Annotated in this window: 44 protein-coding genes; 20 read left to right on the top strand and 24 right to left on the bottom strand. The window is 61.7% G+C overall.

What is annotated here, in order from left to right:
- Positions 1-429 precede the first annotated feature (429 nt).
- From BFQ04_RS21895 to BFQ04_RS21870, 6 genes are all read right to left on the bottom strand, one after another.
- A complete protein-coding gene (locus BFQ04_RS21895; protein WP_065952575.1) occupies positions 430-2,628 on the bottom strand; it encodes an OsmC domain/YcaO domain-containing protein in 2,199 nt (732 codons plus the stop codon).
- A gap of 144 nt (positions 2,629-2,772) precedes the next feature.
- The gene (locus BFQ04_RS21890) at positions 2,773-6,276 is read right to left on the bottom strand and encodes an AAA domain-containing protein (RefSeq protein ID WP_065952574.1); all 3,504 of its coding nucleotides are present in this window, start codon (positions 6,274-6,276) and stop codon (positions 2,773-2,775) included.
- Between the two features lie 119 nt (positions 6,277-6,395).
- Positions 6,396-7,805, bottom strand: a complete 1,410-nt coding sequence (locus BFQ04_RS21885) for an XAC2610-related protein (protein ID WP_065952573.1) — start codon at positions 7,803-7,805, stop codon at positions 6,396-6,398.
- A gap of 126 nt (positions 7,806-7,931) precedes the next feature.
- On the bottom strand, positions 7,932-8,708 hold the full coding sequence (locus BFQ04_RS21880) for a nucleotidyltransferase domain-containing protein (RefSeq protein WP_371914533.1): 777 nt from the start codon (positions 8,706-8,708) through the stop codon (positions 7,932-7,934).
- Entirely contained in the window at positions 8,705-9,184 is a 480-nt protein-coding gene (locus tag BFQ04_RS21875; protein ID WP_065952571.1) for an AAA family ATPase, read from the bottom strand. Before BFQ04_RS21875 ends, BFQ04_RS21880 begins: the two co-directional genes overlap by 4 nt.
- 40 nt (positions 9,185-9,224) lie before the next feature.
- A complete protein-coding gene (locus BFQ04_RS21870) occupies positions 9,225-10,253 on the bottom strand; it encodes a UV damage endonuclease UvsE (protein ID WP_065952570.1) in 1,029 nt (342 codons plus the stop codon).
- A gap of 252 nt (positions 10,254-10,505) precedes the next feature.
- Here BFQ04_RS21870 and BFQ04_RS21865 point away from each other — a divergent pair, with 252 nt between their 5' ends.
- The 3 genes from BFQ04_RS21865 (at position 10,506) to BFQ04_RS21855 (ending at position 12,655) form a co-directional block, all read left to right on the top strand.
- Positions 10,506-10,829 (top strand): hypothetical protein, encoded by a 324-nt coding sequence (locus BFQ04_RS21865; RefSeq protein ID WP_065952569.1) that lies wholly within the window; start codon positions 10,506-10,508, stop codon positions 10,827-10,829.
- 114 nt (positions 10,830-10,943) lie between these two features.
- Positions 10,944-11,366, top strand: a complete 423-nt coding sequence (locus BFQ04_RS21860; RefSeq protein WP_065952568.1) for a DUF2231 domain-containing protein — start codon at positions 10,944-10,946, stop codon at positions 11,364-11,366.
- Positions 11,363-12,655 carry a PQQ-dependent sugar dehydrogenase gene (locus BFQ04_RS21855; RefSeq protein WP_065952567.1) on the top strand — a complete coding sequence of 431 codons (1,293 nt, stop codon included), beginning with the start codon at positions 11,363-11,365 and terminating at the stop codon, positions 12,653-12,655. Before BFQ04_RS21860 ends, BFQ04_RS21855 begins: the two co-directional genes overlap by 4 nt.
- A 30-nt stretch (positions 12,656-12,685) precedes the next feature.
- Here BFQ04_RS21855 and BFQ04_RS21850 read toward each other — a convergent pair whose 3' ends face one another.
- A complete protein-coding gene (locus tag BFQ04_RS21850; RefSeq protein ID WP_065952566.1) occupies positions 12,686-13,594 on the bottom strand; it encodes a LysR substrate-binding domain-containing protein in 909 nt (302 codons plus the stop codon).
- 92 nt (positions 13,595-13,686) lie between these two features.
- Here BFQ04_RS21850 and BFQ04_RS21845 point away from each other — a divergent pair, with 92 nt between their 5' ends.
- Positions 13,687-14,655, top strand: a complete 969-nt coding sequence (locus tag BFQ04_RS21845; protein WP_065952565.1) for a DMT family transporter — start codon at positions 13,687-13,689, stop codon at positions 14,653-14,655.
- On the opposite strand, the gene BFQ04_RS21840 is transcribed toward BFQ04_RS21845, so the two are convergent.
- From BFQ04_RS21840 to tpx, 7 genes are all read right to left on the bottom strand, one after another.
- Positions 14,642-16,054: an MFS transporter gene (locus BFQ04_RS21840; protein ID WP_065952564.1), complete on the bottom strand. Its 1,413-nt coding sequence runs from the start codon at positions 16,052-16,054 to the stop codon at positions 14,642-14,644. The genes BFQ04_RS21845 and BFQ04_RS21840 overlap by 14 nt on opposite strands.
- A gap of 148 nt (positions 16,055-16,202) precedes the next feature.
- The gene (locus BFQ04_RS21835) at positions 16,203-16,727 is read right to left on the bottom strand and encodes a GNAT family N-acetyltransferase (protein WP_065952563.1); all 525 of its coding nucleotides are present in this window, start codon (positions 16,725-16,727) and stop codon (positions 16,203-16,205) included.
- 662 nt (positions 16,728-17,389) lie between these two features.
- Positions 17,390-18,940, bottom strand: a complete 1,551-nt coding sequence (locus tag BFQ04_RS21830; protein ID WP_139111956.1) for an efflux transporter outer membrane subunit — start codon at positions 18,938-18,940, stop codon at positions 17,390-17,392.
- Positions 18,937-22,044, bottom strand: a complete 3,108-nt coding sequence (locus tag BFQ04_RS21825) for an efflux RND transporter permease subunit (protein WP_065952562.1) — start codon at positions 22,042-22,044, stop codon at positions 18,937-18,939. Before BFQ04_RS21825 ends, BFQ04_RS21830 begins: the two co-directional genes overlap by 4 nt.
- Before the next feature lie 112 nt (positions 22,045-22,156).
- A complete protein-coding gene (locus BFQ04_RS21820) occupies positions 22,157-25,249 on the bottom strand; it encodes an MdtB/MuxB family multidrug efflux RND transporter permease subunit (RefSeq protein WP_065952561.1) in 3,093 nt (1,030 codons plus the stop codon).
- A complete protein-coding gene (locus BFQ04_RS21815) occupies positions 25,246-26,544 on the bottom strand; it encodes an MdtA/MuxA family multidrug efflux RND transporter periplasmic adaptor subunit (protein ID WP_065952560.1) in 1,299 nt (432 codons plus the stop codon). The genes BFQ04_RS21820 and BFQ04_RS21815 overlap by 4 nt, the downstream gene beginning before the upstream one ends.
- A gap of 232 nt (positions 26,545-26,776) precedes the next feature.
- Positions 26,777-27,277 carry a thiol peroxidase gene (gene tpx, locus BFQ04_RS21810; RefSeq protein ID WP_065952559.1) on the bottom strand — a complete coding sequence of 167 codons (501 nt, stop codon included), beginning with the start codon at positions 27,275-27,277 and terminating at the stop codon, positions 26,777-26,779.
- A 159-nt stretch (positions 27,278-27,436) separates the two neighbouring features.
- Here tpx and BFQ04_RS21805 point away from each other — a divergent pair, with 159 nt between their 5' ends.
- Positions 27,437-28,726 carry a glycosyltransferase gene (locus BFQ04_RS21805; protein WP_065952558.1) on the top strand — a complete coding sequence of 430 codons (1,290 nt, stop codon included), beginning with the start codon at positions 27,437-27,439 and terminating at the stop codon, positions 28,724-28,726.
- A gap of 71 nt (positions 28,727-28,797) precedes the next feature.
- The gene (locus BFQ04_RS21800) at positions 28,798-29,703 is read left to right on the top strand and encodes an AraC family transcriptional regulator (RefSeq protein WP_065952557.1); all 906 of its coding nucleotides are present in this window, start codon (positions 28,798-28,800) and stop codon (positions 29,701-29,703) included.
- A 217-nt stretch (positions 29,704-29,920) separates the two neighbouring features.
- Here BFQ04_RS21800 and BFQ04_RS21795 read toward each other — a convergent pair whose 3' ends face one another.
- The 5 genes from BFQ04_RS21795 to BFQ04_RS21780 all read right to left on the bottom strand — a co-directional run bounded on the left by BFQ04_RS21795 (position 29,921) and on the right by BFQ04_RS21780 (position 32,908).
- Positions 29,921-30,400, bottom strand: a complete 480-nt coding sequence (locus BFQ04_RS21795; protein ID WP_065952723.1) for a DUF6392 family protein — start codon at positions 30,398-30,400, stop codon at positions 29,921-29,923.
- A gap of 189 nt (positions 30,401-30,589) precedes the next feature.
- Positions 30,590-31,066, bottom strand: a complete 477-nt coding sequence (locus tag BFQ04_RS21790; RefSeq protein WP_065887333.1) for a DUF6392 family protein — start codon at positions 31,064-31,066, stop codon at positions 30,590-30,592.
- Positions 31,066-32,286, bottom strand: a complete 1,221-nt coding sequence (locus tag BFQ04_RS21785; protein ID WP_256544604.1) for an S-type pyocin domain-containing protein — start codon at positions 32,284-32,286, stop codon at positions 31,066-31,068. The genes BFQ04_RS21790 and BFQ04_RS21785 overlap by 1 nt, the downstream gene beginning before the upstream one ends.
- Positions 32,283-32,480, bottom strand: coding sequence for a hypothetical protein (locus BFQ04_RS30115; protein ID WP_256544610.1), 198 nt, complete (start codon positions 32,478-32,480; stop codon positions 32,283-32,285). The genes BFQ04_RS21785 and BFQ04_RS30115 overlap by 4 nt, the downstream gene beginning before the upstream one ends.
- Before the next feature lie 47 nt (positions 32,481-32,527).
- Positions 32,528-32,908: a PAAR domain-containing protein gene (locus tag BFQ04_RS21780; RefSeq protein ID WP_065952556.1), complete on the bottom strand. Its 381-nt coding sequence runs from the start codon at positions 32,906-32,908 to the stop codon at positions 32,528-32,530.
- A gap of 453 nt (positions 32,909-33,361) precedes the next feature.
- Here BFQ04_RS21780 and BFQ04_RS21775 point away from each other — a divergent pair, with 453 nt between their 5' ends.
- From BFQ04_RS21775 to BFQ04_RS21735, 9 genes are all read left to right on the top strand, one after another.
- On the top strand, positions 33,362-33,610 hold the full coding sequence (locus tag BFQ04_RS21775) for a DUF6124 family protein (protein ID WP_065952555.1): 249 nt from the start codon (positions 33,362-33,364) through the stop codon (positions 33,608-33,610).
- A 203-nt stretch (positions 33,611-33,813) separates the two neighbouring features.
- A complete protein-coding gene (locus BFQ04_RS21770) occupies positions 33,814-35,136 on the top strand; it encodes an ABC transporter substrate-binding protein (protein WP_065952554.1) in 1,323 nt (440 codons plus the stop codon).
- Between the two features lie 152 nt (positions 35,137-35,288).
- Positions 35,289-36,179 carry a carbohydrate ABC transporter permease gene (locus BFQ04_RS21765; protein WP_065952553.1) on the top strand — a complete coding sequence of 297 codons (891 nt, stop codon included), beginning with the start codon at positions 35,289-35,291 and terminating at the stop codon, positions 36,177-36,179.
- A gap of 10 nt (positions 36,180-36,189) precedes the next feature.
- Positions 36,190-37,020, top strand: a complete 831-nt coding sequence (locus tag BFQ04_RS21760) for a carbohydrate ABC transporter permease (RefSeq protein WP_065887345.1) — start codon at positions 36,190-36,192, stop codon at positions 37,018-37,020.
- Positions 37,021-37,043: 23 nt separating this feature from the next.
- The gene (locus BFQ04_RS21755; protein ID WP_065952552.1) at positions 37,044-38,147 is read left to right on the top strand and encodes an ABC transporter ATP-binding protein; all 1,104 of its coding nucleotides are present in this window, start codon (positions 37,044-37,046) and stop codon (positions 38,145-38,147) included.
- An 18-nt stretch (positions 38,148-38,165) separates the two neighbouring features.
- Positions 38,166-39,647: a mannitol dehydrogenase family protein gene (locus tag BFQ04_RS21750; RefSeq protein WP_065952551.1), complete on the top strand. Its 1,482-nt coding sequence runs from the start codon at positions 38,166-38,168 to the stop codon at positions 39,645-39,647.
- A gap of 140 nt (positions 39,648-39,787) precedes the next feature.
- Positions 39,788-41,269, top strand: a complete 1,482-nt coding sequence (gene xylB, locus BFQ04_RS21745) for a xylulokinase (protein ID WP_065952550.1) — start codon at positions 39,788-39,790, stop codon at positions 41,267-41,269.
- 12 nt (positions 41,270-41,281) lie between these two features.
- Positions 41,282-42,220: a carbohydrate kinase family protein gene (locus BFQ04_RS21740; protein ID WP_065952549.1), complete on the top strand. Its 939-nt coding sequence runs from the start codon at positions 41,282-41,284 to the stop codon at positions 42,218-42,220.
- Between the two features lie 116 nt (positions 42,221-42,336).
- Positions 42,337-44,943, top strand: a complete 2,607-nt coding sequence (locus BFQ04_RS21735; protein WP_065952548.1) for an autotransporter family protein — start codon at positions 42,337-42,339, stop codon at positions 44,941-44,943.
- 66 nt (positions 44,944-45,009) lie between these two features.
- On the opposite strand, the gene BFQ04_RS21730 is transcribed toward BFQ04_RS21735, so the two are convergent.
- On the bottom strand, positions 45,010-45,276 hold the full coding sequence (locus BFQ04_RS21730; RefSeq protein WP_065952547.1) for a DUF1652 domain-containing protein: 267 nt from the start codon (positions 45,274-45,276) through the stop codon (positions 45,010-45,012).
- Positions 45,277-45,645: 369 nt separating this feature from the next.
- Here BFQ04_RS21730 and BFQ04_RS21725 point away from each other — a divergent pair, with 369 nt between their 5' ends.
- On the top strand, positions 45,646-45,849 hold the full coding sequence (locus BFQ04_RS21725) for a ParD-like family protein (protein ID WP_065887356.1): 204 nt from the start codon (positions 45,646-45,648) through the stop codon (positions 45,847-45,849).
- On the top strand, positions 45,846-46,601 hold the full coding sequence (map, locus tag BFQ04_RS21720; RefSeq protein WP_065952546.1) for a type I methionyl aminopeptidase: 756 nt from the start codon (positions 45,846-45,848) through the stop codon (positions 46,599-46,601). The genes BFQ04_RS21725 and map overlap by 4 nt, the downstream gene beginning before the upstream one ends.
- Before the next feature lie 57 nt (positions 46,602-46,658).
- Here map and sfnG read toward each other — a convergent pair whose 3' ends face one another.
- A complete protein-coding gene (sfnG, locus tag BFQ04_RS21715) occupies positions 46,659-47,744 on the bottom strand; it encodes a dimethylsulfone monooxygenase SfnG (protein WP_065952545.1) in 1,086 nt (361 codons plus the stop codon).
- A gap of 267 nt (positions 47,745-48,011) precedes the next feature.
- Here sfnG and BFQ04_RS21710 point away from each other — a divergent pair, with 267 nt between their 5' ends.
- The gene (locus BFQ04_RS21710; protein WP_065952544.1) at positions 48,012-49,250 is read left to right on the top strand and encodes an acyl-CoA dehydrogenase family protein; all 1,239 of its coding nucleotides are present in this window, start codon (positions 48,012-48,014) and stop codon (positions 49,248-49,250) included.
- A 690-nt stretch (positions 49,251-49,940) separates the two neighbouring features.
- Here the strand turns inward: BFQ04_RS21710 and BFQ04_RS21705 are convergent.
- The 3 genes from BFQ04_RS21705 to BFQ04_RS21695 all read right to left on the bottom strand — a co-directional run bounded on the left by BFQ04_RS21705 (position 49,941) and on the right by BFQ04_RS21695 (position 52,877).
- Positions 49,941-50,726 carry a sulfite exporter TauE/SafE family protein gene (locus BFQ04_RS21705; protein ID WP_065952543.1) on the bottom strand — a complete coding sequence of 262 codons (786 nt, stop codon included), beginning with the start codon at positions 50,724-50,726 and terminating at the stop codon, positions 49,941-49,943.
- Positions 50,727-50,870: 144 nt separating this feature from the next.
- On the bottom strand, positions 50,871-52,172 hold the full coding sequence (locus BFQ04_RS21700) for an ATP-binding protein (protein ID WP_065952542.1): 1,302 nt from the start codon (positions 52,170-52,172) through the stop codon (positions 50,871-50,873).
- A gap of 3 nt (positions 52,173-52,175) precedes the next feature.
- The gene (locus tag BFQ04_RS21695; RefSeq protein ID WP_065952541.1) at positions 52,176-52,877 is read right to left on the bottom strand and encodes a response regulator transcription factor; all 702 of its coding nucleotides are present in this window, start codon (positions 52,875-52,877) and stop codon (positions 52,176-52,178) included.
- Positions 52,878-53,165: 288 nt separating this feature from the next.
- On the opposite strand from BFQ04_RS21695, the gene BFQ04_RS21690 reads away from it, so the two are divergent.
- Together BFQ04_RS21690 and BFQ04_RS21685 are read left to right on the top strand one after the other, a co-directional pair.
- Positions 53,166-54,308, top strand: a complete 1,143-nt coding sequence (locus tag BFQ04_RS21690) for an efflux RND transporter periplasmic adaptor subunit (RefSeq protein WP_065952540.1) — start codon at positions 53,166-53,168, stop codon at positions 54,306-54,308.
- Between the two features lie 6 nt (positions 54,309-54,314).
- Positions 54,315-57,413 carry an efflux RND transporter permease subunit gene (locus tag BFQ04_RS21685; RefSeq protein ID WP_065952539.1) on the top strand — a complete coding sequence of 1,033 codons (3,099 nt, stop codon included), beginning with the start codon at positions 54,315-54,317 and terminating at the stop codon, positions 57,411-57,413.
- The last annotated feature ends 258 nt before the right edge of the window (positions 57,414-57,671 follow it).

Below are 57,671 nucleotides of genomic sequence, written 5' to 3'. Positions count from 1 at the left end.
GCACGCCTCCAAGCTCAAACATCGATCAAACTGTGGGAGGGGGCTTGCCCCCGATGGCGGTGCATCAGTCAGCTTACTGGCAACTGACCCACTGCTATCGGGGGCAAGCCCCCTCCCACACTGATTGTGCAAATCAGCTGAGGTTAGGCCGCACGGGCAGATCTGGCCCCAGCTCCTGGCACGCATCCAAGCTCAAACATCGCTCAAACTGTGGGAGGGGGCTTGCTCCCGATGGCGGTGGGTCAGTCGGCCTATTTGCAACTGACCCACCGCTATCGGGGGCAAGCCCCCTCCCACAATGGTTGTGCTAATCGGCCCGAGGTTAGGCGGCGCGGGCAGATCTGGCCCCAGGCCCTGGCAAATACTTGAAGTCAAACATCGCTCAAACTGTGGGAGGGGGCAAGCCCCCTCCCACATTGACGGTGTACATCAGCCAAGAATGACGTTGGCCCGCGCCGCATGCAGCTTCTTGTAGCTGTCGATCAAGCGCAAATGCCGGTCCAGCCCTTCGAGCTTCATGCTGGTCGGTGTCAGCCCGTAAAAGCGCACACTGCCCTCGACCGAGCCGATCACCGCGTCCATGCGCTCATTGCCGAACATGCGCCGGAAGTTGGCTTCGTAGTCGGCCAGTTCCAGGTCGTCGTCCAGTTCCATTTCCAGCACCGCATTCATCGCCTGGTAGAACAGCCCACGCTCGACGGTGTTGTCGTTGTACTGCAGGAACATTTCCACGCACTCCTTGGCCTCTTCATACTGCTTCAACGCCAGGAAGATCAGCAGTTTCAATTCCAGGATGGTCAGTTGGCCCCACGCGGTGTTGTCGTCGAACTCGATGCCGATCAGCGTGGTGATATCCGTGTAGTCGTCCAGCTCGCTTTCGATCAGGCGCTCGACCAAGGCCTGCAACGCGTCCTCATCAAGGCGGTGCAGGTTGAGGATGTCTTCGCGGAAAAACAGTGCCTTGTTGGTGTTGTCCCAGATCAGGTCGTCCACCGGGTAGATTTCCGAATAGTCCGGCACCAGGATGCGGCAGGCGGTGGCGCCCAGGTGTTGGTAAACCGCCATGTACGATTCTTTGCCCATGCCTTCCAGGATGCCGAACAGCGTTGCGGCCTCCTGGGCATTGGAGTCTTCGCCGTGGCCGGAGAAGTCCCATTCGACGAATTCGTAGTCCGATCGGGCGCTGAAAAAGCGCCACGACACCACCCCGCTGGAGTCGATAAAGTGCTCGACGAAGTTGTTCGGCTCGGTAACCGCCTGGCCTTCGAAGGTCGGCTGCGGCAAGTCGTTCAGGCCTTCGAAACTGCGGCCTTGCAGCAGTTCGGTGAGGCTGCGCTCCAGCGCCACTTCAAAGCTTGGGTGCGCGCCGAACGAGGCGAAGACACCGCCGGTGCGCGGGTTCATCAGGGTCACGCACATCACCGGGAATTCACCGCCCAGGGACGCATCCTTGACCAGCACCGGGAAGCCCTGGGCCTCCAGGCCTTCAATACCGGCGAGGATGCCGGGGTATTTGGCCAATACCTCGGCGGGTACGTCCGGCAGGGCAAATTCACCTTCGATGATTTCGCGCTTCACCGCCCGCTCGAAAATCTCCGACAGGCACTGCACCTGGGCTTCGGCCAAGGTGTTGCCGGCGCTCATGCCGTTGCTCAGGTAGAGGTTTTCGATCAGGTTGGACGGGAAATACACCACTTCGCCATCGGACTGGCGCACGAACGGCAGCGAGACAATGCCCCGCGCTTCGTTACCGGAGTTGGTGTCGAACAGGTGCGAACCGCGCAGTTCGCCTTCGCGGTCGTAGACCTTGCGGCAGTAAGCGTCGAGGATCTCGCTCGGCAGCTCGTCGTTGGGGCCCGGCTGGAACCAGCGCTCATCCGGGTAATGCACGAACGGCGCATTGGCCAGCTCTTCGCCCCAGAACTGGTCGTTGTAGAAGAAGTTGCAGTTGAGCCGCTCGATAAACTCGCCCAGTGCCGATGCCAGCGCGCCCTCCTTGGTCGCACCCTTGCCGTTGGTGAAACACATCGGCGAGTGGGCATCGCGCACATGCAGCGACCAGACATTGGGCACGATATTGCGCCACGAGGCGATCTCGATCTTCATGCCCAGGCCCGCGAGGATCGCCGACATATTGGCAATGGTCTGCTCCAGCGGCAGGTCCTTGCCGGCGATGTAGGTGCCCGCCTCCGACGTCGAGTTCGGCATCAACAACGCCTGGGCGTCGGCGTCGAGGTTGTCCACCTGCTCGATCACGAACTCAGGCCCGGCCTGCACCACTTTCTTCACGGTGCAACGGTCGATGGAGCGCAGGATGCCCTGGCGGTCCTTGTCGGAGATGTCCGCCGGCAGCTCGACCTGAATCTTGAAGATCTGGTTGTAGCGGTTTTCCGGGTCGACGATGTTGTTCTGCGACAGGCGGATATTTTCCGTGGGGATATTGCGCGTGGCGCAGTACAGCTTCACGAAGTACGCCGCGCACAACGCCGACGAAGCCAGGAAGTAATCGAATGGCCCCGGCGCCGAACCGTCGCCCTTGTAGCGAATCGGCTGGTCGGCAATCACCGTGAAATCATCGAACTTGGCTTCAAGCCGAAGGTTGTCGAGAAAGTTGACCTTAATTTCCATGCGGGCACACCAGAATAACGGGCTAAACAAAATGGCCGCCATTATGAAGATTTTCACCGGGAAGTCGCAGGGTTTTGCGCATGGGCTGCTGATCGGTAGCGCTATGCCAACCGCCTGTGGCCGCTGGCATAGCGTTGCGCGGGACTAGGGCTGGCTTGAGCTCAGGCGTTGCGCCAGGCTCCTGCGGTTGATGGCCAGCTCGCTGCTGACGTCCGGCCCGTGGTAGACCATGGACGTTTCATGGTGCACGTAATCGCCCGAGCGCGCCGCGCTCAACCAATTGAACGACCCAACACACAGCAACTGCTCATCGGCCATCACCAGTTTGCTGTGCACCTTGTTGACCACGCGCACTTGCACATCGTGACGCTTGAGGGTCGCAAGCGCATCCTTGAATTCGGCGATTTTGCCTGGATCACCGTCGGACTTGCCGTAGCCGATGTCCGTGTTGAAGCGCAAGTCGGTATACACCGTTACGGGCACCCCGCGCTGGACGGTACCGCACATGGCCTGGAGGGCGCCGCTTTCGTGCATCCCGCGCAGCCGCACCCAAGGCGTCACGATCTGGACCTGCTGTTGCGCGGTTTCCAGCGTCTGCAACAGGAACCGATCATGCTCGGCAAATTCATGCAGGTGGCTCAAGCCGGTGCGCACCGTGAGCAAATCCGCCCGGGGTTGGAAATCGAATGCGAGCTCGTTCTCCGGGTTGTTCAGCAGGTACTGCGCCAGCCTCCCGCGCGGCTTGCTGGCGGGTACCTGGCTGAACAAGTCCATATCGCCGAACACCAGGAAACTGTCCTTGGCGCGGGAGACGGCCACGTTCAGCATGCTGTCGCGGCGGTCGATAAAAGGCCCGTCGGCGTGCTTGGAATACACTGCGGAAAAAATCACCACCGGCCGTTCGGCGCCCTGGAAGGAATGCACGGTGCCCACGGTGAGTTCGCCGTCGCCTTTGCCGGTACGAATACCCAGCGCGCTGCACGCTTCAGTAATGGCCTGCGTCTGGGCGCCGAACGGTGTGATCACCCCGAGGATTTCCCAGAGTGCCTTGCCGTAGCGCTGGGTGAGTTGCTGTTCATGGGCCTTGATCCAGGCGGCGATGGTCTGGGCTTCCAGCAGGTTATGGCGGCTGCCGCCCTGCTTCTGCTGGCACATCCCGTCGATATGCAGGTACCCCAGCCCCGGCAGGCCGCCGTCGGGCTTGGCGCCGCGCCGCGGTTGCAGCTTGCCCTTGTAGCAGAGCGCGTTGCAGTAATCGATGATCGAGTCATAACACCGGCGGTGTTCGTACAGGTAAAGGCCGCGCGCCAGGTCGCGGTCGTAATGATAGCGGCTGGTGAACTGCGCAATCGCCATGACGCTGCCACTGGCAGCGCTGCGTCCGCTGTCACAAAAGGCCTCGTACTCATCGTCCACGCGGCTGCGCGACACCAGGCCGGCGGCGAGCAGATTGCCGATATCCACCGCCGGCGGCACCGACCAGATAGGTTCGATCTGCTGGGTGTCGCCAATCACCAGCGCTTGGCGCGCCAGGGCGAACGACGGCGCCGCCACCTCGGGCAGCACCTGGCCGGCTTCGTCCACGATCAACAGGTCGATGAAATTCAGCGCGTAATCGTCGACATAGCCATTGCCGTCATGGCGCTTGCAAGACAGCTCTGCGGGCAGCCGGTAGAACGTGGCCACGACGCAGGGCGTGAGCTTCATCCAGCGGCGCCAGTTTTTCTCCAACGCCTTGCGGCCGGTTTTGTTGCGGCTTTTGAGAATCAGCGGCAGCTCGTCGATGACTTCCAGCAGCCAACGGCCCTCCCAATAATGCGTGGTCAGCAGGAAGGTCTCGAAGCGCAATGAGGTGTCGGCCCAACGGTCGCAATCTTCCAACGTCACCAGCGCGGCGGGCTTGCCGGCGGCCTGGGGTAACCGGCCAATCACCGCCTGCCAGTTCGACAGTTCACGCTGTTCGTCACGCAGCAATTGCTCCACACGCTCACGCTGGGTTTCGAGGGTTTTCAGGCTTTGTGCGTGATGCGCCACCGCAGCCGTCAATCGGCGCTCTATGTCATGCACATCGGTGGCATCCTGCAGCTGTGCGTCAGCCTCATCGATGTGCAGTTTGGCCAGGCGCAGGCGCTTGGCGGCAATCGGGCCGAACCAGCCGAACAGCGTATACAGCAATGACTCATGGGCCAGGTAATGCCTGAAGGCTTTCAGGCGTGCCTTGGCATTCTCCAGCCGCTCGGACAGCCCCCGCAGTTGAGCGTCAAGACCCGCAATCGCCGCCGGTGGATCATCGCCAAGCACGGCCTTGAGGGCGTCGCGCGCCACCCGCAATCGGGCCCACCCCTGCTCGATATCACTCAGTTGCTGCAGGCGCAGGCGAATCCGCGCCTGGAGCGCGTCGACAGTGCCCTTGAGCGTGGGCTGCGACTGTCCCGCAAAAGCGATGGCGGCGTGCTCCAGATAAGCCTGCTGCGCTTTATCGACATAGGCCTGTGTCTCCAGCGCCAGGTAAAAGCTCTTGGTCTGGTAGGTGCGGGCCATCTCCGCTTCCGCCGAGGCCGTCGGAAAGTAGGCGCCAAAGCTGCTGATATCGGGAAGCCAGCGCCCTGCAAAGGGGCCGGTGCCTTCGGAGAAGTCTTTACCGAACGCCTTGATGATGTTGGTGACCGCCTGATTGTTCGTCGAACTGGCAACGATCACCGGCGGCTCGCCGCCCTCGGCTGCGGCCCTGGCCCAGAGCGATGCGACGACGGACAACAGCAGCGTGGTCTTGCCGGTGCCCGGCGGCCCGTTGACCGCGAGGATATCCCCGGTGTTACCCGCCAGCAGGTGCGCAAGGCTGTCGCGTTGAGCCGGCGCCAGCGCGTATTCGTCACCGGCATGCCCGCCTCGTCCGGCGAACAGGCCATTGGCGGGCAGGCAGGGTTCATCGGGCGTGGGTTCGCGTTGTGCAAAGCGCTCGTACAATGGCGCCTCCGGTTTACCGAGGCGCAAGTGATCGTAAAGCGCAACGATATTGCGGCTGAAACCGTCCGCCTTCTGTTCCTTGAACACGTAGCAATAGCTGGCCGGATCGAACCCGTCGTCCGCGCCGTTCCAGGCGTTGCACACCGTTTGGAACATCGTCTTGCAATAACGCAGGTAGGTGAGCCATTTGTCACGATATTCGTCCGGCTGCACCTCTATGCCGGGGGCTGGCACTTCGAACCGGGGCGCGTCTTGCGCGGTTAAAAACCTGTCCAGGTCAGGTTGGGCGCCGATGGTGAAATTGTCGCGGTCCAACGGTTCCAGGATGTCGCGGGGTACCAGCGTGGGCCCGGTCGGATAGATGAGCCCGTCACGGGTGACTGACACCCGGCAAATGATCGGTGTGATAAAGGCCGGCAACCCTCTGCGCGCCATGCGGTGTTCCTGGCGTGAGGCATACACAAACGGGCGCAGCGTGACATCTACATGGAGCCGTTGCGCCGGTTCGCCGGCGAATAGCAGGTCCACCTGCTCGACCGGCAGACAACCGGCGGCCAGGGCGGCCAAAGGTACGACCGCGTAGGTTTTGACATGGCTGGGGGACAGGGCACCGTTGCCGTTTTCCGCGTCGGCCAGCGAGTTTCGCCAGTAGTTGGCAAGCTTCAGAGAGTAGTCGTTCATCGTCCTGATTCGGTGCAGACCGTGACTCACTGTTACGGTCGGTGGCTAGAAAAGTCAAAACCGAGGGTAACGGTTCCGTGCGTAGGTGGACAATCACCTGTGTCTTGGGTTATCGGGCGTCAACGCGGCTGCCTGCGGTACATTCCGGTCAGATAATCCTGCGCGTCCGGCGCCGAGTTGTGATTGATCACGGCAAAGTTCTTCACCAGTTGAATGTGATATGGCCCGTTGGATTTGGGCGCCAGGGGTTCACGCACGATGATCAGGTTGTCGGTTTCCATCGGCACGCGGTGCTGCGCCGTGACGATCACCTTGGAGGTGCCGGCGTCTTTGAGCGTCAGGCTCAATTCGGCGATTTCCCGGCCCTGGGCATCGCGCTCGGGCAGGATGTTCAGCTCCAGGTCACCGTCGCGGCCCAGGAAGTCATCGCGCATCTGGTAGTGGCCACTGCGCTGGTCGCGGGGTACATCGCCGAGTTTTTTGTATTCCGGCTCGCGGTCCTCGTAGCGCAGGTCGATGGCCAGTTCGCGCGGGCTGCCCTTGGCGTCGCTGACCCAGGTACCGCTGTAGAGATAAGGTGCGACGGTCTGCCGGGTGATGCGCCAGATGCCGGTTTGATGGCCGTCATCGGCATACTCGTGCAGGTACACAAACGGCTTGCCATCGTACTCGTCCTGGTCGCCCACCAGCTTGATCGGGTTGCCGCTGCCGCTCCTGGTATAACGCAACTCGCCAATCAGCACCGCGCCCTGCTGCTGGTACCAAAGCTGCACCGGGATCTTGCCGTCGAGCGTACCGACCAGGTATTGCGGGTCTTCGTTGACCGGCCCTTCGAGCCGGGAAGTCTCCACCCACTGGCCGTCTTTCCACTCGCCGGTGGTGCGCAGCATATAGCCGCCGGGCATGCTGGAGTTTTCGCCAAACTCTGTGGGCGGGACCTGCTCCTGGGTGTAGGCACCGAGTCGCACCAACTCGCCGCCGCGCATCTGCAAGCGACTGGCACGAGTCCAGCAGCAACCTCGGTCGGATTGGGAATGGATGATGCCGTCGTTCGGGGTGACCGAAAACATCCCGCCGAAGGTTTCGTTCGCCAGCGCCGACAACGGGCCATTGCGCCGCCATTGCGTTTGGTGCGGGTCCTGCAGGTAGACATCGTAGTGGTACTGACTGTCGTCATCGTCGCTGCTGCCGTTGCGGATCGCCACATCCTGGCGGCCGTCGGCGTCGATATCCAGGAAGTACAGCAGACCGTACTGCCCCATCAAACGATAGGCATCGGTCTTGCCGTTCTGGTCCAGCGGCAAATTGCCGGCCGGGGTGTGCAACTGCTGCAGGATGTCGAGGGTGGTTTTGTCGCGCAGGGTAATAAGTGCCGGTGCCAGTTGTTGCAGGTCTTGAGGCGCATCCGGGAACAGGACTTCCACCAGGTAATGACCGCTGGGATCGTTGAGCGAAAACGAGCGCGGCTCGGCCAGGGCATTGGCCGAAAAGGTCATAAACAGGCATACGGCGCTGACGAGCGAACGCATTCAAAGCATCCTTGCTGAAAATCGGGGCCCGCAGTGTAAAGGCAAATGCTGGATGCATCGAACAAATCGCTACGCGCCTACACCGTTTCAGTTGTGCCGATCGCCCTCCTGCCCCCAGGTGTTGATTTATTCCGACTGCGAAGCCATCCACTCAACAAAAGCGTCAAGACGCTGCAAAAATGCCGCGCACTCGGCGCTTGGGTTTCTGGCTTCGAAGAGAAAATACGCGATTTGCGCGACCCTGGTGGGATAACGCTGGGTGAACAGCGTCACATGCTCCTCCAGCGTTTGCGGCCACATCAGTGCGTCGGGTGAACGCAGCGTATGCGTGGAGCGGATCAACTTGCGTGCGGCTTCGCGCTGCAAGCGCAGGCGCTGCGGTGTGGTCGCGGCCTGCAGGATAGACGCGCGATAGCCTGACAACACCTGCGCAAAATCACCGTTGAGCGCCAGGGCGATGTCCCGGCTTGGCCGGAATGGCTCGAACCGCAACCCAAGGTCATCGCCCCACACACACCGGCAATGATGCTTGAGCCAGAAGCCCCAGCGATTGTGGTTTTCCGGCGCCAATACCTGTGCGCGGTGGCCGATGTCGAAATCGATTTTGCTGACACAGGAATGCCGCTGTTCCAGCGCCAGCCGCGCCAGCTCAAGCTGTTCAAGCACCGCGGCCTTGGGTGGGTCACGCAGGATCAGGGTGAGATCGAGGTCGGATTCTTCGGCATTGGCATCACCCCGGGCGACACTGCCGTACAGGTAGATACCCTCCAGGCCGAATGCGGGCTGTGAAAGCGTCGCCAACACATCCTTCAGTAAAGGCTCGAACTCGGGCTGCACAGGGACGGTGCCGACGCTGACCACGTGGCCATTAAGGTCTACACCCATGGAGTGTCCGGCGCTCACGGCCGATGCACCTCGATCACCAACCCCTCCTCCTCACTCGGCACACAAAAGTGGCGGGTAATCAGGTCGAACTCGGCGTCGGTTGCTGCAAAGTCATGCTCGCCACTGGCGTTGCGTGCGTGCAGCCGCGCACGGCAGGCGGCGTCATCCAGTTCCAGGTAATGCAGGCAATGCAGTGCCTGGGCAGCCTGGGCCAGGCCCAGCAGCCATTGGCGATTGGCCAGGGTGTTGGCCGGAAAGTCCAGCACCACGTTGACGCCGGACTTCAGGAGATCGATCACCAGTGGCCCCACCACACCGCGAATCTGCCGGGCACAGGTCAGGTAATCGGCAATCGTCTGGATCTGGCCGGGATACAGCGTAGCAAGCCAGTGGTCTTCGCTGAGCAGGACAGCGGCGTGATCGGTGGCAAGACGGCCGGCAAGGGTGGATTTGCCGGACGCGATCTTGCCGCAGAGCAGATGCAGGGTAGCCATGGGACGGTTCCTTTTGTCAGGCCGTCAAGCATGCCATGGTTCAGGCCGATTGGCTTTGCCAATACCTGTAGAACGCCAGTGCCGCGACGTTCTTATCCTTGGCTTCAAGCATGATGTCGAAGCGATCCAGAAACTGCAGCGCATAGTCGTTGGTCCAGCGGTTCCACATTTGCGCACTGTGGCCGTAGAGGTCGCGCTTGGAAACCACCTTCAACAAGGCGGTCATTTCCAGTTTGTGCTCGGCGTCAAACCCCAATGCCTGCAGGCTTTCCTGGGGCTGGGAGTAATGCAGGGTCGGGCGCACGCCGCGCCAGCTGTCGATCACCCTGGCGACGCGGGGCGAGTGCGGGTCGATGTACTCGTCCTCGTTGATCCAGCAATGGTGAATATCCAGCACCACCGGCGCCAGGTCAGCGACTTGCAGGCAATGGTCCAGGCCGTAGGTCTTCTCGTCATTTTCAAAGGTGATGCAGTTGCGCGCCACGTCGGACAAGCGCGACCACACCGCGCGGGTACCCGCCACGCCCAGGCGACCGGCGATATGCACGTTGCATTTGAGGTCCTGGAAGCGGCGGCCGTAGCCCATCATGCGGATCATGTCGGCGTGGTATTCGAATTCGGCCAGGCTGTTTTCCACTACGCCTGGGTTTTCCGAGCCCAGCACACAGTATTGGCCGGGGTGAAACGACAGGCGGATATCCGACGCCCGCGCCAGCGCGCCAATGGCGGCAAAGCCGTCCTGCAACTGGCGCGCGATGGCAGGGTCCTGATACACGGCGGCGACTTTCGGATGGCTGTAGAACGGCAACAGATCACTGCTCAGGCGCAGCATGCGCAAGGTCGGCGGCAGTTCGGCGACGTAGGCCAGCAGGCGCAATTGGGCGGCGAGATTGTGCGTGACCACCTCGACCAGTTTGCCGCGTGCCACCTGCGGCTCGACGCTGTCCATCCAGCGCAGCGTGGTGGTACGCGGGTTGAACGGGCCTTCGATCACCTTCAGGGCGCTGGCGGACGGGAGTCGTTCCGGATGCTTGTATTGGCATGCAAAGCCGATGCGGGGGTGGGTCATGGGAGCGCCTGGTGATATGCCATCGGGGAGATTATAGAGGCTTAGGCGATGGATGCTGCCAAGGGTTCATTCGTCAAATTCGGTTGAATCCTGCGCCCTGAAGGGGGTCACCTATTGCAGGACAACATTGGAACGACGACGTTAGAGAGGTGGTTATGAACCTTGCAATGACACTCTTCAGCCTGTTCGCCGGTTGGCTGGCTATTGTGATGTCGATGATGTGGGGCGTGCTGCGGGTGCTGCGCTGGCACCATGATTAACACCCCGGATGGGCGCTATTTCGTGCTCAAGGGTCGACTCTGGCGGCGCACCAACCCGGCGCTGGATGAGCCCGCACGCCAGCGCTGGGTGGATGCGTTGATGGATGCACGTCGTGCCGTCAAAGCGGCCAAGGCCTGCGGCGACCCACAGCAATTGAAGCAGGCCCGCGAGCAGGTACAGCGCGCGAAGGTCGCACTGGGTGAGCGCGGGCCTGTGTGGTGGACGGATGGCAGCCCGGATTTCAATCGCTACAAGGTGGTGAACACACCCTACGCCGACTGGTTCGATAAACATTCCGACACGAACCCCCAGTGAACTTTCTCACAAACGACACGCTCCTTTCCTAAGCAAGTCTCTATGCAAAGACTCTGCAAAGTCATCGCACACCTGCCACCAAGGCGTGCCGAACGATAAGGAGCTGCACCGCCCATGACTACCCTCCCCGCCTATCGCTGCACACCAGGCCCGCTGCATGCGACATTGCTCGCCGGCAGCGTGCCGCTGTTCCTGGGCGCCCTGCTCAGTGACGTTGCCTACGGCCAGACCTACCAGATCCAATGGGCCAACTTCGCCTCCTGGCTGATCGCCGGTGCGTTGGTGTTCAGTGGATTTGCCCTGTTGTTCGCGCTGGTCAATCTGCTGCGCGCCGACCGCAAGGCCGGGCGCCCTGCGGCCTACTTTCTCCTGTTACTGGCCGCCTGGGTGCTGGGGCTGATCAACGCCTTCCAGCACGCCAAGGATGCCTACGCCATGATGCCGACCGGCCTGGTGCTGTCGGCAGTCGTCACCCTGCTGGCGATGCTGGCGACCTGGATCGGCCTGACTAACCTGCGCTCGGGAGCTGCCCAATGAAAACCACCCGCACATTGACCTTGTTAAGCGCAGCGTTGGTACTGAGCGCCTGCGGTGGTGAAGGCGACAAGACCCAGGTCCACGGCCCCGATCCCAAGCTGCCAGCGCAACAAAGCAGCCTGCTGCCGAGCATGAAAATCGCCGAGCCGGCCGCCTGGGGCGATCAGAAACCCAAGGTACCGCAGGGCTACAGCATCACGGCCATTGCCACCGACCTCGCCATTCCGCGCCAGACCCTGGTACTGCCCAACGGCGATATCCTCGTTGCCGAAGGTCGTGGCGGCAGCGCGGCCAAACTCAAGCCCAAGGACGTGATCGCCAGCCTGATCAAGGCCGAGGGCAATACCAAGGTCAAGAGCGGCAACCGCATCACCCTGTTGCGCGATGCCGACGGTGACGGCACCTACGAACTCAAGACCGTCTTCGCCGACAACCTCAATGCGCCCTATGGCCTGGCTTACGCCGATGGAAAACTGTACGTGGCCAACCAGGATGCGCTGGTGCGCTTCGACTACACCGACGGCCAGACCAAGGCCAGCGGCGCCCCGACCAAAGTCACCGACCTGCCGGCCCAGATCAATCATCACTGGACCAAATCCCTGGCCGTGAGCGAGGACGGACGCCAGCTCTACGTCGGCATCGGCTCCAACAGCAACATCACCGAGCGCGGCATGGAAGTGGAAATCGACCGGGCGATGGTGTGGCAGATCGACGCCGCCACCGGCGCGCACAGACCCTACGCAACCGGCCTGCGCAACCCGACGGCACTGACCATCCAGCCAGGCTCGGGGCAGTTGTGGACCGTGGTCAACGAACGCGATGAATTGGGCCCGGACCTGGTGCCCGATTACCTCAGCTCGGTACGCGAAGGCGCCTTCTATGGCTGGCCCTACAGCTATTGGGGCCAGAATGTGGACCCGCGTGCGCAACCGCAGAATCCGGCCAAGGTCGCGTCGGCGATCAAACCGGATTACAGCCTGGGTTCTCACGTAGCCGCACTCGGCGTGGATTTCTCCATCCCGGCCATGGGCGAAAAATTCGCCGACGGCGTATTCGTTGGCGAACACGGCAGCTGGAACCGTGACAATCCGGTGGGCTACAAAGTGATTTTCGTGCCCTTCAGCAACGGCAAACCGGCCGGCGAGCCTGTCGACTTCGCCACCGGCTTTCGCGGTGACGACGGCGAGACCCGTGGGCGTCCGGTGGGCGTGACAGTCGACCCGAAAGGCGCGCTGATCATTGCCGATGACCTGGCCAATACGGTCTGGCGCGTGACACGTAATCAATAACCAGGGATGACAGGGGCCGTCGCGCCCCTGTCAGCCGTCACGCTGCAACTGCGCCTCGAGCCAGGCCAGCAGTGCCACGACCTCATCCCGATTGCCTGCCCCTTGCTGCCTGTAGACCGAAATAGCCTCTGGCAAAAACACGCTCTCGGCACAGGGCCTGACCAATGCCCCACTCTCAATCAGCCTGCTTGCGGTACGACGCCAGCCCATGGCCATACCATGTCCTTCCACGGCGGCCTGCAACATCAGCGGGTAGCTGTCGAACGTGACGCTGCGCGCGTCACGGGCCAACGACTGACCGAACACGTTCAGCCACTCATCCCACGCCATCAAGTGCGGAGGTTCGCTGCTGTGGTGCAAAAACGTGCAGGCCGCCAATTCAGCCAGCGCCAGCGGTTGTTCCGGGCACAGGTAAGCGGGACTGCACACCGGGAACACTTCATCGGAGGCGGTAAACATCAGCGCGTGGGCGCCACTGGCGCGCCGGGTACTTTGCAGGGCGACATCGAAAGGGTCATTGAACTGCGTGATCGGCCGCGTGCAGGTCACCACCTGGATTTCAATCTGCGGGTATTGCTGGTGGAACGTCGCCAACCGCGGCATCAACCAATAAAACGCCTCGCACAGCTGACACAGCAGCACCACCCGATTGCGCCGCGGGGACGCCCTCAGGCTGGCCGCGCCCTCACTGATGCTTTGCAACGCGAGGCTGACCACCCGCCCCAACTCACGCCCCTCTTGAGTCAGGAACACTGCACGGTTGCGTCGGCAGAACAGCTTCACCCCAAGATTGTCTTCCAGCCCGCGTATCTGCCGGCTGACAGCCGCCTGGGTGATGTGCAGTTCATCGGCCGCCCTGGAAAAACTCTCCAGGCGCGCTGCGGCTTCAAACGGCAACAAACTGGCAAGAGGCGGTAGGGTTTTTCCAAGTAGATTCATAATCTCAGGTTATGTACTCAGGACCGAGAACTCGTTTGTAGCACACCCGCGTGGCTGGGCACCATGGACCCATTACTTCATGGATCAGCCTGATGAGCACTTTCCCCTCCCCTGTAATTGCCGGCGTGATATTCGCGATGGTCGCCACCCTCGGCTGGGCGCTGAATTTCATTGCGCCCTATGTCACAGGCGCCTACAGCATCTACGACCTGATGAGCGTGCGCTTTCTGATGGCCGGAGGGCTGGGCGTGGCCGGGGTGATCCTGTGCCGCGCGCAACTGCGTGCGCTGAGCCTTGGCCAATGCCTGCTCGCGGCAGTACTGGGCGCATGGGGTTGCCTGGGTTATGGCGTATGCATTGCTGCCGGCGTGATAGTCGGCGGCCCGGTATTGACGCCGGCGTTTGTTGGGATGGTACCGGTGCTACTGGCGCTGCTCGGCAACTCCAGCCATAAAACCCTGCGCTGGCGCCAATTGGTGAGGCCGTTGTGCTGTATCACGGTGGGGCTGTTGCTGACCAATATCAGCAGCGTCCACCAGCCCTCTCCGAGCCCCCAATCCTGGCTGGCCGGGCTGTTTTTCTCCTTGGTCGCGGTGGCCTTATGGGTGGGCTTCAGCGTGATCAACCAGAAGCAGATGGCGCACCTGCCCGCCAACGTAACAGGCCTGTGGACCGCCCTGATGCTGACGGGCGCAGGTGTCGCAGCGCTGTTGATCCTCCCATGGACATACGCGACGGGCCTGTTGCGCTTGCCAACCCTGGGCGCTGGCTGGAGCCAGGCATGGGCGCTGTATGCCTGGAGCCTGGTGATTGCCGTGATGTCCACCGTCGTCGGTGCCTGGGCCTGGAATGCGGCAACGCGGCGCCTGCCCATGGTGCTCAGTGGCCAATTGATTGCGCTTGAGTCCTTGTTCGCCACGCTACTCGGCCTCTGGTTTCATCAGCGCTGGCCAACCCCCATGGAAACAGCAGGGCTGGCCGCAGTGCTGGTCGGCGTCATGATGTCGGTGCGGATCATTCTGGCCGATGCGACGTTTCCAGGCCGCGCTACAGGTCGGTGATTTCCTTGTGGCGCGGCACCAGCGCCTTCATCACGCTCCACGCCACCAGGTACGCCAGGGCACAGATCGCAAACATGATCATGTAGCCGGTGTGGATGTCGTTGATGGACTTGTAGTAGTCAAATACCCAGCCGCCGATCTTGGTCATCACCACACCGCCCAGGCCGCCTGCCATGCCGCCGATACCGACCACCGACGCGACGGTTTTCTGCGGGAACATGTCCGACACCGTGGTGAAGATATTGCATGACCATGCCTGGTGCGCCGAAGCACCCACGCCGATCAGCAGTACCGGAACCCAGAAGCTGATGTAGCCCAACGGCTGCGCCAGCAACACCACCAGCGGGAACAACGCGATCACCAGCATGGCTTTCATGCGGCCATCATAGGGCGCATCGCCCCGCGCCATGAAATAACTGGGAAACCAGCCGCCACCGATGCTGCCGACCATGGTCATGCTGTACAGCACGGCCAGCGGCATCACGATATCGGCGCCCTTCATGCCGTACTGCGCCGACAGGAACGTGGGCAGCCAGAACAGAAAGAACCACCACACGCCGTCGGTCATGAACTTGCCGAAGGCAAAGGCCCAGGTCTGGCGGTAGGTGAGCAACTTGAACCATGAGACTTTTTTCGCGGTTGCGCCCGCAGGGCCCGCCGAGGTTGATGCGAAGGGTTGTACGGTCTGATCACTGCGAATGTAGGCCAACTCTTCGGCCGACAGGCGCTTTTGCTGCTCAGGTTTTTCGTACACCGCGGCCCAGACCGCCACCCACACGAAGCCCAGCATGCCGATGACCATAAAGGCCGCTTCCCACCCCCACATGCCAGCGATCAAGGGCACACAGATCGGTGCCAGGATCGCGCCCACGTTGGCCCCCGAGTTGAAGATGCCGGTGGCAAAGGAGCGCTCTTTCTTGGGGAAGTACTCAGCCGTGGCCTTGATCGCGATGGGAAAATTGCCCGCCTCGCCAATCGCCAGCACCGCGCGTGACAGCATGAAGCCAGCAATCGACACCGGAATCACCGCCAGGCCGATGGCACTGCTGACTGCCGCAATGCCCTCGCCCATCTGCACCGAGAACGCATGCATGATCGCGCCGGTGGACCAGATGCCGATCGCCACGACGTAAGCGGCCTTGGTGCCGATCTTGTCGACAAAGCGTCCGGCGAACAGCATGGAAATCGCGTAGACGAACTGGAACACCGCCGCGATGTTGGCGTAATCGGTATTGCTCCAGCCAAATTGCGTCGACAACTGCGGCGCCAGCAGGCTGAGCACCTGACGGTCGAGGTAGTTGACGGTCGTGGCGAAAAACAGCATCGCGCAGATCGTCCAGCGATAGCTGCCGACCGCCTGGCCGACACGATGGGCACTGATGGGCTCGTTCAGATTCATGGCATCACTTTTTATTTTTGTTAGGTAGGACATATGTAATGTCATATGTCGTCGTACAACTTCGACTTTTATATCGAGCTGTTCTGACGGTGTCAATCTGAAAAATCAAGGTCAGCCAAGGTATATAGGGGAGAGACGAAACTCAGGCTTAGGGAGTTGTAGGATGACAGGCGCGCATTACCAGGCTAGGCGCTTGGCCGGGCACATCGTCCAGCAGGCCGAATGGCTGCAAGCCGATTTTTTCCAACACCCGGATCGACGCCGCATGATCCGGCCGTACCAGGCCGAACACTTCAGGCAAACCCAGCGAGTCGAACGCCAGCGCCAAGGCATCGCGTCCGACCTCGGTGGCATAGCCCTGCCCCCAGGCTTCGACGGCGAATCGATAACCGAGATTAATGCGCCGCGCGGTTAGATACTCGAGCGGTGCAATGCCGCCGAAACCGATGATCTGCTCGGGGCTCTCGCGCCGCGCAATCGCCCACCAGCCGTAGCCCTCGCTGGACCATTGCTCGATCCATCGGCCCAGCAGGCGCTGGGCGTCCTCGATACCGGCCATGGGGCCGGCAGGATTGAACAGGTTGGTCTGGGGATCGCCGAAGATGGCGAATAAACGCTCTACGTCTTCCGGAACAGGTGTGCGATAGACGAGACGTGACACGCTGTCTGGCATCAGATGGCTCCACTGGGGTAAAAAACTAATGGCTCTCAACCCACCCAGCATAGGCATTTACACAACTCTGTAGCGCCCACCCGTCACCACGATGCGAAGCGAGCCGCTCTTGATCTTGATCTTGATCTGCTTTTGATCTCAGGCGCCCCGTTAAACCACGCTGGCCGAACGCAGGCTTGAATCCGTGGGCAACCCGGCAGGACGCCGGGTTAGCCGCACTGGGCCAGGGATGGCCCATTGCGGCGGCCCACGGATTCAAGCCTGCGTTCGGGCACACCGAGCCTGGGCGAGGTGCCGAGTGGTGGGGCAAGAGCCTTTTTGGTTACTTTTGGGGCTCTTTTCCAAAAGTGACCCGCTGTAAAAGCGGAACCTATAGCAGCCGTTACCGCAGAAACGGATATGTACTCGGTCTGATCCAACATCCTGGCCAATCCTGAGGCCGCTATCGGGGGCAAGCCCCCTCCCACATTTGCACCGGGATCGACCCAACATCCTGGTCGGCCCAGAGGCCGCCATCGGGGGCAAGCCCCCTCCCACATTGACCGAGGCGTGTCTGTCGCCTGGGAGACGACGGCAGCTAGCTCCCTCGCCACATGTCGGTGTCATACCAACGTTGTGTAGATACCTATGCAGCATAGGCCAACACGAGATTGAGCTACCCCTTACTTATCCTGATCAGCCGGCCGTGTATTCCCATCCCATCCGCCACCCAACGCCGCAATCAGCTGCACGCTCGCCACCAACCGCGACTGCAGCAAGGTCAGTACCGTGCGCTCGTTACTCAAGGCCGTTGCCTGCACGGTAACCACGTCCAGATAGGCAATCAGCCCCGCCTTGTACTGGTTCTCGGTCAACCGCAACGACTCGCGGGCGGACTCCAGCGCTTCGTTGCTGACCACCGCTTCGTCGGCCAGCACCTTGAGCTGCACCATGTAGTTTTCCACTTCGCGGAATCCGTCCAGCACGGTCTGACGGTACTTGGCCACGGTTTCGTCATAGCTGGCCACGCTACGGTCGACTTCCGCCGAGCGTTGGCCGCCGTCGAACAGGGTCATGGCCAGCTTCGGGCCTACCGACCAGAAGCGGTTCGGCAGGCTGATCCAGTCTTCATAGGTGCTGCTGGAGTAGCCCCCCGCCAGGCTCAGGGTCAAGTCGGGGTAATAGGCGGCTTTGGCCACGCCGATGTTGGCGTTGGCTGCAATCACCGAACGTTCCGCCGACGCGATATCCGGGCGGCGCTCCAACAGGTGCGACGGCAGGCCGACAGGAATCTGCGGCAACGCCGGGATGTCCTTGCTGACGGCCAGGCTGAAATTGGCCGGCGCTTCACCGATCAATACCGCAATCGCGTTTTCCAGCTGGGCACGCTGCCAGATCAGGTCGATCAGGCTGGCCTGGGTGGTCTTGAGCTGGGTTCGCGCCTGGGCGATGGCGTCCTTGCCGGCGACACCGGCGCGGTACTGGTTTTCGGTCATCTGCTGCGAGCGCTGGTAGGTGTCCAGCGTGGCTTGCAGCAAACGCGTCTGTTCATCCATGACGCGCAACTGCAGGTAGCTCTGCACCAGTTCCGACTGCTGGCTCAGGCGCATCGCCGCCAGGTCTGCCGAGCTGGCCTCGGCGCTGGCTTCATTGGCTTCAAGGCCACGGCGCAATTTGCCCCAGACGTCAGCTTCCCAGCTCACGCCCAGTTGCGCATTGAGGGTGTCGCGAATACCGCTGCTGGAACTGCTCAGGCTGGCGCTGCTGCTGCCGGTGCCCTGGCTCGCGCGGGTTTTGCCGACGCTCAGGTCGACGCTCGGGTAAAACGCCCCGCGAGCACTGCGCACCAGGGCCTGGGCCTGGCGGAAACGCGCCTCGGCCTGGGCGACGGTCTGGTTGGCGCTGTTGAGGCGTACCACCAGCTCGTTCAGTTGGCGGTCGCCGTACAGCTCCCACCATGCACCACGCGCCAGGGAGTCGCTTGGATTGGCCTGGCGCCAGCCCTGGGCTTGTTTGAATTGTGCCGGTTCGACCACGGGCGGACGCTGGTAATCGGGGCCGATGGCACAGGCGCTGAGCAACAACGCCAACCCCACTGTAGGAGCGAGCTTGCTCGCGAAGACCGTCAACGATAACGCGCCGAGCTTGGAAGAACGCGGTGTCTGCACGTTTTTCGCGAGCAAGCTCGCTCCTACAGGGGGCCGGGGTGCATTGGCGTTGGTTGAATCGTTCATAGCGCAGTGTCCAGGGCAGCATCGGTACGCACGCCGCGCCAGGCATTGAAGCGGTGGCGCGCGCGGTCTAGATAGAGGTAAACCACCGGAGTGGTGTAAAGGGTCAGGATCTGGCTGAACACCAGGCCGCCAATGATGGTCAGGCCCAGGGGCTGGCGCATTTCCGCGCCATCGCCGGCGCCGAGCAGCAGTGGCAACGCGCCGAGAATCGCCGCCAGCGTGGTCATCAGGATGGGTCGCAGGCGCAGCAGGCAGGCGCTGCGAATCGACTCCAGCGGGCTCATACCGTCATGCCGCTCAAGCTGCAGCGCCAGGTCGATCATCAGGATCGCGTTTTTCTTCACCACCCCGATCAGCAGGAACAGCCCCAACAGTGAGATCAGGCTGAACTCCCCGCCCAGCAGGTAGATGGACAACAACGCGCCGACGCCGGCCGAGGGCAAGGTCGACAGAATCGTCAGCGGGTGGATATAGCTTTCATACAGCACGCCCAGCACCAGGTACACCGCCACCAGCGCGCCGAGAATCATGAACGGCTGGCCCTTCTGGGTCGCGGCGAAGGCGTCGGCGGTGCCGGCCATCTTGGCGATCACGTCTTCCGGCAGGCCGACCTTGGCAATCGCGCGCTCGATGGCGGCAGTGCCCTGCTCCACCGTGACGCCTGCCGCCAGGTCGAACGCGATGTTTTCCGAGGCGAACTGCCCTTCGTGGCTGACGCGGTCATCGGCCAGGCTGTTTTCATAATGGGCAATGGTCGACAGCGGCACGCGCGCGCCATCGGCGGTAATCACCTGCACCTGGTTGAGGGTGATCGGGTCCTGGGCATATTTGGGGTTGACCTCCATCACCACCTGATACTGGTTGAGGCTGTCGTAGATGGTGGAAATCTGCCGCTGGCTGTAGGCGTTGTTGAGCACCGAGGTGACCATGTCCATATCGATCCCCAGGCGCTTGGCCTGGTCGCGGTCGACGATCAGCGTGACCTGGGCCGCGCCGCGCCCTTCGCGGGCGTCGATGGCGGTCAGCTCCGGCAGCTCACGCATGGCGGCCACCACTTTGGGGTACCACAGGCGCAACGCGGCGAGGTCACCGCTTTGCAGGATGTAGGAATACTGCGCGCTGGTCTGGTCGCGGCCGCCGCCGAATTGCAGGTCCTGGTCGGCCATCAGGAACAGGCGCCCGCCCGGTACCAGCGGCACTTCCTTGCGCAGGCGCTCGATAACCGCCTGGGCCGAGATCCTGCGCTCGGCGATCGGTTTGAGGCGCACCAGCATCACCGCGTTGTTGGTGCCGTTGGTGCCGCCGATAAAGCCGGCCACGCTGAGTACCGCCGGGTCCTTGAGCACGGCCTGGCGGAAGATTTCCATTTTCGGCTGCATCACGTTGAATGACAGCCCGTCATCCCCGCGCACAAAACCGATCAACTGGCCGGTGTCCTGCTGGGGCATGAAGGTCTTCGGCACCACCACGTACAGCGCGATGTTCACCCCCACGGTAATCAACAGGCTGAGCAGGGTCAGGCGCCGATGGCGCAGCACCCAGTCCAGGCTGGTGGCATAGGCGGCCACCATGCGTTCGTTGATGCGGTGGCTCCAGCGCTGCAAGCCGGTCATCTGCCCTTTGACATGGGGCTTGAGCCAGCGCGCACAGAGCATCGGGGTCAGGGTCAGCGACACGATCAGCGAAACAATGATCGCCGCCGACAAGGTGATGGAGAATTCACGGAACAGGTTGGTGACGATCCCGCCCATGAACAGGATGGAGAGAAACACCGCCACCAGCGACACGTTCATCGACAGCAAGGTAAAGCCGACTTCCTGGGCGCCCAGGTACGCTGCCTTCATCGGCGGCACGCCCTCGTCGATATGCCGGGAGATGTTCTCCAGCACCACGATGGCATCGTCCACCACCAGGCCGGTCGCCAGGATCAGTGCCATCAGCGAGAAGTTGTTCAGCGAAAACCCGTACAGGTACATCACCGCAAAGGTGCCCACCAGCGACACCGGCACCGCCAGGGTGGGGATCAACGAAGCGCGGAAGTTACCCAAAAACAGGTACACCACCAGCACCACCAGGGCCACGGCGATCAGCAGGGTCATCTCGGCTTCGTGCAAGGTCGCGGTAATGACCGGCGAACGGTCCATGGCCAGGTTGAGCTTGACGCTGGACGGCAGCACCGCCTGCAACGCCGGCAGTTGCGCCTTGATCTGGCGCACCGTTTCGATGATGTTGGCGCCGGACTGGCGGTTGATCACCAGCAGCACCGCTGAATCGTTGTTGAAAAACCCGCTGTTGTAGCGGTCTTCCACGCCGTCGCTGATCTTCGCCACATCGCTCAGGCGCAGCGCCGCGCCGTTCTGGTAGCGAATCAGCAGCGGCTCGTAGTCCTTGGCTTTTTCCAACTGGTCGTTGGCCTGGATCTGCCAGTTGCGCTCGCTGTCTTCCAGGGAGCCCTTGGGCCGGCGCTGGTTGGCGTTGGCGATGGTAGTGCGCACATCGTCCAGGGCCACGCCGTACTGATCAAGCGCCTTGGGCTCCAGCTCGATACGCACGGCCGGCAGGGAGCTGCCGCCAATCTGCACTTCGCCCACGCCCGGCACCTGGGACAGGCTCTGGGACAAAATGGTCGAGGCCAGGTCGTACAGCTGGCCCTTCTGCAACACGTCGGACGTCAGCGACAGCACCATGATCGGCGCCTGGGACGGGTTGATCTTCTTGTACGTGGGCATGCTGCGCATGCCACTGGGCAGCAGGTTGCGCGACGCATTGATTGCCGCCTGCACTTCCCGCGCCGCGCCGTTGATATCGCGGTCGGAATCGAACGCGAGGATCACCCGCGTGGAGCCCTGGCTGGAGGAACTGCTCATGGTGGTGATGCCGGCAATTGCGCCGAACGAGCGCTCCAGCGGCGTGGCCACGGTAGACGCCATCACCTCGGGGCTGGCGCCCGGCAAGCTGGCCGACACCACGATCACCGGGAAATCGATCTGCGGCAACGGCGACACCGGCAGCAGGTTGAAGCTGACGCCGCCGAGCAACATGATCGCCAGGCTCAGCAGCATCGTGGCCACGGGACGACGGATAAATGGTCCAGAAAGGTTCATGGGGGGGAGCTCCAAGCAGCAAGCTTCAAGCGGCAAGCTAAAGCCATGCGCCGCGCCCGCGTTTCTATTGCAGCTTGAAACTTGCCGCTTGCAACTGCTTTAACCCCCCCCATTACGCGACTTCCTCGACGCCAGACTTCCGCCAGCGGCGTCCCAACCTGTCGAAATACAGGTAGATCACCGGCGTGGTGAACAGCGTCAACACCTGGCTCACCAGCAGCCCGCCGACCATCACCAGGCCCAGGGGCTGGCGCAATTCCGCACCGGAGCCGCTGGCCAGCATCAACGGTACCGCCCCGAACAAGGCCGCCAGGGTGGTCATCAGGATGGGCCGGAAGCGCAGCAGCGCCGCCTGGTAGATGGCGGTCTGCGGGTCCAGGCCCTGGTTGCGCTCGGCGTCGAGGGCGAAGTCGATCATCATGATCGCGTTCTTCTTGACGATGCCGATCAGCAGGATGATGCCGATGATCGCGATCATGCCCAGGTCATTGCCGCTGAGCAGCAAGGCCAGCAAGGCGCCCACCGCCGCCGACGGCAAGGTCGAGAGAATGGTGATCGGGTGGATATAACTCTCGTAAAGCACGCCGAGCACGATGTACATGGTGACCACCGCCGCCAGGATCAGCAGCAAGGTGCTCGACAGGGAGGCCTCGAACGCCTGGGCCGCGCCCTGGAACTGGGTCTGCACGCCGACCGGCATGCCGATGTCCTTCTGGGTCTGGTTGATCAGCTCTACGCCCTTGCCCAGCGCCACCCCGGGAGCCAGGTTGAACGACATCATCACCGCCGGGAACTGGCCGATATGGGCAATCGCCAACTGTGCCTGACGCTGCTCCACATGGGCCAGGCTCGACAGCCGTACCTGGCCGCCATCGGTGGTCTTCACATGGATCTGGTTGAGCGCGGCCGGGCCGAGGGTTTCGCCGGACTGGGCCTGCAAGACCACGCGGTACTGGCTGGCCTGGGTGTAGATGGTGGAAATCTGCCGCTGGCCGAAGGCATCGTACAGCGCGTCGGTGATGGTCGACACGCTGACGCCCAGGCGCGAGGCGGCGTCGCGGTCGATCACCAGGTACACCTGCAGGCCTTTGTCCTGCAGGTCGCTGGCCACGTCGGTGAGTTCCGGCAACTGGCCGAGAGCGTGCACCAGCTTGTCGCTCCACAGCGCGAGCAACTCGGCGTCCGGTGAGGACATGCTGAATTGATACTGGGTACGGCTGACGCGGTCTTCGATGGTCAGGTCCTGCACCGGCTGCATGAACAGGCGGATGCCTACCAGCTTGTCGATTTGCGGTTGCAGGCGAGCGATCACCTGCACCGCGCTCAAGTCGCGCAGGCCGTGGGCCTTGAGGTTGATCAGCAAGCGACCGCTGTTGAGGGTGGCGTTATCACCGTCCACGCCAATATAGGACGAGAGGCTTTCCACCGCCGGATCGGCCAGGATAATCTTCGCCAGCGCCTGCTGGCGCTGGCTCATGGCGGCAAATGAAATCGACTGCGGCGCCTCGGAAATCCCCTGGATCACCCCGGTATCCTGCACCGGGAAAAAGCCCTTGGGCACCACCAGGTACAGCACCACCGTGAGGCCCAGGGTGGCGATGGCCACCAGCAGGGTCAGCGGCTGGTGCCTAAGCACCCATTGCAGCTTGCGCCCGTAGGCGTCGATCAGCCAATCGATCCAGGCGCCGCTGGCCTTGTAGAAACGCCCCTGTTCTTCTTCCTTCGGCTCACGCTTGAGCAAGCGCGCGCACATCATCGGCGTGAGCGTGAGGGACACCACCAGGGAAATCAGGATCGCCACCGCCAGGGTAATGGCAAATTCGCGAAACAGGCGCCCGACCACATCGGCCATGAACAGCAGCGGGATCAGCACGGCGATCAGCGACAGGGTCAGGGAAATCAGGGTGAAACCGATCTGTTTGGCGCCCTTGAGCGCGGCGGCCATGGGCGTCTCGCCTTCCTCGATATAGCGGGAGATGTTCTCCAGCATCACGATGGCGTCGTCCACCACAAAGCCGGTGGCAATGGTCAGGGCCATCAACGTCAGGTTGTTGACCGAGAACCCCGCCAGGTACATCACGCCAAAGGTGCCGACCAGCGACAGCGGTACGGCGATGGACGGAATGATCGTGGCGCTGACCCGGCGCAGGAACAGGAACGTCACCATCACCACCAGCGCAATAGCGATCAGCAATTCGTGTTGCACGTCCTTGACCGACGCGCGGATCGTCTGGGTGCGATCGGTGAGCACCGTCACGTCCAGGCCCGCCGGCAGGTTGTCGGTGATGCTCGGCAGCAGGGCCTTGATACGGTCCACCACCTCGATCACGTTGGCGCCCGGCTGACGCTGGATATTGAGCAGCACGGCCTGGTTTTCGTTGGCCCAGGCGGCAAGGCGCTCGTTTTCAGCGCCGTCGACAATCTGCGCCACGTCCTTGAGGCGCAATGGTGCACCGTTGTTGTAGGCCAGGATCAGTTCGGCATATTGCTCGGGGGATACCAACTGGTCGTTGGCATCGAGCATCGACACCCGCGTGGGCCCGTCGAAGTTGCCCTTGGGCTGGTTGACGTTGGACGCGGCGATCAAGGTGCGCACATCCGACAGGTTCAAGCCGTTGGCCGCCAGGGCCTCGGGGTTGACCTTGATGCGCACCGCCTGGCGCTGGCCACCGGCGATGCTGACCATGCCGACGCCGCTGATCTGCGCGATCTTCTGCGCCATGCGCGTATCGACCAGGTCATTGAGCTTGGGCAGCAGCATGGTCTTGGAAGTAATCGCCAGGGTCAGCACCGGGGTGTCCGCCGGGTTGACCTTGTTGTACACCGGCGGTGCCGGCAAATCCTTGGGCAACAGGTTGGTGGCGGCGTTGATCGCGGCCTGCACCTGCTGCTCGGCGACATCCATATTGATGTCGAGGTTGAAGCGCAGGGTCAGCACCGAGGCACCGCCCGAGCTGGTGGAGGCCATCTGGGTCAGGCCGGGCATCTGCCCGAACTGGCGCTCCAGCGGCGCGGTGACCGCGCTGGTCATCACGTCGGGGCTGGCACCGGGGTACAGCGTCATCACCCGAATGGTCGGGTAATCCACCTGGGGCAAGGCCGAAACCGGCAACAGGCGATAAGCGATCAGGCCGGCCAGCACGATGGCGAGCATGCTCAGCGTGGTGGCGACCGGGCGCAGGATAAACAGGCGCGACAGGTTCATGCGCCGACCTTTTGCGCCTTGCCGGCGTCAGTGCCGGTCTCCCCTTTCGCCGCGGGCTTGCCTTGCAGGTGTTCGGTCGGCGTGGTCGGCACTTCGCTGCTGTCATTGACCACTTCGATTTCACTGCCGTCCTTGAGACGGTCAGTGCCTTCCATGACCACCCGATCACCCGCCGCCAGGCCTTGCTTGATCACGGTGTTGTCGCCATCGCTATCGCCCACCACCAGCGGCTGGACCTTGACCTTCTTGTCGCCGTCGAGCTTGTAGACAAAGGTGCCGTTGTTACCGAACTGGATCGCGGCGGAGGGTGCCAGCACTACGTTGTGCAAGGTATCGGCGAGCAAGTGCACATTGACGAACTGATTGGGAAACAGCGCCTGATCCTTGTTATCGAAGCGCGCCTTGAATTTGAGAGTGCCGGTGGTCACGTCGATCTGGTTGTCCAGGCTCTGCAGCACGCCCACCGCCTGCTTTTTCGTGTCGCCACGGTCCCAGGCTTCCACCGGCAGCTTGTTGCCGGCGTGATAACGGGTGAGGACGGTGTCCAGGGTGTTTTCCGGCAGGGTGAAGGCCACGCTGATCGGTTGGGTCTGGGTGATCACCGCCAGGGCGGTGGTGTCGTTGGCGGCCACCAGGTTGCCGACGTCGAGCTGACGCAAACCGATGCGACCGGCAATCGGCGCACGGATTTTGGTGAATTCAAGGTTGAGCTTGGCATCGTCGACCGCACCCTGGTTGGTCTTGACCGTGCCCTGGTATTGCAGGACCAGCGCTTCGGCGGTGTCCAGGGTCTGCTTGGCGATGCTGTCCTGGGCGTACAGGCCGCGATACCGCTCGACATCGACCTGGGCGTTTTTCAACTGCGCCTGGTTCTGCAGCAACGTACCCTGGGCCTGGAGCAAGGCATTCTGGTAGCTGCGCGGGTCGATCTCGGCGAGCAAGTCGCCCGCCTTGACCATTTGCCCCTCTTCAAAGGCGATCTTCACCAGCTCACCGCCCACCCGGCTGCGCACGTTGATCGTGTTGAGCGCGGTCACCGTGCCCAAGGCCTTGTAGTACACCGGGAACTCCCCCACTACCGCCGGCGCCACGCGCACCGGCACCGGGCCGGTGGAGCCGCCGAACCCTGGGCGCGCCATGCCGGTCTTGCCGGTGTGCCCGGCCGGGGCGTCCTTATGGGCCGCGCCGCCGGGCCAGAATTTCCAGCACAGGCCGGCGATAACCAGCAGCACAAGCAGGCCAAACAGCCAGCGGCGGGAGTTGCGGGGGGAGGATTGCATGGAGTGATCAACCATTGGGCGCGAGAGCTTCTTCTTTGGGAGGCTGAAAGATAAGCACTGGAGCGCATTTAGAAAAGCGCCTTTACCGGCTATTTACCTTGAGCTTACAACTTTTAAAATTCGGGTCCTGGTCTGCGGGCTGTTTCGCTAAGCTGCTGACACCCAAATAAAAACGGCCTGGACTAGGCCAGGCCGCAATCGTGCATCATACGTGTTACTGCCTCACGACAGTCATGCGCAGAAACAGTTACTTCAAAACAGCCAGGGCCGCTTCGTAGTTTGGCTCTTCAGCGATTTCCTTGACCAGTTCGCTGTGCAGCACGTTGTCGTTTTCGTCCAGCACCACCACAGCGCGAGCGGTCAGGCCCTTGAGCGGGCCGTCGGCAATCGACACACCGTAATCAACGGCGAAATCCGAGTCGCGGAAATCCGACAGGTTCTTCACGTTTTCCAGGCCTTCGGAGCCGCAGAAACGCGCCTGAGCGAATGGCAGGTCGGTGGAGATGCACAACACCACGGTGTTTTCCACGTCGTTGGCCTGGGCGTTGAACTTGCGCACGGAAGTGGCGCAGGTTGGGGTGTCAACGCTTGGGAAGATATTCAGCACTTTGCGCTTGCCGGCAAAGGTGGCCAGGGTAGCGTTGGACAGATCGCCGGCGGTCAGGGTGAAGTCTGCAGCTTTGGCGCCGACTTTCGGCAATTCGCCTTCAACCTGGACCGGGTTGCCTTTAAGGGTGACTTGAGCCATGAACGGAATCCTTATGCTGGGTTTTGGTTAAACGAATTCGAGAGGCCGAAGTTAACCACAAAGTGCCGACGCTACCTACCGCCAGACACAAATTGTCATGTCACCGGGTTGTGGTTTAATTGCGCGCTTTTCGCCTGTCCCTCAAGGAAACCGCTGCTAATGAATCAGCCCGCCACCAAAGTCCTGGTCATTGGTTACGTCTGGCCGGAGCCGCGCTCCTCAGCTGCAGGCGGGCATATGATGCAGATTCTCGAGAGCTTTCTTACACAAGGTTGGGCCGTTACCTTCAGCAGCCCGGCGACCATTGGCGAACACAAGGCTGACTTGCCCGCCCTCGGCATCGCGGAATGCGCCATTGAACTGAATAACAGCAGCTTCGATGATTTTGTTCGCGAACTGGCCCCGGATATCGTGCTGTTCGACCGTTTCATGATGGAAGAGCAATTCGGCTGGCGCGTCGAAAAATGCTGCCCCGACGCCCTGCGCGTATTGGAGACCTCCGACCTGCAAAGCCTGCGCGACGCCCGCCACCAGCGTTTCAAGGAGCACGTAAAGGCCAACCCCGAGAGCGACGACTTCAGTGCCCTGTTCGCGCCGGCGCTGGAGGACGAGTACCAACGCATGGCCGACACCGACCTGGCCAAACGCGAAATCGCCGCGATTTACCGCTGCGACATCAGCCTGATGATCTCCGACGTGGAAATCCGCCTGCTCACCGAACAGTTCAAGGTGCCGGCCGCCCTGCTCCACTGGTGCCCGTTGATGCTGCAGCCGCCCAAGGCCGCGTTTGCGCCGTTTGAAGAGCGTGCGCACTTTCTCAGCATCGGCAACTTCCGCCATGCGCCCAACTGGGACGCCGTGCTATGGATGAAGCACAGCCTGTGGCCGCTGATCCGCCAGCAATTGCCGGGCGCGCAGTTGCATATCTACGGCGCCTATACGCCGCCCAAGGCCACTGCCCTGCACAACCCGGCCCAGGGTTTTCATGTAATGAACTGGGCCGAAGACGCGCTGCAAGTGATGAGCGCCGCGCGCATCTGCCTGGCGCCGTTGCGCTTTGGTGCGGGTATCAAGGGCAAGTTGATCGACGCCATGCTGTGCGGCACGCCTAATGTCACCACCCCTATCGGCGCCGAGGCCATGGGCGACGACCAGCCCTGGCCCGGCATGATAGCCCACGACGCCCCGGCCCTGGCCGCCGCTGCCGTGGCCCTCTACCAGGACCGCGAGCGCTGGACCCAAGCCCAGGAACACGGGCGCCAGCTGCTGGCCCGGCGTTATGACCAGGCTCAGCATGGGCCAGCCCTGGTCGAGTGCCTGGAGCAATGCCGCCGCCACCTCGCTGCCCATCGCAGGGACAACTTCACCGGCAGCATGCTGCGCCATCATGCGCACAAGAGTACCCAGTACATGTCCCAGTGGATCGAGGCGAAAAACCGCAGCCTATAGCGCTGCCGCTGGCGAGGTCGCGCGCGACGGGGCATTATCCTACGCAGCGACCACAATAAAGCGACGGCAACATGACCCGAGCAACGCGCATCACCGACCCTTCCTACGAGTTGATGGACGATCACAACGGTCTGTCCATCATCTATCGCCAGCACGGCTTCCCCTGCCCGCTGGTGCGCTGGCATTTCCACAAGGAGTACGAGCTGCACCTGATCGTCGCCAGCTCGGGCAAGGTGTTCATCGGCGACTACATCGGTAACTTCTACCCGGAAAGCCTGTTCCTCACCGGCCCCAACCTGCCCCACAACTGGATCAGCCAGGTGGAGGAAGACGAAGTGGTGCCCAAGCGCGACATGCTGGTGAACTTCACCGACGAGTTGTTCGAACACGGCAGCCATATATTCGCCGAACTCAAGAGCCTGGCGCCGTTACTCGAGCGCGCCCAATACGGCATCCAATTCCGCTGCAAAAAGACCATCGCCCAGGCCATGACCCTGATGCAGCAGATCGAAGACGCCCACGGCATGGCGCGCCTGGGGCACTTCTTTATCTTGCTGGAAGTGTTAAGCGCCTGTGAGGACTACCAGTTGCTGTCCGGCGTGACCACCCCGCAGCAAGCCGACGAACACAGCATCGACCGCACCAACCGCGCGGTGGACTACATTTTCGCCCACTATGCCCGCGAGCTGCCGCTGGAGGAAGTCGCGGAGTATCTGGGGATGAAGCCGACGTACTTTTCCAGGGTATTCAAGCAGGCCACCGGGCGGACGTTCATTGAATTCGTCAACCGACTGCGCATCAGCAAGTCCTGCGAATTGCTGGCCGATGGCGACAAGGCTGTAACGGATGTGTGCTTTGAGTCGGGGTTCAACAATATTTCCAACTTCAATCGGCGTTTTCAGCAGCTTAAAGGGATGACGCCGTCCCACTATCGGCGGTTGGCGGTGCAGCGGTTGACGGAGCAGAATTTGGCTTGAACGCCATCACTAGATGCCTGATCCGACGCTCAATTGTCACGAGGCCCATCAATACCACATGTATTTTTTATTGACATCGTGTATCTGAGAAAGAGCGATCTCTGTTCTTGGCCACATGGAAAATTATGGGGGGCTTGCTTGAGCGAACAGCTAATTGCCACTGGCGATCATGTTAGCAATTCGACGCTCTATAGTTATAGCAAGCCCCTGTGGGAAATCAATCGTGTCCGGAATCAATCAAGGAGAAACTGATATTGTTAACTCTAAGATTTCCCAGATAGCTGAGAGTTACCATCACGTTGGGATGTGCCTTTTGGTCCAAGTAATATATGTCCGCTCCGCCCCGCACACCCAATCCACCTGGCAGTTTTACGGAGGGCTTGGATTTAGTGGGCACACCTAAAACCTCACGTACGTATCGCTGATCCATACCTAACCTGAACGGCTGAGGTAATTGCCCGGTATAGACAGGCTGCCCGACTGTTTGAATCAGGATGATCATTACTTGCTCCAGCCGTTTTGTTTCTGCCCAGAACCATAATTTCACGCCGGGTTCTGGATTTTGAATTAGCTCCTCGTTATCAGACGTATCAAATAGCCGCTTGAGCAGTAATTCCTGAATGAGTCCTTCGCTCACCAATTTGTGATAAGGAAAACCGAGCCCCCCTACTAAACGACTGATCGGAACGGCGTCCATCAGTACCACCCCTGTGTTTCATTTATTTTGTGCATTTTAACGCGAGCGTCTTGAAGATCTGATTCGGTGAATCCCTGCTCCAGCATATGAAGGCATAAAGGGAACGCATTTGTTTCGGCTTAAATAAATGAGTGCCCCTTTTTCAGTATTCAAAGTTTTTCCACGTTAAAGATAAATTTTTCTGCTGCACTAAGGGTGCCCTCGGTTGATTAACGAAAAAACCAACGTTTTAATCTGCATTGTGGATGTGTACTGAAAGGACACTTTCAGATTTGGGAAGTTAATCTGATCCAGCGAATAAGTATCGAAGCCACCCAATACGGTATCCAAAGGCAGCTTCGTCAGGCCTTGTGATTCCATGGGCATACCGAAAGCTGCTCGCACCTCTGACTTGGATGCTAGTAACGCAAAAGGCTTGGGAAGCTCACCCTTGTACTCTGTTGTACCTTCAACAGTAGAGCGCAGGGTGATAAAGAGTCGCTCGTACCTCCTCGTCTCCGCCCAGAAACTTAACTCCAGGCCGTCAGCTGGTTTTTTCAGCGATAACCAATCACGCCCGCTATAGAGCTCAGTGAGTGGCAGGCCTGGAATAATTCTGTGGGAAATTAAATCCTCATAGAGCCATCCTAGATGTTTGATCCAACTTTCAATTGTCACGGCGTCCATCAATACCACCCCTGGGCTTGGTTGATGTCATGTAATTGTTGACGGGCGACCTCGATATCGAACTCAGCGAACCCCTCTTCGAGCAGCCCTCTCTTAATCGCATCCACGTTACTGTTCACCGCTGCTCGAAGGTCTTCAGCATCTTTACTCTGTCTGTATTTGGTATTTCGGCCGCCATAAGTCTCACTGTGATTCTGATGCACTCTGACTGGTATAGCGATGCTGGCGCCACGACGAAGAAAGCTCTGAACCTCCTCATCCGTCAAATCCGCCATACGATGCCTTAACGCCAGTTCCAGCGCCTTTTGCGCAGGAATATGGTCAATATCCAGCCCATCCTTACGGCTACGACTCATCAAATTAGCTGCCTGCCCAACCTCCAATGGCCTGACCGCCGGCTTGGCAAACACCAGATACAACGGCGGCACACCCGAATCAGCCGGAAACGAAATGATCGTATCCTGCCAGGTGATGTTTTCTGCATCCCGTCCTGGATAGTGACTGATTGCCGAATCTTGCCCCACCGCAACTGGATGAACAAACACGTTATCCAAGCGTTCCGGTGTACCGGGATACGGGCTCGGCACGCTGACAACCGGGCCGTGGTTCGGCGTCCAGGTGATGCTGATGCCATCCAGCACCGCGACCATCGCGCTGTGATCCTCATTCCACCGGGCTTGCGCAACGGGTACGCGGTCAGCGCTACTGCCAGGTTGGGTATGTAGGCCGTAAACACGCAGTTCACCGGACTCATCCTGGCGAAACTGGAAACGCACCCGCGTACTGGCCGAACGCATCCCCTCCAACTGCTCCGGGGTGTATAGCGTTGAATCACCGATATCCCGTGGCCAAAAGGCCAGCAGCACAAGGTTGAGGGCCGAACTGGCTCCGGCCAAGCCTCGTACAGCCCAGGCACCGAGGTCGCTGCCGAGTGTGCCTGCTACCCTGCCGACGGCGCCCGTCTTACCGGTTGAGGCCATGACGGCCGTGGCGCCAAAGTTTCTGGCGTTTTCCGGGCCGGTTCCCGCGGCTGTAGAACCGGCGGGTACCGAAACGCATGATTTGGCGAAAACGCAGGTATCAGCGGCACGATTTGGCGCAGCGGGCGCGGCTACGTTGGAAGGTGTCGCGGCGGACGCGGTCGGCCCCATTCCAACGGTGGTGAATCGTTGAGGCTGGGGACCGAACTCCTGGCATTTGAAGCGCTGATTGGCAATCAACTCCGGCGGCGGATCGCATTTGCAGATACACAGATCCCCCTCAGCGCCGCTTGCTTGCCGTTCCACTCTTCGTGCAAATGAGGACCGATAAGCGCGATGAAGCCTTCAGTACCGCAAGTCGGACAAGCGACTCGGTCACCCTCCCTTGAGATCATTTCGCCGTTGAAACTGGTGCGCTCACAACCACTGGTCACTTTGCCACCCGCTGTGGTGGTTGAACCCGTGGTGATGTTGTAGCGCCTCACATCTGACTCTCCCCGTGATATCCAGGCTTTAGAAGGCCAGGAATACCATCGCCGTCCGCGTACTCCACCACCTGAGCCAGGTTTTGCAGGCTGCCCGTCACGGTGTCGCCGTTGTCGGTAGCGCTGCCGACAATGGCGATGGGCAGACCTTTGTAGGTGGCTGCGAAACCTGCTCCCGAGACAATTTCGCTCTCTTTGCCATCGGGGTAGCGCACTCGGTCGCCGACGCACGCGATGCGCAAGTCATGGATCTCGAGGCTGGTGCTTGCAGTAATGATTTGTCCACCCATACGCGTTCTTGAGCCGAGTGTCGCGTAGTTGTAGATGGCTTTGATTGGGCGAGTTGATTGTTGGATTTCAGTATCGGTGTCTTTCATGTTTCGTCCTTTTTTAGCGTGCAGGGGTGCTCAAACGCGATCATGGCGTTGATGTATGCAAAGGGAATAGCGCCGAACTGGCGCAAGAAAGATGTTGCTGGCTGGCGCTAAGCCAAACAACTGCCCGTTCGGCTAGGTATTGGGAAAAACAGAAACGTCTTACAAGGCGTTGAGGTTGTCCCTAGGACACTCAATCTCTAGTCTTCGTACACCGCTACACAATCAGCGGTCGGGCGTCGCGGCCCGTATTTCTTCAGACGCAAAAGCGTCATCGTGTCCTTTTAGTTGGCGCTTTTTTGTCGTCTACTGTGCGGCGCTATGGCGGCTGTGCGTGGGATACCTTCGGGTATGCCGATGTTCTGGAGAGTCGGTCCGCGAACCTGCGTACAGCTGCCACCCCCATCGCGTCGCGGCGATCAATGGCAGCTCCTTTAATATCTCCGGAGTTTCACCATGATCAAACCCACCCCAAATCCCCCACTCGATTCAACACCCAGCGTGCTGTTCACCGTAAAAGACGGCATCTGCACCCAAGACCTGATGGTCAACCTCAGCGAATCACTCGCCTCTGCCCACGCCCTGACCTGCGATTTCGCCTTTGACCTCGACGGCTCACGCCGTGAGGGCGCGCTGGGTATTGCGCAGTTGATCGAGGTGTCTCGGTTATTGGCTGAGCGTGTACTGGCTGATATCGAGGGTTAGGCACTGCACTGATCATTCCCACGCGGAGCGTGGGAGCGATCATGCCGAGTGCAAAAAAGTATCAGTCCCAGTGCTCCCAAGGATTTGTCACAGGCGCATTTGAAGGCTGTAATCAACGCACACTCTTCCTGACTCCTTGATGGGAAGACACAACAACAATAACTGTCCTTCCGTAGCCCCTGGGCGCGGAAATGGAGTGCGCGATGAAGTTCACAGCAAAAGTACTGCTTGCCTCTACCTGCATGACTGCATGCATGACCCTCAGCGCCGTCAGCTTTGGCGCGCAAACCCTGACCATTGCCACCGTCAATAACAGCGACATGATCCGCATGCAGAAGCTCTCGAAAACCTTCGAGGCCGAGCATCCGGAGATCAAGCTGAACTGGGTGGTGCTTGAAGAAAACGTGCTACGCCAACGCCTGACCACCGACATCGCCACCCAGGGCGGGCAGTTCGATGTATTGACCATCGGCATGTACGAAGCCGCACTCTGGGGTGCCAAGGGTTGGTTGGAGCCCATGAAGGACCTGCCGGCGTCCTACGACCTGGATGACGTATTCCCTTCGGTGCGTGACGGGTTGTCCGTCAAAGGCTCGCTGTACGCCCTGCCGTTCTACGCCGAAAGCTCGATCACCTATTACCGCACCGACCTGTTCAAGGACGCCGGGCTGAGCATGCCCGAGCACCCGACCTGGAGCCAGATCGGCGAATTCGCGGCCAAACTCACCGACAAAACCAAAGAGCAATACGGCCTGTGCCTGCGCGGCAAAGCCGGTTGGGGCGAGAACATGGCGCTCATCACCACTCTGGCCAATGGCTATGGTGCGCGCTGGTTCGATGAGAAGTGGCAACCTGAATTCAACGGCCCCGAGTGGAAGGACGCGCTGACGTTCTACGTCGACAACATGAAAAAATCCGGTCCGCCGGGCGCTTCCAGCAACGGCTTCAACGAAAACCTGGCGCTGTTCAACAGCGGCAAGTGCGCGATCTGGGTGGACGCCAGCGTGGCCGGCTCGTTTGTCACCGACAAAACCCAGAGCAAGGTGGCCGAACACGTCGGCTTTACCTTCGCCCCCCACGAGAAGACCGACAAGGGCACCTCGTGGCTGTACTCCTGGAGCCTGGCGATCCCCACCAGTTCCAAGGCCAAGGACGCGGCCAAGGTGTTCACCAGTTGGGCCACCTCCAAGGAATATGGCGCATTGGTCGCCAAGACCGACGGCGTCGCCAACGTCCCGCCAGGCACGCGCAAGTCCACCTACAGCGATGAGTACATGAAGGCCGCACCGTTTGCCAAGGTGACCCTGGAATCGCTGAAAGTGGCGGACCCGACCAAGCCTACCGAGAAGCCGGTGCCGTACATCGGTATCCAGTTGGTGACCATTCCCGAGTTCCAGGCGATTGGTACCCAGGTCGGCAAGTTCTTCTCCGGTGCGCTGACCGGTCAGCAGACGGTGGACGCCGCGTTGACCGCCGCGCAGACCACCACCGAGCGTGAAATGAAGCGGGCCGGTTACCCCAAGTAATCTCAGCCCTCACCACAGTCAAATGTGGGAGGGGGCTTGCCCCCGATAGCAGTGGATCAGCCAACTGATTCATCAACTGATACACCGCTATCGGGGGCAAGCCCCCTCCCACACTGACCGCGTTTGCATGTACCTGACTGGTTCTGATCACCATGAATACAACGCCCAAAAACCGCCTGGCCAACCCCGGCTGGTTCCTTGTCAGCCCCTCGGTGGCCTTGTTGCTGCTGTGGATGATCGTGCCGCTGGGCATGACCCTGTACTTTTCGTTGATCCGCTACAACCTGCTCTACCCCGGCGAAAACCAGTTCGTGGGGTTGGAAAACTTCACCTATTTCGTCACCGACTCGGGCTTCTTGCCCGGCGCCACCAACACCCTGTTGCTGGTGGGCAGCGTGCTGTTGATCAGCGTGGTGTTCGGCGTGTTGATCAGTGCGCTGCTGGAGGCCAGTGAGTTCTTTGGCCGCGGCCTGGTACGGGTGTTGTTGATTTCACCGTTCTTCATCATGCCCACCGTCGGTGCGTTGATCTGGAAGAACCTGATTTTCCACCCGGTGTCGGGGATTCTCGCCGCCGTGTGGAAGTTCTTCGGCGCAGAGCCCGTGGACTGGCTGGCGCACTACCCGCTGCTGTCGATCATCATCATTGTGTCGTGGCAGTGGCTGCCCTTCGCGATCCTGCTGCTGATGACCGCCATGCAGTCCCTGGACCAGGAACAAAAGGAAGCCGCACGCCTGGACGGGGCCGGCGCCATTGCGATCTTCTGGCACCTGACCCTGCCCCACCTGGCCCGTCCGATTGCGGTGGTGGTGATGATCGAGACGATCTTTCTGCTCTCGGTGTTCGCCGAAATCTTCACCACCACCAACGGTGGCCCGGGCTACGCCTCGACCAACCTCGCCTACCTGATCTACAACCAGGCGCTGGTGCAGTTCGACGTGGGCATGGCTTCGGCCGGCGGCTTGATCGCCGTGGTCATCGCCAATATCGCGGCGATCATCCTGGTGCGGATGATCGGCAAAAACCTGACTGACAAGCCTTGAGGGCCGCGCCATGACGCTTCAACAATCCCGCCGCCTGCAAAGCCTGTTGCTCGGCACCCTGGCCTGGGCCATCGCGATCCTGATCTTCTTCCCGATCTTCTGGATGGTGCTGACCAGCTTCAAGACCGAAATCGACGCGTTCGCCACGCCGCCGCAGTTCATCTTCACGCCGACGCTGGAGAACTACCTGCACATCAACGAGCGCAGCAACTATTTTGCCTACGCGTGGAACTCGGTACTGATTTCCTTCAGCGCCACCGCCCTGTGCCTGCTGATCTCGGTGCCGGCCGCCTACTCCATGGCGTTCTATGAAACCCAGCGCACCAAGGGCACGCTGCTGTGGATGCTGTCGACCAAGATGCTGCCGCCGGTGGGCGTGCTGATGCCGATCTACCTGCTGGCCAAGAGCTTTGGCCTGCTGGATACGCGCATTGCGCTGATCATCATCTACACCCTGATCAACCTGCCGATCGTGGTGTGGATGGTGTACACCTACTTCAAGGACATTCCCAAGGACATCCTCGAAGCCGCCCGCCTGGATGGCGCCACGCTGTGGCAGGAAATGGTCCGCGTGCTGCTGCCGATCGCCAAGGGCGGCCTGGCGTCGACCGTGCTGCTGTCGCTGATCCTGTGCTGGAACGAGGCCTTCTGGTCACTGAACCTGACGTCCTCCAGCGCAGCGCCGCTGACGGCGCTGATCGCCTCCTATTCCAGCCCTGAAGGTTTGTTCTGGGCCAAATTGTCCGCCGTGTCGACCCTGGCCTGCGCGCCCATCCTGATCTTTGGCTGGATCAGCCAGAAGCAGTTGGTGCGCGGCCTGTCCTTTGGCGCGGTCAAATAATAATTTCAAGCGGAGGGCCCATCATGGCCAACCTGAAAATCAAGAATCTGCAAAAAGGCTTCGAAGGTTTTTCCATCATCAAGGGCATCGACCTGGAAGTGAACGACAAGGAATTCGTGGTGTTCGTCGGCCCGTCGGGCTGCGGCAAATCCACCCTGCTGCGCTTGATCGCCGGCCTGGAAGAAGTGACTGAGGGCACCCTCGAACTCGATGGCCGCGACATCACCGAAGTGACCCCGGCCAAGCGTGACCTGGCGATGGTGTTCCAGACCTACGCCCTGTACCCGCACATGAGCGTGCGCAAGAACATGTCGTTCGCCCTGGACCTGGCCGGCGTCGACAAGACAATCGTCGAGAGCAAGGTCAATGAAGCGGCGCGCATCCTGGAGTTGGGCCCGCTGCTGGAGCGCAAGCCCAAGCAGCTCTCCGGCGGCCAGCGCCAGCGCGTGGCGATTGGCCGGGCGATTGTGCGCAACCCGAAGATCTTCCTGTTCGACGAACCGCTGTCCAACCTCGACGCCGCCCTGCGCGTGCAGATGCGCCTGGAACTGGCACGCCTGCATAAAGAGCTGCAGGCGACCATGATCTACGTGACCCACGACCAGGTCGAAGCCATGACCCTGGCCGACAAAGTGGTGGTGCTCAACAGCGGTCGCATCGAACAGGTCGGCTCGCCGCTGGAGCTGTACCACCAGCCGGCCAACCTGTTCGTGGCGGGCTTTCTCGGCACGCCGAAGATGGGTTTCCTCAAGGGCAAAGTCACGCGTGTCGACGGCCAGGGCTGTGACGTGCAACTCGACGCCGGCACCCTGATCAGCCTGCCGCTCAGCGGCGCCAGCTTGAGCGTGGGCAGCGCGGTGACCCTGGGTATTCGCCCCGAGCATCTGGAAATCGCCACGCCGGGCCAGACCACCCTGACCGTCACCGCCGACGTCGGCGAGCGCCTGGGCAGCGACACCTTCTGCCACGTCATCACCGCCAACGGCGAGCCGCTGACCATGCGCATCCGTGGCGACATGGCCAGCCAGTATGGCGAGACGTTGCACCTGCACCTGGACCCGGCGCACTGCCATCTGTTCGACACCGATGGCGTGGCCGTCACCCGCCCCCTGCGCGCCGCCGCCTGATTTCGCGAGTATTACGCCATGAAGCTGAATAAACACACCCTCACCCAGTTGGCACCCGAAGTGCAGCGGCCAGCCTACGCCATCGCCAGCACATCGCAGGGCATTGCGCATATCGGCGTCGGCGGTTTCCATCGGGCGCACCAGGCGTTTTACACCGATGCCTTGATGAACACCGGCGAAGGCCTGGACTGGAGCATCTGCGGCGTGGGCCTGCGGGCCGAAGACCGCAAGGCCCGCGACGACCTGGCGGGCCAGGATTATCTGTTCACCCTGTATGAACTGGGCGACACCGACGACACCGACGTGCGCGTGATCGGCTCGATCAGCGACATGCTGCTGGCCGAGGACGGTGCCCGGGCGCTGATCGATAAACTGGCCGAGCCGGCCATCCGGATCGTGTCACTGACCATCACCGAAGGCGGCTACTGCATCGACGACAGCAACGGCGAATTCATGGCCCACCTGCCACAGATCCAGCATGACCTGGCGCACCCGAGCGCACCGAAAACCGTGTTCGGTTTTCTCTGCGCCGCCCTGACCCAACGCCGCGCCGCCGGCACCCCGGCGTTCACGGTGATGTCCTGCGATAACCTGCCGCACAACGGCGCTGTCACGCGCAAGGCCCTGCTGGCGTTTGCCGCGCTGCACAATGCCGAGCTGCATGACTGGATCCAGGCCACTGTGAGCTTCCCGAATGCCATGGTCGACCGCATCACGCCGATGACCAGCCCCGCCCACCGCCTGCAGTTGCATGATGAACACGGCATTGACGACGCCTGGCCGGTGGTGTGCGAGCCTTTTGTGCAATGGGTGCTGGAAGATAAGTTCGTCAACGGACGCCCGGCCTGGGAAAAGGTCGGCGTGCAGTTCACCGATGACGTAACGCCTTACGAGGAAATGAAGATCGGCCTGCTCAACGGCAGCCACCTGGCCCTGACGTACCTGGGGTTCCTCAAGGGCTGCCGGTTCGTCCACGAAACCATGAACGACCCGCTGTTTGTCGCCTACATGCGCGCCTACATGGACCTGGACGTCACGCCGAACCTGGCGCCAGTGCCGGGCATCGACTTGACGGACTACAAACAGACCTTGGTGGACCGCTTCTCCAACCAGGCAATCGCCGACCAGCTGGAACGTGTGTGCTCGGATGGCTCGTCGAAGTTTCCCAAATTCACCGTGCCGACCATCAACCGCTTGATTGCCGATGGGCGCGAGACCGAGCGCGCGGCGCTGGTGGTGGCCGCCTGGGCCTTGTATTTGAAGGGTGTCGACGAAAATGGCGTGGCCTACACGATTCCCGATCCCCGTGCCGCGTTCTGCCAAGCGCTGGTGAGTGATGACGCGTTGATCAGCCAGCGCTTGCTGGGGGTTGAAGAGATTTTCGGCACGGCTATTCCCAACTCGCCTGCATTTGTGGCAGCGTTCGAGCGGTGTTATGCAAGCTTGCGCGATCACGGCGTCACTGAAACGCTGGAGCATCTCCTGAAGAGACCTGCTTGAAACTGTGGGAGGGGGCTTGCCCCCGATGAGGCTGTGTCAGTTAATAAATCTTTCACTGACCCACTGCTATCGGGGGGCAAGCCCCCTCCCACATTGACCGCATTGACAACTCCAACAATAAGACTGCTGAGCACGCCATCATGACCCAGCCAAACCTGTTCCTCGGCATCGACTGCGGCACCCAGGGCACCAAGGCCATCGTCCTCGACGCGTCCAGCGGCAAGGTGCTGGGCCTGGGCGCCGCCGCGCACACACTGCTCAGCGGCGCCAACGGCCGGCGTGAGCAACACACCCAGGAATGGCTGGATGCCTTTACCGAAGCCACCCACCGCGCCCTGCAACAGGCCGGGGTGGACGGCCAGGACATTCTCGGTATCGGCGTGTCCGGCCAGCAACACGGCCTGGTCTTGCTCGACGCCCAGGGCCAGGTGCTGCGCCCGGCCAAGCTGTGGTGCGACACCGAAACCGCAGCCGAAAACGAGCGCCTGTTGCAGCACCTGGGCGGTGAAAGCGGCTCGCTGGAGCGTCTGGGCGTGGTCATTGCGCCGGGCTACACCGTGTCAAAACTGCTGTGGACCCGTGAACAGCACCCGGACCTGTTTGCGCGCATCGCCCATATCCTGTTGCCCCATGACTACCTCAACTACTGGCTCACCGGCCGCGCCGTCGCCGAATACGGCGATGCTTCAGGCACCGGCTATTTCGACGTGCGCCGCCGTGAATGGGACGTGGCGCTGCTGCAGCACATCGACCCCGGTGGTCGTCTGCAAGCAGCGCTGCCCGAGCTGATCGCAGCCGACCAGGCGGTGGGCACGATCCTGCCGGCCATCGCCGAGCGCCTGGGCATCAACCCCAACGCCATCGTCGCCAGTGGCGGCGGCGACAACATGATGGGCGCCATCGGCACCGGCAATATCGCCCCCGGCGTCATCACCATGAGCCTGGGCTCATCGGGCACCGTCTACGCGTTCGCCGACCAGCCCAACGTGAGCCCGCAGGCGTCGGTCGCCACCTTCTGCTCATCCAGCGGCGGCTGGTTGCCGTTGATCTGCACCATGAACCTGACCAACGCCACCGGCGTGGTGCGCGAGCTGTTCGAGCTGGACCTGAACGCCTTCAACACCCTGGTCGAACAGGCCCCCATTGGCGCAGACGGGGTGAGCATGTTGCCGTTCCTCAACGGCGAACGGGTGCCCGCCCTGCCCCAGGCCACCGGCAGCCTGCACGGCCTGACCATGACCAACCTGACCCGCGCCAACCTGTGCCGCGCGGTGGTCGAAGGCACCACCTTCGGCTTGCGCTACGGCCTGGACCTGCTGCGCCAGACCGGTCTGCAAAGCCTGGGCATCCGCTTGATCGGCGGCGGTTCGAAAAGCCCGCTGTGGCGGCAGATGGTCGCCGATATCATGAACACCGAAGTGGTGTGTACCGAACAAAGCGAGGCCGCTGCCCTGGGCGCGGCGATCCAGGCGGCGTGGTGCCAGTCCGGCGAATCCCTGGCCAGCCTGTGCGACAAATGCGTGAGCCTTGACCCGGCCAGCCGCACCTTGCCGGTGCCGGCCAATGTCAGGGCCTATCAACAGGCCTACGAGCGCTATCAACAGCGTGTGGCAACCCTTTAAGAGCGAGCGACTATGTATCTGGTGTGCGGTGAAGCGCTGTTTGATTTTTTCAGCGAGGAGGATGCCAGCGGGCTTGCGTCCAAGGTCAACTACACGTCTATTGCCGGCGGGTCGCCGTTCAACGTGGCCGTGGGCTTGCGCCGCCTGGGCATCGAGGCCGGGCTGTTCGGCGGGGTGTCCACCGACTTCCTCGGCCGGCGCCTGGTGCAGGTGCTCAAGGATGAAGGCGTGAGCCGGCAGTTTCTCGTGGAGTTCGCCGCACCGACCACGCTGGCGATGGTTGCCGTGGGTGCCAATGGCTCGCCGCACTACAGCTTTCGCGGCGAAGGTTGCGCCGACCGGCAACTGCAGGTCGCGCATCTGCCGGTGCTGGGTGATGAGATTCGCGGGCTGCATGTCGGCTCGTTCTCGCTGGTGGTGCAACCGATCGGCGACACGCTGCTGGCCCTCGTCCAGCGTGAAAGCGGCAAGCGCCTGATCAGCCTCGACCCCAATGTGCGCCTTAATCCGCAACCGGACATCCAACTGTGGCGCGACCGTATCGCCGAGCTGGTCAAGCATGCCGACCTGATCAAGGTCAGCGATGAAGACCTGCACCTGCTGTACCCCGAGCAATCGCCTGAAAGCGTGCTGCAAGGCTGGCTGCAACACCGCTGCCAGTTGGTATTCCTCACCCGTGGCGGTGATGGCGCCAGTGTGTTCAGCCGTAGGCATGGCACCTGGTCGCAACCGGCCGTCGACGTCGTGATGGCCGATACGGTCGGCGCCGGCGATACCTTCCAGGCGGCGTTGATTGCCTGGTTGACCGAGCAGCAATTGGACTCGATTGAAGGGCTGCAACAGCTCAGCCGCGAACAGATCGACGCCATGCTCGGCTTTGCCATCCGCGCTGCGGCGCTGACCTGCACCCGCACCGGACCGGACTTGCCTCACCGTAGCCAATTAGGCTGATAGCCCACCGGCCGTGCCCTGCGCGGCCTTTACGTTTTATCCAAAAACCTTGCCATGCAGCGAACCTGTGCTACACCGAAGAACAGCAGTAATTAAAACAATACGTAGGACGCGTCATGACCAAGGCATCTGGTTTTCCAACCCGAGCCGTTATTGCTGTCGGCATTCTTTCACTGCAGTACTTCACTCCCCAGCCCGCGCATGCCGCGTGCGCTTTCAGTCCCGGTCCCGGTGACGACACGTTCGTCTGCGACAGCGGCACCAGCACCGCCGGGCTCACCGATCTTCTGGGCAACAATCGTCTGACGCTGCCCGCCGGTGGTACGGGAACCGTCAACGGCCCTGTTACGTTCGGCGCGGGCCAAGATCGAATCATGATCGATGCCGGCAGTATCCTGGGCGCTGTGCAACAAGGCACCGGCATCGATGACTTCGTCATGAACGGCGGGCGGATTGTTTCCCTGGCGCAGGGCGATGGCCGCGATACCTTCCTGATGACCGGCGGTGTCATCGAAAGGGAATTCGTCGACGGTGACGTGGCGCGACAAACCGCCGGCACGATTGGCCGGGTCGACCTGAGGCTGGACGATAACGAATACGAGATGACCGGCGGCGAGATCCTCGGCAACCTGGTCGCCGGGTTCGGCAAGGACAGGGTCGACATCTCGGGAACAGCCAGCGTAGGCGGCAATATCAGCACCAGTGGCGGCGATGACATCATCCGGGTGAGCGGCGGCGTGATCAAAGGTGAAATCCGCGCCAGTTTTGGCAACGACACATTCACCTGGAGCAATGGCGGTGAGGTCCAGTCTTCAGTCTTGATGGGCGATGGTGACGATAACGCCCTGCTCAGCGGTCTTACTGAAAGCCGGCTGGCCGCCACGCCGTCGATTGACGGCGGCCTGGGCAATGATCAACTGACCTTCGATAACACCACCTCCAGTACCGCCGCGCGTTATGTCGGCTGGGAGACGGTCAATCTCAACAACGCCTCGCGCGTTGATCTGGCCGGGGACTTTTTCCTCGGTGACAGTGCGAGCAACACCGGTACGTTCAACATCGATGGCAGCAGTACCCTGGCGGTGAGCCAGGGCGCAATCCGCCCTTACACGGCGGGCCAATTGGCGACGCTGAACAACGCCGGCACCCTTGACATGACCACCGACAACCGCGCGAACAGTTCATTGACGGTGCACGGCAACTATGTGGGCAATAACGGCCAGCTGTGGCTGCAAAGCGTCCTCGGTGATGACAACTCCGCTACCGACAAGCTGGTGGTGTCCGACGGCATTATCAGCGGTCACACGCAACTGGGCGTCACCAATCTTGGCGGTGCAGGCGGGCTGACTCAACACAGTGGCATCGAGGTGGTCCAGGCCCTCAACGGCGCGACCGGCAGCGCAGATGCCTTTGCGTTGAAGGGCTCGGTGTCGGCCGGTGCCTATGAATATCGGCTGTTCAAAGGCGGCGTGACCGCCGGCACGGAAAACAACTGGTACCTGCGCTCTTCGGTGGTGGCCGTGCAGCCACCCCCCGTCCCGCCGGTACCGCCCACCCCGCCGGTGGTGGTACCTGTTGCACCGATTACACCGACGCCTCCTGTCGTCGACCCCGATGAACCACCGGTGGAGCCGCCGACCGCGCAACCGGTCGCGCCGATCGAGCCCCCGGCGCCCCCGCCGAGCCAGGTCGCGGCAGCCAATTCACCGCAACCCGCCGCCAGCAGCCCGGCGCTGCCAACAGCTGTGGTCGGTGCCGCACCCATCCCGCTGTATCGCCTGGAAGTGCCGGTGTATTCGGTGGTGGTCCCGGCCGCGCACATAATGACCCGGATGGCCCTGGGCACGTTTCATGAACGCCAGGGCGAGCAAAGCCTGCTCACTGAAACGGGAGCAGTTGCGGCCGGTTGGGCGCGTGCCTATGGCGGCGATTTCAACAAGCACTGGTCGGGCACCGTGTCGCCAAGCTTAGACGGCAGCGTCAAGGGCTATCAGGTGGGGCATGACCTTTACGCTGCGCAAACCAGCGGCGGGCAACTGCAACGCTTCGGCCTGTTCATCGGGCAGAGTCGCTTGCGCGGCGACGTGAAAGGGTTTGCCGAAGGCTTTCAGGACCGGCGCTCCGGGCGGATCAAACTCGACGGTGATAACTTCGGCGCCTACTGGACCCTCACCGACCCCAAAGGCTGGTACATCGACCTGGTCGCCATGGGCACACGCCTGGACGGTGACAGCAAGTCCGACCGTGGCGTAAAGGCGGACACCAAGGGCCGTGCCCTGGCGCTCTCCGCCGAAGCGGGTTATCCAGTCACCGTTTCCGAACATTGGGTGCTGGAACCGCAGTTCCAGGTGATCCGCCAGACCCTTGACCTGGACAACCAGAACGACGGTATTTCCAAGGTATCGTTCGACTCCCAGGCGTACTGGACCGGCCGTCTGGGTGCCCGCGTCAAGGGCCGCTACCGGGTGGGCACCACGCCTGTCGAACCGTATGCGCGCGCCAACGCCTGGCGCACCTTCGGCGGCAGCGACACGGTGACCTACGACGATGTGGACCGCATCAAGAGCGATCACGCGTCGTCCACCGCCGATGTCGGCGTCGGGGTTATCGCCCACTTGTCGCCGGCGGTGAGTGTTTACCTGGCGGCGGACTACTCCACCAATCTGGACGGCAACGCCCAGGAGGGTGTGGGCGGCACCGCCGGGGTGCGCATGAGCTGGTGAACAGCACGAGGCTCAGGGGCCTGGTCACTGCCAGGCCTCCAAGTCAACGCGCAGCCAGGCGCGCTCTTAAAATCCACGCCCTCCTGCTCGCTGCTGGGCAGGCGTGTGAGCATGCTTGAGGTCTTCACGCAGCCCGGCGATCAGGTTACAAATGGCGCGACTGCTGTCGAGTCTGTCCGCGCTGATACCTTTGACCTCCAACTCCACGCGATCACGGTCGCGGTCGTCGTACACCTTGATCGTCAGCGAAGCATCTTCGGCTTTGGTGCACTCACACCGCTTAGGCAGGAAACTTCCTTCAATAATACTGCGAAGCTCTAATTCCGAAAGCATGGCTAACCTCTCCTTGTTTGAGACTGCCAACAGTTTTTATGGGGTCCGGCAGGCACTTGCCTGCCACGTCTTGCCGGCCTTGGAAGACGCCTTCAACAAAGAAGCCTACTCGCCAAATCCACTGCTGTTGTAACCTTTCTTCATAAGCTCAGCGCTTGCTTATATGACGTAAATTTCGCCGCACCCATCATCGCCGAACCGCGCCGATTAAACGTTTAACCGCCCGTCTCACATCAGGCGAATTTGAAGTAGCCGATTTTTTGGCAACATGTGGTAATCAATCAACGGGTCAACCAAGCGCCGAGCGGGGCTTTCGCAAAACATACGAAACATATACGCTTCGTATATTGAATTCTCACAGTGAAGCGTATGGGCATCGTCAAAATCACCGACCAATTGCACGAACAACTACGCCTGGCCAGCGCCGCGATGGACCGTTCCATCAACGCCCAGGCCGAGTTCTGGATCAAGATCGGCCTGCTTGCCGAGCTCAATCCTCAGTTGCCCTACAACGACCTGATCAACAAACTGTTGCTGGACAAACCCGACCTGATCAGAGGGCGCAGCCAATGATCAAAACGCCACAACAGCTTGCGCTGATGCGCGAGTCCGGGCGCCTGCTGGCCCAGGTGTTCAGCATGCTCGACGGCTTCGTCGCCGCCGGCCGCTCCACCCTGGAACTGGACAGCGCCGTCGAAACCTTCATCCGCCAGGAATTGCAGGCCCGCCCGGCCAGCCTCGGGCAATATGACTACCCCTTCAGCATCAATACATCGATCAATGAAGTGGTGTGTCACGGCATGCCCAGCGCGAAGCAAATCCTTAAAGATGGCGACATCATCAACATCGACATCACCCTGGAAAAAGGCGGTTTTATCGCCGACTCCAGCAAGATGTACATGATCGGCACGGTGACGCCCAAGGCGCGGCGCCTGGTAGAAATGACCTTCGAAGCCATGTGGGCCGGCATCCGCCAGGTCAAGCCCGGCGCGCGCCTGGGAGATATCGGCCATGCGATCCAATGCCATGCGCAGGCCAACGGCTACAGCGTGGTGCGTGAATACTGCGGCCATGGCATCGGCCGGGAAATGCACGAAGAGCCGCAGATCCTGCACTTCGGCCGTCCCGGCACCGGGCTGGAACTGCGCGAAGGCATGGTGTTTACCATCGAGCCGATGCTCAACCAGGGCAGCGCCAAAGTGCGCAGTCTCAAGGATGGCTGGACGGTGGTGACCAAAGACAACAGCCTGTCGGCGCAATGGGAACATACGGTGGCGGTGACGGCGGATGGGTTTGAGGTGTTGACCCTGCAACCGACAGCCTGAACCGCACAGAACCGGAGTACGACCGTCCCACGCTCGGCGTGGGAACGATCAATCGGGTCAGGCCACCTGCTTGACGAGGGCCTTGGCCTCCAGTTCACGCACCAGCGGCAACACGCGCTTGCCGAAGTACTCCACCTCCTCCTGAAAATGCAGGAAGCCGGCCAGCACCAGGTCCACGCCCACCGCCTTGAGCGCGACGATGCGCTCGGCAATCTGCTGCGGGGTGCCGATCAGGTTGGTCTTGAAGCCGTCGTTGTATTGCACCAGGTCCTCGAAACTGGACTTGGCCCAGTTGCCCTCGCCTTCCGGTGACGCCTTGCCCGCTTGTCTGGCGGCATCACCGAAGGCGTTGACCGCTTCCGGGTCGGCTTTGTCGATGATGTCCGCCAGCACGGCGCGCGCCTCTTCTTCGGTATCGCGAGCGATCACAAAAGCGTTGACGCCGATCTTTACCGAATGGTTATTGGCCGCCGCCTTGGCGCGGATATCGTCGACCTGGGCCTTGATGCCTTCGGGGGTGTTGCCGTTGGTGAAGTACCAGTCCGATACCCGCGCCGCCATGTCGCGCGCCGCCCTTGAACTGCCGCCCTGGAACACTTCGGGCTGTCCCAGGGGCTTGGGCTTGAGGGTGTAATTGTTGAAACGGTAAAAGTCACCCTTGAAGGTGAAATCGTCCTGGGTCCAGATGCCTTTCAAGGCGCGAATGAATTCTTCGGAACGACGATAGCGCTCATCGTGCTCCAGCCACGGTTCGCCGATGGCCTGGAACTCGCCCTTGAACCAGCCACTGACGATATTCACCGCGATGCGGCCGTTGGTGAGCTGGTCGATGGTCGCCAACTGCTTGGCCGCCAGCGCCGGCTGCCACGGGCCCGGCAGGATCGCCGCAATCACCTTGAGGGTGGTGGTGGCCGCCAGCAACGCGTGGCTGAACGCCACCGACTCGTGCTGATTCTCGGCGCCGTAGCCGGCGGTGAAACGAATCTGGGTCAGGCCATATTCAAAGCCGGCGGCTTCGGCCAGTTGCGCCAGTTTACGGTTGTAGTCGATGCCCCAGTGGGTGCGCTGCTCGATCTTGCTGACCACCAGCCCACCGCTGACGTTGGGCACCCAATAGGCAAATTTCACGGCGTGTTGACTCATTGGGGGTACCTCGCACAAAGGAATGTAGGAGGGCTTGAGCAGCAAGCGTGCCAGCCACGCGCAAAGGCCCTGGCCTTGCGGTCTGCGGCGCACAACCTGGGCGTTGCGCGGAGCGCCGCGACTGTCATGAATCGCTGCGTTTTGTGCAAACGCTGTTGCTGGCGCAACAGTAGTTGGCGTCCTCGCGCCGTAAACACGGGCCGCGGTGCCCGGCACGGACTGTGCAAACACCCTGGGACTTGATCACTGCCCAGGAGCCGCCCCCCCATGACCGAGCAACACGTCATCAACCCGCTGTCCGTTGGCGTCGACTACCCCGCCCTGGCCGAGCGCTTCCGTCCCATCTTCGAGCGCATCGCCGCGGGCGCGGTGGAACGCGAACACAGCCGCACCCTGCCCCATGAGCCGATCCGCTGGTTGAAGGAAGCCGGTTTCGGCGCGGTGCGTGTGCCGGTGGAATATGGCGGTGGCGGCGCGTCGCTGCCGCAGCTGTTCGAACTGTTGATCGAACTCGCCGCCGCCGACTCCAATGTGCCCCAGGCCCTGCGCGGGCATTTTGCGTTTGCCGAAGACCGCCTGAATGCGCCGCCGGGCGCGGCGCGCGAGGTGTGGTTCAAGCGCTTTGTCGACGGCGACATCGTCGGCTGCGCCTGGACCGAAATCGGCAATGTCGCGATCGGCGACGTCGTCACCCAGGTCAGCCCCAACGGGGACGACTGGACACTCAACGGTGAAAAGTTCTACAGCACCGGCAGCCTGTTTTCCGACTGGATCGATGTATACGCCCAACGCAGCGACACCGGCGGCGACGTCATCGCCGCCACCCGCACGCGCCAGCCTGGGGTGGTGCAAAGCGATGACTGGGACGGCTTTGGCCAACGCACCACCGGCAGCGGCACCACGCGCTTTACCGATGCCGTGGTCGAAGCGCAAAACGTGATCGACTTTGCCACCCGCTTCAAATACCAGACCGCGTTTTATCAACTGGTGCTGCTCGCCACCCTGGCCGGCATCGGCCATGCGGCGCTCAACGACGTGGCCCATCAGGTGCGCACGCGCAAACGCATCTACAGCCACGGCAACGCCCCGCACGTCAGCCAGGACGCGCAGGTGCAACAGGTGGTGGGCGAAGTCGCCGCGCTCGTCTACGCAGCCCGTGCCAGCGCATTGCAGGCCGCGCTGCCGGCGCAACGGGCCTATCTGGCCCGCTTCGGTGGCGATGACGTGGCCGAACGCGAAGCCAACGTAGCCGCCGAGATCGAATCGGCGACGGCCCAGGTGGTCGTGTCGGAATTGATCCAGCGGGCCACCAGCCAACTGTTCAACGCCCTGGGGGCCTCCGATGTACGTCAGGGCAAAGCCCTGGACCGGCACTGGCGCAATGCGCGAACAGTGTCATCGCACAATCCGCTGATCTACAAGGCGCGGATCGTCGGCGACTGGGTGATCAATGGCACCGAGCCGCCGTTTGTCTGGCAGATCGGCAATGGCCCGGCGAAGGCTTAATACCAGCCAGTTAAGGCTTTTTGTAGGAGCGAGCTTGCTCGCGAAAAACTCACAGGCACCGCGTTCATGCAGGAAGCACGCGTTATCGTTGACATTTTTCGCGAGCAAGCTCGCTCCTACAGAGGGCAGCGTACACTTAACTGACTGGCATTAGGCCAAGGCCTAAGCCGTTCTAACGCAATGTGGAAGAAGTGAAGCAAACGCTCCAGCACCCAACACTAACCACAATGCGAAGCGAGTCGCTCTTGATCTTGATCTGGCTTTTGATCTTGATCTTAGGCGCCCCGTTAAACCACGCTGGCCGCAATTCGACATTGATGTGGGGGGTAAACCGGCAGGGATGCCGGTTTAGCCGCCCCGCGCCATGGATGGCGCGTGGCGGCGGCCCCCCACATCAATGTCGGATTGCGGGCACACCGAGCCTAAGCGAGGTGCCGAGTGGTGGGGCAAGAGCCTTTTTGGTTACTTTTGGGGCTCTTTTCCAAAAGTGACCCGCTGTAAAAGCGGAACCGATAGCAGCCGTCACCGCAGAAACGGATATGTACTCGTTCCAACATCCTGGTCGGCCCAGAGGCCGCCATCGGGGGCAAGCCCCCTCCCACATTTGGATGGTGGAGCATCAGTCAGATAGTTTCAGACCGTCGGCCGCCCTCGGGAGCAAGCCCCCTCCCACACTGGACCGCGTCCACCCTAGAACGCCAGTTTGTAACCCACCGCCATCAACATCACCGCCAGACACGGACGCAGCACACCATCCGGAATCCTGCCAGTCATATGACTGCCCAGATAAATCCCCGGCAGCGAGCCCATCAGCAAAAATCCCAACAGATGCCAATCCATATTGCCCATGCTCGCATGGCCCAGCCCCGCCACCAGAGTCAGCGGCACAGCATGGGCGATCTCGGTACCGACCAGACGGCGCGTGGCGAGAAACGGATACAAAATAAACAGCGCCACCGTCCCCAGCGCGCCGGCGCCGATGGACGTCAGCGCCACCATGGTACCCAGCACCGCGCCCGTCACCACCGTCAGTGCATTCAGATTGCGCGGGCGCATAGAATAGTCGTCACCGGCATGGCGCTGGGCGAACGCCAGCAAGCTTTTCTTGAACAGGATCGCCAGGGCCGTCAACAGCAACACCACGCCCAGCGCCTGTTTGATCACCGCGTTCATGGCGCTGGGGTCGGTATGCAGGCTGGCGAGGAACCACAGGGTCAGCAACACCGCCGGCACGCTGCCCAGGGTGAGCCAGCCGGTAATGGTCCAGTCGATGTTCCTGTTCTTGCTGTGCACCAGCACCCCACCGGACTTGGTGATGGCGGCATACAACAGGTCAGTGCCCACGGCCGTGGCCGGATTGATCCCGAACCACAACAGGATCGGCGTCATCAACGAGCCCCCGCCCACGCCCGTCATGCCCACGATAAAACCTACGATCAGGCCGGCAACCACGAAACCCACATTACCTACATCCATTACAGCTACCTGTGGCCTTATAAATTTCTGGCGGCAGGATAGCGATTTTTCTTATAACGACTTATACCAATATGATCTGACTTTATGCCTTTTCAACCAGGCACGACAATCCGGGCGATCGGCCGCGCGATCAAGCTGCCTCGATCAATCGACGCTGGGCAACCACACGCGAAACCGCGCCCCACCGAGCGGTGAGGCCTCGGCGGTCAAGGTGCCGCCCTGGGCTTCCAGGGCCCGCCGGCTGATGGCCAGGCCCAGGCCAAAGCCCCCGGTGGCGCGGTCACGGCTGCGGTCCAGGCGATAGAACGGCTCGAAGATGCGTTCGCGCTGGTCCGGCGGAATGCCGATGCCGTCATCATCCACACGGATTTCACAGCCTTTGGGGCAAACCTTGACGCCGACCTGGATGCGCTTGTCGCAGTAACGCGTGGCATTGCGCAACAGGTTCTGCAGAGCGCGGGCGGTGAGGCGCGGATCGAGGCTGAAGCGCTCCACAGCGCAGTCGAGCACCACCTCGATGACGATGTCGGGGTTTTCCAGCTCATCGTCGACACTGCCCAACACGCTGTCGATGAATTCATCCAGCACCACCTCCACGCGCTCGGGCAACTGCGCCGGGTTCTGCAGACGGCTGTAGGAGAGCAATTCCAGCACCAGCTCATCCAGTTCACGAATATGCGCCACCAGGCTTTGCAGGCGTTCCCGGCCGGCCGCGGGCAAGTCTTCCGAGAGCGCCAGGGCCAGGCCGAAATCCAGCCGGGTCAGCGGAGTGCGCAGCTCGTGGGATACCGCGTTAAGCAGGTCGCGCTGCTGGTTCAACAGATGCTCGATGTCATTGGCCATGGTGTCGAACACCGCCGCCAGGCTGCCGATGCTGGAACTCGGCGGAATCTGCGTGCGTTCGCCCAGGTTGCCCTTGCCCAACTGCGCGGCGGTGCTTTTCAGCCGCTCCAGGTCGCGCCAGTGGGGGCGCAACCACACCAGCAGACAGGCCAGCAGCGCGGCGCCGACCAGTACGTTCATCGACCAGTACAGCAGGTTCATGTCCAGCGGGTCCGGCGGGATGATCAGCTTGACCGCGAACTGCTCGTTGATCGGCGAGCTGACTTCTTCCATCCAGCCCCACTCGCCCAGACGGATCACCGGTTTGCCCTGCTCCAGCAATTGCTCCTCGGCAGGCGTGTAGCGCGCGTCCTGGCGCAATAGCAATTGCACTTTCAACGGCGCAAAGTCACGGCTCAGTTGCTCGGTGACCTGCGACCAGCGTTCCACCGGCGCGCGCAGGTATTGCTTGACGATGAGCGTTTGCAGGCCACGGGACTGTTCGACGTTATAGTCCATGTAGCGGTGTTCGAACAGCTGGATCACCAGCTTGGGGATCAGGAAAATCGCCGCGCTGTAGGTGACGATGGTGATCAGGTAGAGACGCAGCAGGACACGAAACATGGCTCAGCATTCCCACTCGGAACGGCTGAACAGGTAGCCCTTGCCCCACACCGTCTTGATCTTGCGCGCCTCACCGGCGTGGTCGTCGAACTTGCGCCGCAGCTTGGAGATGGCCACGTCCACCGAACGGTCGGTGCCGTTGAACTCGATACCGCGCAGGCGCTGCAGGATCTGGTCGCGGCTGAGTACTTCACCGGCATGCCGCGCCAGGACCACCAGCAGGTTGTATTCGCCACTGGACAGCTCCACCGCCTGCTCGCGCCAGGTCACGGTGCGCTCGGACAGGTCGATGCACAGGTTGCCCATGATGATGCGGTCGCTGGCCACCTGCGGTTCCGACAGGCTGCTGCGGCGCAGCAAGGTGCGCACCCGGGCAAGCAGCACGCGAGGCTCACAGGGTTTGGTCACGTAATCGTCGGCGCCCATTTCCAGGCCCAGGACCTGATCATGGCTGTCGTCACGGGCAGTGAGCATCAGGATCGGCAGGCCCGCCGAGTCCGCGCGCAGCAGACGGCAGACCTGCAGGCCGTCGAGGCCGGGCAGCATCAGGTCGAGGATCACCAGATCCGGCGGGTTCAGCCGCGCCTGCTCACGTACCAGGTCGCCCCGGCTGAGCACGCTGACGTGGTAGCCATTGCGCTCCAGGTAGCTGGCAATCAACTCGGAGAGTGCGGCGTCGTCTTCCACCAGGAGGATATTGGGCATGGAGGTGTTTCCAGAAAATACAGTGAGGTGTCGTACACAAATCCAATGTGGGAGGGGGCTTGCCCCCGATGACAGGTGCCGGTCGACTGTTGATTAGCTGACACACCGCTATCGGGGGCAAGCCCCCTCCCACATTTGATCTTCATTGCAAGCAAGGTTGTGCAAGGATATACGCCCTCAGCGCCCCGCGCGCCGCCCCTTACATTTCTTCACACACGACCTACACAGCTTCACAGCACCACAGCGCAGGTGACCTTAGGATGCGCCAGTCAATATTGGGATAAGAGCATGTCGAAGAATCTGTTTGCGCCGTTTTGCCTGTTGGCCCTCACACTGGCGCTGAGCGCGTGTGACAAGTCCACAGCCGAGGCGCCCCAAATGCCCCTGGCCAAAGTGCGCATCGAGACGCTGCAGGCCAAGCCCCTGTCCATCACCAGCGAATTGAGCGGGCGCATCGCCGCGCCGCGCATTGCCGAGGTGCGCGCCCGGGTCGCCGGGGTGGTGATGCAACGGGTGTTCAATGAGGGCCATGACGTGAAACGCGGCGACGTGCTGTTTCGCATCGACCCGGCGCCGTTCAAGGCCGACCTCGACAGCGCCCAGGCCAACCTCAGCAAGGCCGAGGCCAACGCATTCCAGGCGCGCCTGCAGGAGCAGCGCTACAGCCAGTTGGTGGAAGGCAACGCCATCAGCGGCCAGGAATACGACAACGCCCGCGCCGCCCTGCGCCAGGCCAACGCCGAAATCGCCGCCAACAAGGCCGCCGTCGAGCGCGCCAGGTTGAACCTGGGCTACGCCACCGTGACCGCGCCGATTTCCGGGCGCATCGGCCGCGCCCTGGTGACCGAAGGCGCGCTGGTCGGCCAGAACGAGGCCACGCCGCTGGCGATCATCCAGCAACTGGACCCGATCCATGCCGACCTGACCCAGTCCACCCGCGAGCTCAACGACCTGCGTCGTGCCTTTCGTGCCGGCAGCCTGAAGCAGGTCGGCCAGGACCAGGCCAAGGCCACTCTGATCCAGGACGACGGTAGCCTGTACCCGTTGCCGGGCAAGCTGCTATTCGCCGACATCAGCGTCGACCCGGGCACCGGGCAGATCATCCTGCGCAGCGAGTTTCCCAACCCGGACCTCGACCTGCTGCCCGGCAGCTTTGTGCGGGTACGCCTGGAACAGGCAGTCGACAGGCAAGGCCTGAGCGTGCCGCAACGCGCCATCACCCGCGACAGCGCCGGCATCCCCATGGTGCTGTTGCTGGACGGCGAGCAGACCGTGCGCCAGCAGCCGGTGGAGTTGGGCGCGGTGATCGAGGATCGCTGGATCGTCAGCAGCGGCCTCAAACCCGGCGACCGCATCATCGTCGAGGGCCTGCAACACGCGCGCCCCGGTGAAAAAGTAGAAGTGGACGACAGCCCGCTCGCAAAGGAATAACCCGCCATGCCGCAGTTCTTCATCGACCGCCCGATTTTCGCCTGGGTGGTGGCCTTGTTCATTTTGCTGGCCGGCTTCCTGGCGATCCCGCAATTGCCGGTGGCCCAATACCCCAACGTCGCACCGCCCAAGGTGGAAATCTACGCGGTGTACCCTGGCGCTTCGGCCCAGACCCTGGATGAAAGCGTGGTCAGCCTGATCGAGCAGGAGCTCAACGGCGCCGATCACCTGCTGTATTTCGAGTCCCAGAGCAGCCTGGGCTCGGCGACCATTACCGCCACGTTCCAACCGGGCACCAACCCGGAGATGGCTCAGGTGGACGTGCAAAACCGCCTCAAGGCGGTGGAGCCTCGCCTGCCGCAAGCCGTGACGCAACAAGGCTTGCAGGTGGAAAAAGTCTCGGCCGGCTTCCTGCTGCTGGTGACGCTGACGTCCAATGACGGCAAGCTCGATGACGTAGCGCTCAGCGATTACCTGGCGCGCAACGTGATGAACGAACTCAAGCGCCTGGACGGGGTGGGCAAGGCCCAGCTGTATGGCGCCGAGCGCGCCATGCGCATCTGGATCGACCCGCAGAAGCTGATTGGCTTCAACCTCACGCCGGCCGACGTGAATGCCGCCATCAGCGCGCAGAACGCCCAGGTTTCGGCGGGCAGTATCGGCGACTTGCCGGGCACCCCCACCCAGGAAATCACCGCTGCCATTCTGGTCAAGGGCCAATTGTCGACGCCGGCGGAGTTCGCCGACATCGTGCTCAAGGCCAACCCTGACGGCTCTACCGTGCGCATCGGTGATGTGGCGCGGGTGGAAGTCGGCAGCCAGGAATACCAGTTCTCCACGCGCCTGAACGGCAAGCCGTCCACCGCCGTCAGCGTGCAGCTGTCGCCAGGCGCCAACGCGCTGAACACCGCGACCCTGGTGCGGGCGAAGATGGACGAGCTGTCGCGCTATTTCCCGGCCAATGTGGAATACAAGATCCCCTACGACACCTCGCCGTTCGTCAAGGTCTCGATCACCAAGGTGGTCTACACCTTGCTTGAGGCGATGGCGCTGGTGTTTGCGGTGATGTTCCTGTTCCTGCAGAACGTGCGCTACACCCTGATCCCCACGCTGGTGGTGCCGATTGCGCTGATGGGCACCTTCGCCACCATGCTGTTGCTGGGCTTTTCGATCAACGTGCTGACCATGTTCGGCATGGTGCTGGCGATCGGTATCCTGGTGGACGATGCGATTGTGGTGGTGGAGAACGTCGAGCGGATCATGGCCACTGAAGGCCTGTCGCCCAAGGAGGCAACGAAAAAGGCCATGGGTCAGATTACCGGCGCCATCGTTGGTATCACGCTGGTGCTGGTCGCGGTATTCCTGCCGATGGCGTTCATGCCAGGCTCGGTGGGGGTGATCTACCAGCAGTTCTCGCTGTCGATGGCCACCTCGATCCTGTTCTCGGCGTTTCTGGCCCTGACCTTGACCCCGGCGCTGTGCGCCACCTTGCTCAAACCGATTGCCCAGGGCGAACACCACGCCAAGGGCGGCTTCTTCGGGTGGTTCAACACGCGCTTCGCACAGCTCACCGACCGTTACGAAAGCTGGGTGGCCTATGCCCTCAAGCGCAGCGGCCGCTACCTGCTGATCTATCTGGTGCTGCTGGTGGGCCTGGGGCTGCTGTTCAGTCGCCTGCCCTCCTCGTTCCTGCCGGTGGAAGACCAGGGCTACACCATCACCGATATCCAGTTGCCGCCGGGCGCGAGCAAGAACCGCACGGTGCAGGTGGCCGAGCAGATCGAGGCACACAACGCCACGGAACCGGGCGTGGGTGATACCACCATGATCATGGGCTTCAGTTTCTCCGGCTCCGGGCAGAATGCGGCGCTGGCGTTTACCACGCTCAAGGACTGGTCGGAGCGCGGCAGCGATGATTCGGCCGCGTCGATTGCCGACCGCGCCAACATGGCCTTCAGCGAGCTCAAGGATGCGATTGCCTATGCGATCCTGCCACCCCCGGTAGACGGCCTCGGCACCTCCAGCGGTTTCGAGTTCCGCCTGCAGGACCGTGGCGGCGTCGGCCACGCGGGGCTGATGGCTGCACGTACCGAGTTGCTGGAAGCGGCCGCGAAAAGCCCGATCCTGGCCAACGTGCGCGAAAGCGCCCTGGCCGAAGCCCCGCAGGTACAACTGGAAGTGGACCGCAAGCAGGCCAATGCGCTGGGCGTGTCGTTTGCCGACGTCGGCAATATATTGTCGTCGGCCATCGGCTCGGCCTACATCAACGACTTCCCCAACCAGGGTCGCATGCAGCGCGTGGTGGTGCAGGCCGAGGGTGACCAGCGCAGCCAGGTGGCGGACTTGATGAAGATCAACGTGCGCAACAACGCCGGGAAAATGGTGCCGCTGTCGGCGTTTGTCGAAGCCAAGTGGACCCAGGGCCCGACGCAACTGACGCGCTACAACGGCTACCCCGCCATCGCCATCAGCGGCGAAGCGGCGCCAGGGCACAGCACCGGCGAGGCGATGGACGAAATCCAGCGCCTGGTCAGCCAACTGCCCGCCGGTTTGGGCCAGGAATGGACCGGGCTGTCCTTGCAGGAACGCCTGTCCGGGTCCCAGGCGCCGATCCTGTTGGGCCTGTCGCTGCTGATCGTGTTCCTGTGCCTGGCCGCCTTGTACGAGAGCTGGTCGATCCCGACCTCGGTATTGCTGGTGGTGCCGCTGGGCGTGCTCGGGGCGGTGCTGGCGGTGAGCTTGCGCGGCATGCCCAATGATGTGTTCTTCAAAGTCGGCCTGATCACCATCATCGGCCTGTCGGCGAAAAACGCGATCCTGATCATCGAGTTCGCCAAGGACCTGTATGAACAGGGCGAGGACTTGATCGACGCCACCTTGAAAGCCGCGCGCCTGCGCCTGCGCCCGATCATCATGACCTCGCTGGCATTCATCCTCGGCGTGGTGCCGCTGGCGATCGCCACCGGGGCCAGTTCGGCGAGCCAGCAGGCGATCGGCACCGGCGTGATTGGCGGGATGATCACGGCGACCTTGGCGGTGGTATTCGTGCCGGTGTTCTTTGTGGTGGTGATGAAGCTGGTGCGCAAGCGTCACAAAGCCGCTTAGTCGAGCCAGGCACGGAAAAAAATGTGGGAGGCGCCTTGCTCCCGATGACGGTGTATCAGTCATGTGTTTGTGACTGATCCACCGTCATCAACGCAGGCATCTACGTAGCGCTCAACCCTAACCACGATGCGAAGCGAGTCGCTCTTGATCTTGATCTTGATCTGGCTTTTGATCTTGATCTCAGGCGCCCCGTTAAACCACGCTGGCCGAACGCAGGCTTGAATCCGTGGGCAACCCGGCAGGACGCCGGGTTAGCCG

Source organism: Pseudomonas sp. 37 R 15 (assembly GCF_900004865.1).
GTDB lineage: Bacteria > Pseudomonadota > Gammaproteobacteria > Pseudomonadales > Pseudomonadaceae > Aquipseudomonas > Aquipseudomonas fluorescens_AM.
Note: the sequence above shows the minus strand (reverse complement) of the source record. Positions and strands in the feature narration are given on the sequence as shown.

Coding starts and splice junctions, on each gene's coding strand:
- BFQ04_RS21895 (WP_065952575.1), bottom strand. CDS start 2,628: ATGGAAATTAAGGTCAACTTTCTCGACAACCTTCGGCTTGAAGCCAAG.
- BFQ04_RS21890 (WP_065952574.1), bottom strand. CDS start 6,276: ATGAACGACTACTCTCTGAAGCTTGCCAACTACTGGCGAAACTCGCTG.
- BFQ04_RS21885 (WP_065952573.1), bottom strand. CDS start 7,805: ATGCGTTCGCTCGTCAGCGCCGTATGCCTGTTTATGACCTTTTCGGCC.
- BFQ04_RS21875 (WP_065952571.1), bottom strand. CDS start 9,184: ATGGCTACCCTGCATCTGCTCTGCGGCAAGATCGCGTCCGGCAAATCC.
- BFQ04_RS21870 (WP_065952570.1), bottom strand. CDS start 10,253: ATGACCCACCCCCGCATCGGCTTTGCATGCCAATACAAGCATCCGGAA.
- BFQ04_RS21865 (WP_065952569.1), top strand. CDS start 10,506: ATGATTAACACCCCGGATGGGCGCTATTTCGTGCTCAAGGGTCGACTC.
- BFQ04_RS21860 (WP_065952568.1), top strand. CDS start 10,944: ATGACTACCCTCCCCGCCTATCGCTGCACACCAGGCCCGCTGCATGCG.
- BFQ04_RS21855 (WP_065952567.1), top strand. CDS start 11,363: ATGAAAACCACCCGCACATTGACCTTGTTAAGCGCAGCGTTGGTACTG.
- BFQ04_RS21850 (WP_065952566.1), bottom strand. CDS start 13,594: ATGAATCTACTTGGAAAAACCCTACCGCCTCTTGCCAGTTTGTTGCCG.
- BFQ04_RS21845 (WP_065952565.1), top strand. CDS start 13,687: ATGAGCACTTTCCCCTCCCCTGTAATTGCCGGCGTGATATTCGCGATG.
- BFQ04_RS21840 (WP_065952564.1), bottom strand. CDS start 16,054: ATGAATCTGAACGAGCCCATCAGTGCCCATCGTGTCGGCCAGGCGGTC.
- BFQ04_RS21835 (WP_065952563.1), bottom strand. CDS start 16,727: ATGCCAGACAGCGTGTCACGTCTCGTCTATCGCACACCTGTTCCGGAA.
- BFQ04_RS21830 (WP_139111956.1), bottom strand. CDS start 18,940: ATGAACGATTCAACCAACGCCAATGCACCCCGGCCCCCTGTAGGAGCG.
- BFQ04_RS21825 (WP_065952562.1), bottom strand. CDS start 22,044: ATGAACCTTTCTGGACCATTTATCCGTCGTCCCGTGGCCACGATGCTG.
- BFQ04_RS21820 (WP_065952561.1), bottom strand. CDS start 25,249: ATGAACCTGTCGCGCCTGTTTATCCTGCGCCCGGTCGCCACCACGCTG.
- BFQ04_RS21815 (WP_065952560.1), bottom strand. CDS start 26,544: ATGGTTGATCACTCCATGCAATCCTCCCCCCGCAACTCCCGCCGCTGG.
- tpx (WP_065952559.1), bottom strand. CDS start 27,277: ATGGCTCAAGTCACCCTTAAAGGCAACCCGGTCCAGGTTGAAGGCGAA.
- BFQ04_RS21805 (WP_065952558.1), top strand. CDS start 27,437: ATGAATCAGCCCGCCACCAAAGTCCTGGTCATTGGTTACGTCTGGCCG.
- BFQ04_RS21800 (WP_065952557.1), top strand. CDS start 28,798: ATGACCCGAGCAACGCGCATCACCGACCCTTCCTACGAGTTGATGGAC.
- BFQ04_RS21795 (WP_065952723.1), bottom strand. CDS start 30,400: ATGGACGCCGTTCCGATCAGTCGTTTAGTAGGGGGGCTCGGTTTTCCT.
- BFQ04_RS21790 (WP_065887333.1), bottom strand. CDS start 31,066: ATGGACGCCGTGACAATTGAAAGTTGGATCAAACATCTAGGATGGCTC.
- BFQ04_RS21780 (WP_065952556.1), bottom strand. CDS start 32,908: ATGAAAGACACCGATACTGAAATCCAACAATCAACTCGCCCAATCAAA.
- BFQ04_RS21775 (WP_065952555.1), top strand. CDS start 33,362: ATGATCAAACCCACCCCAAATCCCCCACTCGATTCAACACCCAGCGTG.
- BFQ04_RS21770 (WP_065952554.1), top strand. CDS start 33,814: ATGAAGTTCACAGCAAAAGTACTGCTTGCCTCTACCTGCATGACTGCA.
- BFQ04_RS21765 (WP_065952553.1), top strand. CDS start 35,289: ATGAATACAACGCCCAAAAACCGCCTGGCCAACCCCGGCTGGTTCCTT.
- BFQ04_RS21760 (WP_065887345.1), top strand. CDS start 36,190: ATGACGCTTCAACAATCCCGCCGCCTGCAAAGCCTGTTGCTCGGCACC.
- BFQ04_RS21755 (WP_065952552.1), top strand. CDS start 37,044: ATGGCCAACCTGAAAATCAAGAATCTGCAAAAAGGCTTCGAAGGTTTT.
- BFQ04_RS21750 (WP_065952551.1), top strand. CDS start 38,166: ATGAAGCTGAATAAACACACCCTCACCCAGTTGGCACCCGAAGTGCAG.
- xylB (WP_065952550.1), top strand. CDS start 39,788: ATGACCCAGCCAAACCTGTTCCTCGGCATCGACTGCGGCACCCAGGGC.
- BFQ04_RS21740 (WP_065952549.1), top strand. CDS start 41,282: ATGTATCTGGTGTGCGGTGAAGCGCTGTTTGATTTTTTCAGCGAGGAG.
- BFQ04_RS21735 (WP_065952548.1), top strand. CDS start 42,337: ATGACCAAGGCATCTGGTTTTCCAACCCGAGCCGTTATTGCTGTCGGC.
- BFQ04_RS21730 (WP_065952547.1), bottom strand. CDS start 45,276: ATGCTTTCGGAATTAGAGCTTCGCAGTATTATTGAAGGAAGTTTCCTG.
- BFQ04_RS21725 (WP_065887356.1), top strand. CDS start 45,646: ATGGGCATCGTCAAAATCACCGACCAATTGCACGAACAACTACGCCTG.
- map (WP_065952546.1), top strand. CDS start 45,846: ATGATCAAAACGCCACAACAGCTTGCGCTGATGCGCGAGTCCGGGCGC.
- sfnG (WP_065952545.1), bottom strand. CDS start 47,744: ATGAGTCAACACGCCGTGAAATTTGCCTATTGGGTGCCCAACGTCAGC.
- BFQ04_RS21710 (WP_065952544.1), top strand. CDS start 48,012: ATGACCGAGCAACACGTCATCAACCCGCTGTCCGTTGGCGTCGACTAC.
- BFQ04_RS21705 (WP_065952543.1), bottom strand. CDS start 50,726: ATGGATGTAGGTAATGTGGGTTTCGTGGTTGCCGGCCTGATCGTAGGT.
- BFQ04_RS21700 (WP_065952542.1), bottom strand. CDS start 52,172: ATGTTTCGTGTCCTGCTGCGTCTCTACCTGATCACCATCGTCACCTAC.
- BFQ04_RS21695 (WP_065952541.1), bottom strand. CDS start 52,877: ATGCCCAATATCCTCCTGGTGGAAGACGACGCCGCACTCTCCGAGTTG.
- BFQ04_RS21690 (WP_065952540.1), top strand. CDS start 53,166: ATGTCGAAGAATCTGTTTGCGCCGTTTTGCCTGTTGGCCCTCACACTG.
- BFQ04_RS21685 (WP_065952539.1), top strand. CDS start 54,315: ATGCCGCAGTTCTTCATCGACCGCCCGATTTTCGCCTGGGTGGTGGCC.